General features: G+C 74.5%; 59 protein-coding genes (2 of these 59 running past the window's edge). 28 read left to right on the plus strand and 31 right to left on the minus strand.

Features of this window, described 5'->3' with window-relative positions; translation table 11 throughout:
• The 4 genes from ACFV1L_RS16645 to ACFV1L_RS16660 form a co-directional block, all read left to right on the plus strand.
• Positions 1-429: the end of a PHB depolymerase family esterase gene (locus ACFV1L_RS16645; RefSeq protein ID WP_380366472.1), read on the plus strand. It extends 1053 nt beyond the left edge of the window; 429 of the gene's 1482 nt are visible here — the last part of the coding sequence; the start codon falls outside the window, past its left edge; its stop codon occupies positions 427-429.
• 232 nt (positions 430-661) lie between these two features.
• The gene (locus ACFV1L_RS16650) at positions 662-2146 is read left to right on the plus strand and encodes an APC family permease (protein ID WP_380366474.1); all 1485 of its coding nucleotides are present in this window, start codon (positions 662-664) and stop codon (positions 2144-2146) included.
• Positions 2143-2517 (plus strand): cupin domain-containing protein, encoded by a 375-nt coding sequence (locus ACFV1L_RS16655; RefSeq protein WP_380366476.1) that lies wholly within the window; start codon positions 2143-2145, stop codon positions 2515-2517. The genes ACFV1L_RS16650 and ACFV1L_RS16655 overlap by 4 nt, the downstream gene beginning before the upstream one ends.
• A 79-nt stretch (positions 2518-2596) precedes the next feature.
• Entirely contained in the window at positions 2597-3988 is a 1392-nt protein-coding gene (locus ACFV1L_RS16660; protein WP_380366478.1) for an NAD(P)/FAD-dependent oxidoreductase, read from the plus strand.
• A 132-nt stretch (positions 3989-4120) separates the two neighbouring features.
• Here ACFV1L_RS16660 and ACFV1L_RS16665 read toward each other — a convergent pair whose 3' ends face one another.
• On the minus strand, positions 4121-4735 hold the full coding sequence (locus ACFV1L_RS16665) for a DinB family protein (protein WP_380366479.1): 615 nt from the start codon (positions 4733-4735) through the stop codon (positions 4121-4123).
• A 67-nt stretch (positions 4736-4802) separates the two neighbouring features.
• Here ACFV1L_RS16665 and ACFV1L_RS16670 point away from each other — a divergent pair, with 67 nt between their 5' ends.
• Entirely contained in the window at positions 4803-5273 is a 471-nt protein-coding gene (locus ACFV1L_RS16670) for a cytidine deaminase (RefSeq protein ID WP_380366481.1), read from the plus strand.
• Here ACFV1L_RS16670 and ACFV1L_RS16675 read toward each other — a convergent pair.
• The 7 genes from ACFV1L_RS16675 to ACFV1L_RS16705 form a co-directional block, all read right to left on the minus strand.
• On the minus strand, positions 5263-5532 hold the full coding sequence (locus tag ACFV1L_RS16675; RefSeq protein ID WP_380366482.1) for an acylphosphatase: 270 nt from the start codon (positions 5530-5532) through the stop codon (positions 5263-5265). The two genes, ACFV1L_RS16670 and ACFV1L_RS16675, sit on opposite strands and share 11 nt — an antisense overlap.
• Positions 5533-5668: 136 nt before the next feature.
• Positions 5669-6931 (minus strand): MFS transporter, encoded by a 1263-nt coding sequence (locus tag ACFV1L_RS16680; RefSeq protein ID WP_380366483.1) that lies wholly within the window; start codon positions 6929-6931, stop codon positions 5669-5671.
• Positions 6932-7098: 167 nt separating this feature from the next.
• Entirely contained in the window at positions 7099-7662 is a 564-nt protein-coding gene (locus tag ACFV1L_RS16685; protein ID WP_380366484.1) for a DinB family protein, read from the minus strand.
• Between the two features lie 82 nt (positions 7663-7744).
• Entirely contained in the window at positions 7745-8956 is a 1212-nt protein-coding gene (locus ACFV1L_RS16690; protein WP_380366485.1) for a hypothetical protein, read from the minus strand.
• A gap of 21 nt (positions 8957-8977) precedes the next feature.
• Positions 8978-9505, minus strand: coding sequence for a SigE family RNA polymerase sigma factor (locus ACFV1L_RS16695; RefSeq protein WP_380366486.1), 528 nt, complete (start codon positions 9503-9505; stop codon positions 8978-8980).
• A 132-nt stretch (positions 9506-9637) separates the two neighbouring features.
• Positions 9638-10378, minus strand: coding sequence for a hypothetical protein (locus ACFV1L_RS16700; protein WP_380366487.1), 741 nt, complete (start codon positions 10376-10378; stop codon positions 9638-9640).
• 100 nt (positions 10379-10478) lie between these two features.
• Positions 10479-11024, minus strand: coding sequence for an AAA family ATPase (locus tag ACFV1L_RS16705; RefSeq protein ID WP_380366488.1), 546 nt, complete (start codon positions 11022-11024; stop codon positions 10479-10481).
• Positions 11025-11276: 252 nt separating this feature from the next.
• Between ACFV1L_RS16705 and ACFV1L_RS16710 the strand changes: the two genes are divergently transcribed.
• The 3 genes from ACFV1L_RS16710 to ACFV1L_RS16720 all read left to right on the plus strand — a co-directional run bounded on the left by ACFV1L_RS16710 (position 11277) and on the right by ACFV1L_RS16720 (position 14545).
• Positions 11277-12056, plus strand: a complete 780-nt coding sequence (locus ACFV1L_RS16710) for a maleylpyruvate isomerase family mycothiol-dependent enzyme (protein WP_380366489.1) — start codon at positions 11277-11279, stop codon at positions 12054-12056.
• Positions 12057-12259: 203 nt separating this feature from the next.
• A complete protein-coding gene (locus tag ACFV1L_RS16715) occupies positions 12260-13489 on the plus strand; it encodes an MFS transporter (RefSeq protein WP_380366491.1) in 1230 nt (409 codons plus the stop codon).
• An 84-nt stretch (positions 13490-13573) separates the two neighbouring features.
• Positions 13574-14545, plus strand: a complete 972-nt coding sequence (locus tag ACFV1L_RS16720) for an LLM class flavin-dependent oxidoreductase (RefSeq protein ID WP_380366492.1) — start codon at positions 13574-13576, stop codon at positions 14543-14545.
• 97 nt (positions 14546-14642) lie between these two features.
• Here the strand turns inward: ACFV1L_RS16720 and ACFV1L_RS16725 are convergent, their stop codons facing one another.
• Complete coding sequence (locus ACFV1L_RS16725; protein ID WP_380366494.1) at positions 14643-15887, minus strand: alpha/beta hydrolase; 1245 nt, start codon at positions 15885-15887, stop codon at positions 14643-14645.
• Positions 15888-15990: 103 nt separating this feature from the next.
• Here ACFV1L_RS16725 and ACFV1L_RS16730 point away from each other — a divergent pair, with 103 nt between their 5' ends.
• Positions 15991-16983 carry an ArsR/SmtB family transcription factor gene (locus tag ACFV1L_RS16730; RefSeq protein WP_380366495.1) on the plus strand — a complete coding sequence of 331 codons (993 nt, stop codon included), beginning with the start codon at positions 15991-15993 and terminating at the stop codon, positions 16981-16983.
• Between the two features lie 28 nt (positions 16984-17011).
• Here the strand turns inward: ACFV1L_RS16730 and ACFV1L_RS16735 are convergent, their stop codons facing one another.
• Positions 17012-18079 (minus strand): phytanoyl-CoA dioxygenase family protein, encoded by a 1068-nt coding sequence (locus ACFV1L_RS16735; protein ID WP_380366496.1) that lies wholly within the window; start codon positions 18077-18079, stop codon positions 17012-17014.
• A 385-nt stretch (positions 18080-18464) separates the two neighbouring features.
• On the opposite strand from ACFV1L_RS16735, the gene ACFV1L_RS16740 reads away from it, so the two are divergent.
• Together ACFV1L_RS16740 and ACFV1L_RS16745 are read left to right on the plus strand one after the other, a co-directional pair.
• Positions 18465-19118, plus strand: coding sequence for a GNAT family N-acetyltransferase (locus ACFV1L_RS16740; RefSeq protein WP_380366498.1), 654 nt, complete (start codon positions 18465-18467; stop codon positions 19116-19118).
• A 76-nt stretch (positions 19119-19194) separates the two neighbouring features.
• Positions 19195-19524: a hypothetical protein gene (locus ACFV1L_RS16745; RefSeq protein WP_380366500.1), complete on the plus strand. Its 330-nt coding sequence runs from the start codon at positions 19195-19197 to the stop codon at positions 19522-19524.
• On the opposite strand, the gene ACFV1L_RS16750 is transcribed toward ACFV1L_RS16745, so the two are convergent.
• The 6 genes from ACFV1L_RS16750 to ACFV1L_RS16775 form a co-directional block, all read right to left on the minus strand.
• Complete coding sequence (locus ACFV1L_RS16750) at positions 19499-21874, minus strand: FdhF/YdeP family oxidoreductase (RefSeq protein WP_380366501.1); 2376 nt, start codon at positions 21872-21874, stop codon at positions 19499-19501. The genes ACFV1L_RS16745 and ACFV1L_RS16750 overlap by 26 nt on opposite strands.
• 129 nt (positions 21875-22003) lie before the next feature.
• The gene (locus tag ACFV1L_RS16755; protein ID WP_380366503.1) at positions 22004-22792 is read right to left on the minus strand and encodes a leucine-rich repeat domain-containing protein; all 789 of its coding nucleotides are present in this window, start codon (positions 22790-22792) and stop codon (positions 22004-22006) included.
• On the minus strand, positions 22789-23232 hold the full coding sequence (locus tag ACFV1L_RS16760) for a hypothetical protein (protein WP_380366504.1): 444 nt from the start codon (positions 23230-23232) through the stop codon (positions 22789-22791). Before ACFV1L_RS16760 ends, ACFV1L_RS16755 begins: the two co-directional genes overlap by 4 nt.
• Positions 23229-23714, minus strand: a complete 486-nt coding sequence (locus ACFV1L_RS16765; protein ID WP_380366506.1) for a hypothetical protein — start codon at positions 23712-23714, stop codon at positions 23229-23231. Before ACFV1L_RS16765 ends, ACFV1L_RS16760 begins: the two co-directional genes overlap by 4 nt.
• Positions 23711-24148: an SMI1/KNR4 family protein gene (locus ACFV1L_RS16770; protein ID WP_380366507.1), complete on the minus strand. Its 438-nt coding sequence runs from the start codon at positions 24146-24148 to the stop codon at positions 23711-23713. The genes ACFV1L_RS16765 and ACFV1L_RS16770 overlap by 4 nt, the downstream gene beginning before the upstream one ends.
• Before the next feature lie 105 nt (positions 24149-24253).
• Complete coding sequence (locus ACFV1L_RS16775) at positions 24254-25207, minus strand: ferritin family protein (protein ID WP_380366509.1); 954 nt, start codon at positions 25205-25207, stop codon at positions 24254-24256.
• 352 nt (positions 25208-25559) lie between these two features.
• Here ACFV1L_RS16775 and ACFV1L_RS16780 point away from each other — a divergent pair, with 352 nt between their 5' ends.
• The 3 genes from ACFV1L_RS16780 to ACFV1L_RS16790 all read left to right on the plus strand — a co-directional run bounded on the left by ACFV1L_RS16780 (position 25560) and on the right by ACFV1L_RS16790 (position 28787).
• The gene (locus ACFV1L_RS16780; RefSeq protein ID WP_380366511.1) at positions 25560-26606 is read left to right on the plus strand and encodes an NAD-dependent epimerase/dehydratase family protein; all 1047 of its coding nucleotides are present in this window, start codon (positions 25560-25562) and stop codon (positions 26604-26606) included.
• Positions 26607-26646: 40 nt separating this feature from the next.
• Positions 26647-28080: an FAD-binding oxidoreductase gene (locus ACFV1L_RS16785; protein WP_380366513.1), complete on the plus strand. Its 1434-nt coding sequence runs from the start codon at positions 26647-26649 to the stop codon at positions 28078-28080.
• A 74-nt stretch (positions 28081-28154) separates the two neighbouring features.
• Positions 28155-28787, plus strand: a complete 633-nt coding sequence (locus ACFV1L_RS16790; protein WP_380366515.1) for an AAA family ATPase — start codon at positions 28155-28157, stop codon at positions 28785-28787.
• Between the two features lie 235 nt (positions 28788-29022).
• Here ACFV1L_RS16790 and ACFV1L_RS16795 read toward each other — a convergent pair whose 3' ends face one another.
• From ACFV1L_RS16795 to ACFV1L_RS16825, 7 genes are all read right to left on the minus strand, one after another.
• Positions 29023-29256, minus strand: coding sequence for a ferredoxin (locus ACFV1L_RS16795; protein ID WP_380366516.1), 234 nt, complete (start codon positions 29254-29256; stop codon positions 29023-29025).
• Complete coding sequence (locus ACFV1L_RS16800) at positions 29253-30464, minus strand: cytochrome P450 (protein ID WP_380366518.1); 1212 nt, start codon at positions 30462-30464, stop codon at positions 29253-29255. The genes ACFV1L_RS16795 and ACFV1L_RS16800 overlap by 4 nt, the downstream gene beginning before the upstream one ends.
• Before the next feature lie 155 nt (positions 30465-30619).
• On the minus strand, positions 30620-31024 hold the full coding sequence (locus ACFV1L_RS16805; protein ID WP_380366519.1) for a RidA family protein: 405 nt from the start codon (positions 31022-31024) through the stop codon (positions 30620-30622).
• A 54-nt stretch (positions 31025-31078) separates the two neighbouring features.
• Complete coding sequence (locus ACFV1L_RS16810) at positions 31079-31879, minus strand: ATP-grasp domain-containing protein (RefSeq protein ID WP_380366521.1); 801 nt, start codon at positions 31877-31879, stop codon at positions 31079-31081.
• Positions 31880-31950: 71 nt separating this feature from the next.
• Entirely contained in the window at positions 31951-32262 is a 312-nt protein-coding gene (locus ACFV1L_RS16815) for a hypothetical protein (RefSeq protein ID WP_380366522.1), read from the minus strand.
• A 78-nt stretch (positions 32263-32340) separates the two neighbouring features.
• Positions 32341-32847, minus strand: a complete 507-nt coding sequence (locus ACFV1L_RS16820) for a GNAT family N-acetyltransferase (RefSeq protein ID WP_380366523.1) — start codon at positions 32845-32847, stop codon at positions 32341-32343.
• Between the two features lie 60 nt (positions 32848-32907).
• Complete coding sequence (locus tag ACFV1L_RS16825; protein ID WP_380366525.1) at positions 32908-34437, minus strand: DUF2252 domain-containing protein; 1530 nt, start codon at positions 34435-34437, stop codon at positions 32908-32910.
• Positions 34438-34530: 93 nt separating this feature from the next.
• Between ACFV1L_RS16825 and ACFV1L_RS16830 the strand changes: the two genes are divergently transcribed.
• Positions 34531-34932 carry a pyridoxamine 5'-phosphate oxidase family protein gene (locus ACFV1L_RS16830; protein WP_380366527.1) on the plus strand — a complete coding sequence of 134 codons (402 nt, stop codon included), beginning with the start codon at positions 34531-34533 and terminating at the stop codon, positions 34930-34932.
• A 36-nt stretch (positions 34933-34968) separates the two neighbouring features.
• On the opposite strand, the gene ACFV1L_RS16835 is transcribed toward ACFV1L_RS16830, so the two are convergent.
• Positions 34969-35745: a methyltransferase domain-containing protein gene (locus ACFV1L_RS16835; RefSeq protein WP_380366528.1), complete on the minus strand. Its 777-nt coding sequence runs from the start codon at positions 35743-35745 to the stop codon at positions 34969-34971.
• Positions 35746-35875: 130 nt separating this feature from the next.
• A complete protein-coding gene (locus tag ACFV1L_RS16840; RefSeq protein ID WP_380366529.1) occupies positions 35876-36406 on the minus strand; it encodes a 2'-5' RNA ligase family protein in 531 nt (176 codons plus the stop codon).
• A 62-nt stretch (positions 36407-36468) separates the two neighbouring features.
• On the opposite strand from ACFV1L_RS16840, the gene ACFV1L_RS16845 reads away from it, so the two are divergent.
• Both ACFV1L_RS16845 and ACFV1L_RS16850 read left to right on the plus strand, forming a co-directional pair.
• The gene (locus ACFV1L_RS16845; RefSeq protein WP_380366530.1) at positions 36469-36942 is read left to right on the plus strand and encodes a DUF2809 domain-containing protein; all 474 of its coding nucleotides are present in this window, start codon (positions 36469-36471) and stop codon (positions 36940-36942) included.
• Positions 36943-37182: 240 nt separating this feature from the next.
• On the plus strand, positions 37183-38280 hold the full coding sequence (locus ACFV1L_RS16850) for a chemotaxis protein (RefSeq protein WP_380366531.1): 1098 nt from the start codon (positions 37183-37185) through the stop codon (positions 38278-38280).
• A gap of 158 nt (positions 38281-38438) precedes the next feature.
• Here the strand turns inward: ACFV1L_RS16850 and ACFV1L_RS16855 are convergent, their stop codons facing one another.
• From ACFV1L_RS16855 to ACFV1L_RS16865, 3 genes are all read right to left on the minus strand, one after another.
• Entirely contained in the window at positions 38439-39167 is a 729-nt protein-coding gene (locus ACFV1L_RS16855; protein WP_380366533.1) for a VIT family protein, read from the minus strand.
• A 213-nt stretch (positions 39168-39380) separates the two neighbouring features.
• A complete protein-coding gene (locus tag ACFV1L_RS16860) occupies positions 39381-40010 on the minus strand; it encodes a Clp protease N-terminal domain-containing protein (protein WP_380366534.1) in 630 nt (209 codons plus the stop codon).
• Between the two features lie 94 nt (positions 40011-40104).
• A complete protein-coding gene (locus ACFV1L_RS16865; RefSeq protein ID WP_380366536.1) occupies positions 40105-40683 on the minus strand; it encodes an EF-hand domain-containing protein in 579 nt (192 codons plus the stop codon).
• Positions 40684-40954: 271 nt separating this feature from the next.
• Between ACFV1L_RS16865 and ACFV1L_RS16870 the strand changes: the two genes are divergently transcribed.
• The 6 genes from ACFV1L_RS16870 (at position 40955) to ACFV1L_RS16895 (ending at position 46323) form a co-directional block, all read left to right on the plus strand.
• The gene (locus tag ACFV1L_RS16870) at positions 40955-41413 is read left to right on the plus strand and encodes a MarR family winged helix-turn-helix transcriptional regulator (protein ID WP_380366537.1); all 459 of its coding nucleotides are present in this window, start codon (positions 40955-40957) and stop codon (positions 41411-41413) included.
• A 133-nt stretch (positions 41414-41546) separates the two neighbouring features.
• Positions 41547-42680, plus strand: a complete 1134-nt coding sequence (locus ACFV1L_RS16875) for a protein kinase family protein (protein WP_380366539.1) — start codon at positions 41547-41549, stop codon at positions 42678-42680.
• A gap of 866 nt (positions 42681-43546) precedes the next feature.
• On the plus strand, positions 43547-44059 hold the full coding sequence (locus tag ACFV1L_RS16880) for a hypothetical protein (protein ID WP_380366540.1): 513 nt from the start codon (positions 43547-43549) through the stop codon (positions 44057-44059).
• Positions 44060-44255: 196 nt separating this feature from the next.
• Complete coding sequence (locus tag ACFV1L_RS16885) at positions 44256-44669, plus strand: hypothetical protein (RefSeq protein ID WP_380366541.1); 414 nt, start codon at positions 44256-44258, stop codon at positions 44667-44669.
• A gap of 475 nt (positions 44670-45144) precedes the next feature.
• Positions 45145-45837, plus strand: a complete 693-nt coding sequence (locus tag ACFV1L_RS16890; RefSeq protein ID WP_380366542.1) for a type 1 glutamine amidotransferase domain-containing protein — start codon at positions 45145-45147, stop codon at positions 45835-45837.
• A gap of 9 nt (positions 45838-45846) precedes the next feature.
• The gene (locus tag ACFV1L_RS16895; protein WP_380366544.1) at positions 45847-46323 is read left to right on the plus strand and encodes a hypothetical protein; all 477 of its coding nucleotides are present in this window, start codon (positions 45847-45849) and stop codon (positions 46321-46323) included.
• 82 nt (positions 46324-46405) lie between these two features.
• On the opposite strand, the gene ACFV1L_RS16900 is transcribed toward ACFV1L_RS16895, so the two are convergent.
• Positions 46406-47089, minus strand: coding sequence for a transglycosylase SLT domain-containing protein (locus ACFV1L_RS16900; protein ID WP_380366545.1), 684 nt, complete (start codon positions 47087-47089; stop codon positions 46406-46408).
• 575 nt (positions 47090-47664) lie between these two features.
• Between ACFV1L_RS16900 and ACFV1L_RS16905 the strand changes: the two genes are divergently transcribed.
• Together ACFV1L_RS16905 and ACFV1L_RS16910 are read left to right on the plus strand one after the other, a co-directional pair.
• Positions 47665-48027, plus strand: coding sequence for a DUF6542 domain-containing protein (locus ACFV1L_RS16905; protein WP_380366546.1), 363 nt, complete (start codon positions 47665-47667; stop codon positions 48025-48027).
• Positions 48020-49594: an LCP family protein gene (locus ACFV1L_RS16910; protein ID WP_380366547.1), complete on the plus strand. Its 1575-nt coding sequence runs from the start codon at positions 48020-48022 to the stop codon at positions 49592-49594. The genes ACFV1L_RS16905 and ACFV1L_RS16910 overlap by 8 nt, the downstream gene beginning before the upstream one ends.
• Before the next feature lie 181 nt (positions 49595-49775).
• Here the strand turns inward: ACFV1L_RS16910 and ACFV1L_RS16915 are convergent, their stop codons facing one another.
• Positions 49776-50708, minus strand: coding sequence for a M56 family metallopeptidase (locus ACFV1L_RS16915; RefSeq protein WP_380366549.1), 933 nt, complete (start codon positions 50706-50708; stop codon positions 49776-49778).
• Positions 50709-50711: 3 nt separating this feature from the next.
• A complete protein-coding gene (locus tag ACFV1L_RS16920; RefSeq protein ID WP_380366551.1) occupies positions 50712-51161 on the minus strand; it encodes a BlaI/MecI/CopY family transcriptional regulator in 450 nt (149 codons plus the stop codon).
• 252 nt (positions 51162-51413) lie between these two features.
• Here ACFV1L_RS16920 and ACFV1L_RS16925 point away from each other — a divergent pair, with 252 nt between their 5' ends.
• The 3 genes from ACFV1L_RS16925 to ACFV1L_RS16935 all read left to right on the plus strand — a co-directional run.
• Complete coding sequence (locus ACFV1L_RS16925; protein ID WP_380366552.1) at positions 51414-52115, plus strand: class I SAM-dependent methyltransferase; 702 nt, start codon at positions 51414-51416, stop codon at positions 52113-52115.
• 113 nt (positions 52116-52228) lie between these two features.
• Positions 52229-52516: a hypothetical protein gene (locus ACFV1L_RS16930; protein ID WP_380366554.1), complete on the plus strand. Its 288-nt coding sequence runs from the start codon at positions 52229-52231 to the stop codon at positions 52514-52516.
• 293 nt (positions 52517-52809) lie between these two features.
• Positions 52810-53253: the 5' portion of an SsgA family sporulation/cell division regulator gene (locus ACFV1L_RS16935; RefSeq protein WP_380366555.1), read on the plus strand. It continues 3 nt past the right edge of the window; only the first 444 of its 447 coding nucleotides appear in the window; its start codon is at positions 52810-52812; its stop codon lies beyond the right edge, outside the window.

The following is a 53253-nucleotide window of genomic DNA, read 5'->3' on the forward strand; positions in this document are numbered from 1 at the left end:
GCCGTCACCGGCACCACCGACAGCACCGCGTCGCTGAGTTGGAGCGCGGTGGCCGGGGCGGTGTCCTACACGGTGTACCGGGGCGGCGCGCAGGTCGGCACCGCCGCCGGCACCACGTACACCGACACCGGGCTGAGCGCCGGCACCGGGTACGCGTACACGGTGGCCGCGGTGGACGCCAACGGGGCGGTGGGGACGGCGAGTCCGGCGGTGACGGCGACCACCACCGGGAGCGTCTTCACGCCCCGGTGCTGGACCGACAACAACTACAACCAGGTCGCCGCGGGCCGCGCCCACCAGAGCGGCGGGTACGCGTACGCCAACGGATCCGAGCAGAACATGGGGTTGTGGAACCTGTTCGTGACGCACACCTTGAAGGAGACGTCGGCCGGGTACTACGTCCTCGCCGACTCCGGCTGCGGTGCGTGATGCCCGGAATCACCTCTGACCAGCGCTGATGTGGGGCCCCGTCGGTTTCCGGCGGGGCCCGCCACAGTGTCAGAGGCGCAACAAGACGTCTGACAGATTGAATGATTGTCCTACGTCAACGGGGCGGCGAGACTCGTGCACTCAACATCCGTGCCGACACCCGATTGCCAAGGTGAAAATGACCGCCATCCCCGTGGCCCCGCCGGAGAACCGGTGGGCAACGCCCAAGCGCGTGAGCCTGGTTCCCCTGGTCGCCCTGATCTTCTTCAGCGTCTCCGGCGGCGCCTACGGAATCGAGCCGCTGTTCTCGACGTCCGGCCCCGGCATGGGCATCCTGCTGATCCTGATCACCCCCCTGATCTACAGCGTGCCGCACGCCCTGGTCTGCGCCGAACTCGGCACCGCCATCCCCGTCGAGGGCGGCTACTACCACTGGGTCAAGCGCGGCCTCGGCCGGTTCTGGGCCTTCCAGCAGGGCCTCCTTCAGTGGGTGTGCAGCTTCGTCGACATGGCGCTGTACCCGGTCATGTTCACCTCGTACCTGTCCAGCCTGATCGGCGCCGTCGCCCCCGGCAAGCACGTGCTGTTCGAGGTCGCCGGCCTGCAGATCGACCTGAACTGGGTGATCTGCGTCGGCGTCATCGTGCTGTTCACGCTGCTGAACCTGATGGGCGCGGGCTGGGTCGGCGACTCCTCGGTGGCGTTCGCGGTCATCTGCCTGACCCCGATGCTGATCCTCACCGCGATCGGCGGCTACCACCTGCTGGCCGACGGCATCAACCCGGTCTCCTCGATGACCGCCGAGCAGGGCCAGTCCACCTGGAACGCCTTCGGCGCCGGCCTGTTCATCGTGATGTGGAACTACTCCGGCTGGGACTCGGTCTCCACCGTCGCCGGCGAGATGGAGAACCCGAAGAAGCACCTGCCCAAGGCGCTGGTCTGGTCCGTGCTGCTGATCATCACCGGCTACCTGCTCCCCTCGATCGCCGCGCTCGCGGTCGGCGCGGACGGCGAGTCGGGCTGGAAGAAGTGGGAGGACGGCTCGTTCTCCGACATCGCCGGCGAACTCGCCGGCCCCTGGCTCCAGTACACCGTCACCATCGGCGGCCTGTTCGCCTCCGTCGCGATGTTCTCCGCGCTGCTCGCCTCCTACTCCCGGCTGCCGTCCTCGCTCTCCCGCGACGGCTACCTGCCCAACTGGGTCTCCAAGGAGAGCAAGCGCTACCGGATGCCGATCGCGTCGATCATCGGATCCTCCGTCATCTACGCGCTGTTCTGCTTCTCCAGCTTCCAGAGCCTGGTCATCTACGACGTCTTCCTCACCAACCTCGGCATCCTGCTGGAGGTCGCCGCCCTGATCTCGCTGCGCATCCGCGAGCCCGAACTGGAACGCCCCTACCGGATCCCCGGCGGCTGGTGGAGCATCGGCGCGATCACCGCCTGCCTGACCGCCGTCAGCGTCTGGGCCGCCATCGAGCAGTACAACGAGGAAGGCACCAAGGCCGTCGTCTACTGCCTGATCGTGGTCGGCATCTCGCTGCTGCTCTACCCGCTGCTGTCGCTGCGCAAGGCCGCCCGGGAGGCCGCCGCCATCGAGCGCCACGCCGCGCAGCAGGCCGCCGGGGTGCGGGCGTACGGCCTGTCAGAGTGGCAGCCGGACTCGCCACACACTGACAGGGCCGCCACCGGCACCGGACCGGATAGCGTCGAGGCATGATCAACAGCTTCGCCCTGCACGTCCCGGACGCCGAGCTGGAACCCGAACCGCTCGACCCCGGGCAGATCGTCTCCGGCACCCCCGAGGTCACCGGCAAGGTGGTCTGGGAGTCCGCCGACGGCCGCCAGATCCGCGGGATCTGGCAGATCACCCCCGGCGTGGTCACCGACACCGAGGCCGACGAGATGTTCGTCGTCCTCAGCGGCCGGGCCACCGTCGCCGTCGAGGACGGCCCCGTCCTCCACGTCGGACCCGGCGACCTCGCGGTGCTGCGCGAGGGCGACCGCACCACCTGGACCGTCCACGAGACGCTCCGCAAGGTCTACACCATCAACCTCGGCCCGGACGTGGCCGGGGACGAGGACCGATAACCGCCGCGAACGGCACAGCAGTCGGCCCGGCCGCCCGCCCGGCCGGGCCGACACCCTCCCAAGGCAAGGAACCGAGAACATGGACCCCGTACACGCCCTGCGGGACGCCAAGCCCACCCCGTTCTGGCTGGAGGACCCCGGACGCCCCGAGGCCAACTCGGCGCTCACCGGAGACGTCCGCTGCGACCTGCTGGTCGTCGGCGGCGGATACAGCGGCCTGTGGACCGCGCTGATCGCCAAGGAACGCGACCCCGGCCGCGACGTGGTCCTGATCGAGGCCCAGGAGACCGCCTGGGCCGCCTCCGGGCGCAACGGCGGCTTCTGCGCCGCCAGCCTCACCCACGGCCTCGGCAACGGCCTGGAGCGCTGGCCGGACGAGCTCGCCGCCCTCGAACAACTCGGCGCCCGCAACCTGCAGTCCATCGAGGACGCCGTCACCACGTACGGCATCGACTGCGACTGGGAGCGCACCGGCGAACTCGACGTCGCCACCGAGCCGCACCAGGTCGAGGAACTCGCGGAACTGCACGAACTCGCCAAGCAGTACGGCGACTACGAGTTCCTGGACGCCGACGCCGTCCGCGCCCAGGTGAACTCCCCGACCTACCTCGGCGCGCTGTGGGACAAGGACGGCGTGGGCATGGTCCACCCCGCCAAGCTCGCCTGGGGCCTCAAGCGGGCCTGCGAGCGCCTCGGCGTGCGGATCTACGAGCACACCAAGGCCACCGACATCGCCGAGACCGCCGCCGGCATGGCCGTGCGCACCCCCTACGGCCGGGTGTTCGCCCGTCAGGTCGCCCTCGGCACCAACGTGTTCCCGTCGCTGGTCAAGCGGATCCGCCCGTACACCGTGCCGGTCTACGACTACGCGCTGATGACCGAGCCGCTGAACGCCGAGCAGCTCGCCGCGATCGGCTGGCAGAACCGGCAGGGCGTCGGCGACAGCGCCAACCAGTTCCACTACTACCGGCTGTCCGCCGACAACCGGATCCTGTGGGGCGGCTACGACGCGATCTACCACTACGGGGCCAAGGTCCGCGCCGAGTACGACCACCGGCCGCAGACCTACCAGACCCTCGCCCGGCACTTCTTCCAGACCTTCCCGCAGCTCGAAGGCCTGCGCTTCACCCACGCCTGGGGCGGCGCGATCGACACCTGCACCCGGTTCTCGGCGTTCTTCGACACCGCCCACCACGGCAAGGTCGCGCTCGCCGCGGGCTACACCGGCCTCGGCGTCGGCGCGACCCGGTTCGGTGCCGAGGTGATGCTCGACCTGCTGGCCGGCGCGCCCACCGAGCGCACCGCGCTGGAGATGGTCCGCCGCAAGCCCCTGCCGTTCCCGCCCGAGCCGGTCCGCTGGGCCGGCATCGGCATCACCAAGTGGTCGCTGGACCGCGCCGACCGCAACGGCGGCCGCCGCAACCTGTGGCTGAAGACCATGGACACCCTCGGCCTCGGCTTCGACAGCTGACACCCCGCCGCCCGCGCCGACCGCCCGCCCGCTCCGACACCGCGAGGGCCGGCCGGCGCGGGCGCGGGCGCGAGTGGGTGCGACCGGGCGGGTGACGGCTCCGGGGCCGGCGACGGACCGGCGGAGCGGTGCTCAGCCGGGGACGCTCTCGCCGGCCGCGCGGGCCGCTTCGCGGGCGGCGCGCTCGACCCGGGCGCGGTGGGCGGGCCAGAACTCGGGGGAGACGTCCGGGAGGACCGGGTCGCCCGGGCGCAGGCCCGTCGCGCCGTCCAGGAGTTCGCGGACCACGTCGAGCTGGCCGGTGTGGCGCTGGCTCTCCACGACCACGTGCAGCAGGACCCGTTCCAGGGAGAGGTGCAGGTGCGGCGGCCAGGGCACCCGGCCGACGGTGTCCAGCGGAAGGCTGTCGACGGTCTCGTCGGAGTGGGCCCAGACCCGGCGGTACTCGGCGATCAGGGCCTCGCGGCTCTCGTCCGGGCGGGCCCACAGGTCGTCGTTGGGCTCGGCGGCGCCCGCCACCCACAGGCCCGGCGCACCCTCGAACGGGCGGCCGAAGGTCTCGCCGAGGTAGATCGCCTCCGCGCCCGTCAGGTGCTTCAGCACGCCCAGCAGGTTCGTCCCCGACGGCGTCACCGGGCGGCGCACGTCGTACTCCGACAGGCCGTCGAGTTTCCACAGCACCGCGTCGCGGGCGTCCTGCAGGTAGGTCTTCAAAGCCCGCTTGGGATCGTTCGGTCGATCGGTCATGGGGCGAGTCTTGCCGGGCCGGAAAACCGGCGGCAAAGGGTTTTCCCGCCCGGATAGGGTGGCGCGCATGGCTGTCGACAAGGAACTCGTGCATGCCGCGATCGAGTTGACCCGCCGTCGCTTCCCCGGGCAGGACTGGGCGGGCGCGGCCGCCCTGCGGCTCGACGACGGCACCGTGCTGACCAGCACCGCGCCCGAACCGCCGAACAACGCCGTCCGGCTGTGCCACGAGACGGGGGCGATCTGCGAGGCCCACAAGCTCGACCGCAAGGTGGTCGCCTCGGTGTGCGTCACCGCCGCCGACGGGGGCCGCGGGTTCTGGGTGCTCGCCCCGTGCGGCGTCTGCCAGGAGCGGCTGTTCGCCCACGGCCCCGACGTCGAGGTCGGCGTCCCGCTCCCCGAGGACCCGACGCGCTGGCGCACCCTGCGGCTGCGGGACGTCCAACCGCACTGGTTCGCCCGGGTGTTCCCCGACGACGTGTGGCCCTACGAGCAGGACCCCGCGAGCAGCCCCGGGGCAGACCCCGTCAGTCGGTGACGGCGAAGACGAGCAGACCCTCCAGCGGCTCCTCGACCACCTCGACGTGCTCCACCTCGGCCCGGGCCGGGCCCCGCCGCATCCACGCCACCATGTGCTCCACCGGGGCCTCGTCGCCCTCGAACACCGCCTCCACCCGGCCGTCCGGCAGGTTCCGCACCCAGCCGGCCACGCCCGCCTCCGCCGCCGCCCGGCGGCAGGAATCGCGGAAGAACACACCCTGCACCGTGCCCGAGACCAGCACCCGCCGCCGGATCACCCGCACCCACCTCGCCCCGCTCGCCGCCACTGCCCCGCCAGATATACCGCAGGCGGCCCCGCCCGCGGCGGCAGGCGGGGCCGGAGCGGCCGTCAGTTCCGTTCCGCCGAAAGCCGCTGCGTGCCCGGACGGGCCGTCAGTTCGCCGCCACCGCGGGCCGCCGCTCGGCCGGTCCCGGCGCCGGGTCGTCGATGGAACGGCTGAACGGACGCCAGGCGAACAGCGTCAGCGCCGCCATCACCGCCGCCGAGAACCAGAACGGGCCGGTCAGGCCGAAGGTCCGGGCCAGCGGACCGCCGATCAGCGCGCCGAGCGCCGAACCGCCCACCGCCAGCGCCATGAAGACGCTCATCACCCGGCCGCGCAACTCGTCCGGCACCGCCCGCTGCACCAGCGTCCGGTCCACGCCCATCCACACCGCGCCGTGCACCCCGAACACCGCCAGCACCGCGCCCGCCACCCACGCCGAGCCAGCCAGCGCCAGGCCGACGTGCGTCAGCGTCTCCAGTACCAGGCCGGTGCGCAGCAGCACCGAGGACGAGAACCGGGCCTGCAGGGCCGGCGCCACCGCCGCCCCCAGCAGGCCGCCCACCGCACCGACCGCCATCAGCAGGCCGTAGCCGAGCTCCGACAGGCCCAGGTGCTCGCGGGCGTACAGCACCATCACGGAGAACCCGGCGATCAGCGTCACGTTCATCAGGCACAGCGCCAGCGTCAGCGTCCGCACCGCCGGCCGGCCCCACAGCCAGCGCGCGCCCTCGGTGAACTGACGGCGCATCGGCAACCGGGCCGGCCCGGTCCGCTGCCGGGTGTCCTGCTCGGACGGCTGCAGGCGCAGCACCGAGAGCAGGGCGGCCGCGCCGGCGAAGCTCGCCGCGTCGATCGTCAGCGGCAGGCCCGCCGCCACCCCGAACAGGGCCGCGCCGAGCGGCGGGCCGCACAGCTTGTTGAGCACCGAATACGCGCCGAACATCCGCGAGTTGGCGCGCGGCAGCTGCTCCGACGGGACGACGGCGGGCACCAGCGCGGACGACGCGTTGTCCCCGAGCGCCGCACAACTGCCCAGCAGCAGGCCGATCGCGTAGATCAGCGCCAGCGACGCCGCACCCGCGAACACCGCCGCCGCCAGCACCGCCGTCAGCCCGGCCCGCGCCGCGTTCATCGCCACCGTCAGGCGCCGCCGGTCCACCCGGTCCACCAGCACCCCGCTCACCGGGGCGAGCACCAGCCACGGCAGCTGTTGGACGAACACCGAGAGGCCGACCAGCACCGGATCCCTGGTCAGCGACGTCACCAGCAGCGGGGCCGCCGCCGCCACGATCCCGTCCCCCAGCGCCGACACCGCCGCCGCCGACCACAACAGCCCGAAGGCCCGCCCCAGTCCGCCGCCCCGCTTCATCCCGCACCACCCCAGCCCGAACCCGTCCGCCGCAAACGGCCGACGCTAGCCGCGGCGGCGGCCGCGGCGCACCTGGTTTTCCGGCGGCCGGGCCGGCCGGTGAGCGGGGCCGGACCAGGGCCTTGCAGGCGGTGCCCGGTGGGGGGCGGGCACCGCCGGTACGAGGGTCACTGGCCGGTGCGGCCGTCGACGCGTTCGCGGAGGAGATCGGCGTGGCCGCAGTGGCGGGCGTACTCCTCGATGCGGTGCACCCACAGGGAGCGGACCGCGTCGTGGTCGCGGCCGATGCGGGCCGACATGTCGGGATGCTCGGCGAACGCCGCGTCGGTGGCGGCCTGTTCGCGCTCCAGGTCGGCGAACGCACCGTCCACCACGGACTGCTCGGGCAGCGCGCCCTCGAAGTCGCCGTCCGGCTCGCCGTACAGCTTCGCGGCCGGCTCGCCCGGAACGATCCAGTTGCGCCAGTCGCGCTCCACCTCGGCCAGGTGGCGGACCAGACCGAGCAGCGACATGGTCGACGGCGGCACCGAGCGGGCGGCGAGCTGATCGGGCGTCAGACCGTCGCACTTCATCCGCAGCGTCAACCGGTAGTTCGTCAGGTACTCGCGGAACGTGGCGAGTTCGCCGTCCGCCATCGGACCGGCCGTGTTGCGGGGGTCGTCGTCCGGATCCACCCACATGTCCGGGAAGACGCCCGCCCGGCTCCAGCGCTCGGGAAGCTGTTCGCTCATCGTCCGGATGATTCCGGCTCCGCCCCGCTCCCCGCAAACGGTTTTCGGACCGGCCTGCGGCGGCCTGCCCGGGACGCCGCCGTCACCGCTGCCACGCGGGGGCCGCGGCGAGTTCGGCGAGCTGGTCGAGCGTCAGGACCGGCGTGCCCGGCCGGGCGTCGTAGCCGGTGGTGCCGTTGTTCTCGGCGACGGTGACCCGGGTGCCGTCGGGGAGGAGGGCGTCGGCGATCCAGCGGACCGGCGGCACCGGCGAACTCTTGGCGGCCCCGTAGGTCGAGGTGATGACGTCGGCGCCGCTCGCGGTCCGGGTCGGCGGCCGGTCGGTGGCCAGCTCGGTGAAGCGGCTCCGCGGTTCGCCGCCCTTCAGCCAGTGCGGCGTGACCGTGACGGACAGCAGGCTGGTCCGCCCGTCCACGGTGACGGTGAGGTGCGCGGAGCCCGGAACGGTCTGCGGAGCGCCGCCGCGGTCGCGCCCGACGCTCGACGGCAGCAGGCGGTCGACCGTCGACAGGATGTCGTCCGGAAGGGGGAGCTGCGGACTCACCGGGACGTTGGTGGACGTGGTGAACGCCTCGAACACCGGGTTCCACGCCGGACTGCTGACCACGGCGGCCAACTGCTCGACGGACAGGGCGGGTTCCGGGCGGGTCAGCGGCGGGCCGGCCGTGCGGGAGTTCATCTCGTCCAGCCGGACGCGGCGCCCGTCGGCACCGGTCCAGATCGCCGTCCAGGTGGAGGTGGGGCCGCCGCCGGCCTGGGGCGTGAACTTCTGCACGACCAGGATCGAGCCGTCCGCGCCCACGGTCCGGGTGCAGCCGTCGGTGGGACGCTCGGTCGGATCCACGCACTGGGTGCCCTGGGTCCCCGGGCCGATCGGCAGCGCCACCCGGTCGGTGCTGAGGGTCATCGCCGAGGCGCCCCGGCCGTCGTCGTAGGCGAGATGGGCGAGCGGGCCGCCGTGCGGGAGGTCCGAACCGCCGCCGAACGTGTCGTCGACCCGGCCCGGAGGCAGCAGGGACACCAGCGTGTCGAGCATGAACCGGCCGGTGACGGCCGGATCGCCCGCCGGGCGGCCGGCCGGCGGTGCGCCCGCACCGCCCGGGCGCACCGCGACACCGCCCAGGGCGACCAGCGCCAGCGCGGCGGCCGCCGCAGCGGCAGCGGCGACGCGCCTGCGCCGGACCCGGCGTCGGCCGAGCCGCTCGCCGGCATCGGCCAGCACCTCGCCGGGCAGGTCGGGGGCGAGATCGGCGACGTCCCGCAGCAGTTCGGAGACGGCGTTGTCGGAAGGCATGGGGCGGAACTCTCCTGACGGTCAGTGACGGACGAGCTCGTCGAGTTGGTCGCCGAGAACGGCGCGGATGCGCTCCAGCGCGCGGCTGCTGCGCGAACGGACACCACTGGCGCTCAACTGGAGCGCGGCGGCGGTCTCCTCGACACTGCGGTCCTCCCAGAACCGCAGCACCAGCACGGCGCGGTCCTGCGGGGACAGCGCGCTCAACGCCCTCAGCAGGGTCAGCCGCAGCGAGGGATCGGGGTCGCTGACCGCCACCTCCTCGAAGGTGTCGGTCGCCTGCTCGCGGCTGGCCCGCCGCCGGCGGTGCGACAGGAAGGTGTTGACCAGCACGGTCTGGGCGTAGCCGGACGGATTCCCCATCCGGGAGATCTTGCGCCACCGCCCGTAGATCCGACCCAGGGCCTCCTGCACGAGGTCCTCCGCGAGGTGCGCGTCACCGCCCGTCAACAGGTAGGCGGTGCGCAGCAGATGACGGCCCCGCGAGACCGCGAACTCCCGGAAGTCCGTCGGCTGCGCCGGCTCGGGACCGGTCGATGGATGCTTCATGTTCTGCTTAACGCGGTGGGCCCGCCGCCGCGTCCCGGGCCGGCCGTGCGGGCCCACCCGGAGGCCGCCGGACCGGACGGCTGCGGGCCGGCGCCGAGGCCCGACGGGACGGCTTCCGCGCCGCCGCCACGATCAGGACCGGGGTGGCCCGGGCTGCGGCCGACTCCCCAGGGCATCGGCGAGGGCGTCGCGCTGCGGCCGCGTCAGGGTGAGCGCCGAGGCGACCGGGCCCGGCGCGGTCCGCCGGTGGTCGCCACCGCTGAGCGGGGAGCCGGCGACGGCCCGGGGCCCCGCGGCCGGCCGCCTGTTCCGCAGGAGGTGGTCGGCCGTGTCCCGGGCGGAGCCGTCGGGCGCCCCGACGGCCGTGAGGGCGGCGCTCACGCGCGCCGGAGCTTCCGGCGGCACCTCGTCGTCGGCGAGCAGCGGCAGCAGGAGCAGCAGCCGGGCCGCGCCGTCGTGCACGCCGGGGGAGTCCGGATCCGGGGTGTCGGCGAGGTGCGCGAGGTCGCGCCAGGAGAGGCCAGGTCCGTACCAGTCGCCGTCGTAGCCGGCCAGTCGCGCCGCTCGGGGCCACTCGGGTCGGTCCAGCAGATAGTCGGTCCCGGGGTCGCCGACGAGGTTCCGGTAGGCGACGACTGCGCGGTGACCGCCGCCGAACGGGACGCGGAACACCGGCCAGGCCCGGTCGTCCAGCAGGACCTCGGCCAGGGCGTCGGCGTCGGCGCCGTCGTCACCGAACCACTCGGGCTCCGGCCGGTCCTCGCCCGGGACGAAGCGGCACATGGGCAGGAGGTGATTCGACCAGAACCCGGCGCGACCGAGCAGCCGCTCGCCCTCGACGAGCGGCCCGGGGCCGTATCCCTTGATCAGCACGGACCGAGTCTCCCAGGCCCCGCCGACGTTCAAGCGACCGGTGGCGCGTCATCCGCCCGTCGCCGGGCGGGAGTCGGCGCCGGCGGACGAGGAGCCCTGCTCAACGGCCGGGCGCGGCGAAGGCGACGATCCGGGCGAGCGGCGGCTCCCAGCCGTGCGTGGTGTCCACGACCAGACGGGGAACGTCGAGGGAGATCGGGACCCACGACTCGATCGGCCGTTCGCCCCGGGCGATGCGGTGCAGGAACTCGGCGTCCGCGTGCACGGCGCGCGAGGGCAGGTCAGCCGCTCGGCGGGCGATGCGTGCGCGGGCGACCTCGGGGTCGACGACGCAGCGGACCACCCGGATGTCGGCCAGGCCCACGAGCGGCTCCAGGCCCGGACGCCACAGCCGGTCCTGGTAGGCCGCCTCCGCCACCAGGCTCGTCCCCGACCCCAGGAGCTCACCGACCGTACGGAAGAACACCTCCAGCGTCATCAGGTCCAGCTGATCGGCGGGACCGGCGCCGGCGGCGACCATGCGCTCCTTGATCTCGTCACGGCACACGGCCGGCCGGCCGAGCGCGCCGGCCAGGGCGTGCGCCAGCGTCGTCTTGCCCGCCCCGGGCGGGCCGCTGACGGCGAGCAGTGTCGGGCGCTGCCTCATGCCTCGACCTGCCCGCCGGCGGTGACTGCGGTGAACACAGGCGTGCCTCTCCGGCCCGCGCCGCGAACGCGGGCCTCCTCGACGACCGTCACGGAACCACTCGGGAAGGTACGCCCAGGTCTTGAACACCGCCCGTCAGCGCCGTCAGCGCCGTCAGCGCCGTCGGGCAGTCGGGCAGTCGCCGCGGTGGGCGGGGCGGGGTGGAGGGGAAATCGCTGTCGGGGGAGCGGGGAGCGGTGATAGACATCCGGCGTGGAAAAGAATCCCGAGTTCTCCGACCTGCTGCGACTGATCGACGAGAGGTCGAGCGCCTTCCGGGCCGCCGTTGCCGCTGCGCCCGGCCCGGACGTGCCGGTGACGACGTGCCCCGGATGGACGCTGCTCGATCTGGTGAAGCACCTGGGCGGCGGAGACCGGTTCTGGGCGGCCATCGTTGCCGCGGGGCCCGCCGACGGCCCGCCGGAGGAGGCGGTGGCGGCCCGCGCCGCGCTCGAAGTGCCGCAGGAGCGCGAGGAGTTGCAGACGTGGCTGGCCGCGTCGACGCAGCTTCTGCTGGACGCCCTGCGCGAGGCGGGGCCGGACAGCGGCTGCTGGACGTGGTGGCCCGCGTCGCAGTCGCCGCGGACCGCCGGCGGTGTCGCCCGGCACCGGGTGCAGGAGACCTCGGTGCACACGTACGACGCCCAACTCGCCGGTGGGGCACCGCAGCCGCTGCCGGACGAGGTGGCGCTGGACGGTGTGGAGGAGTTCCTGTTCACCGTCTGCGCGACGCCGAGCGCCTGGCCGCACCGGCCGACCGCGTTCGACTTCCACGCCACCGAGGGCCGCTCCTGGCGGCTCACGGTCGACGGCGACGGCGCACGCGTCACCCGCGTCCCCGCGGCCACCGCCACGGCGGGCGCCTCCGTCCGCGGCACGGCCGGCGAGTTGGTCCTCTACCTGTACGACCGCGTCCCGGCCGACACCCTGCAGCTGGACGGCGACGCCGGGCTGCTCGACCTGCTCCGCGCCTGGGAGCCGGAGGAGAAGTAGGCCCCCGGCGGGGGCGGTCCGGCGGTCCGGACGGAGGACGGCCCGGAGCGTGCGGGACGACACCCGTTCGTCGCCGGCCCGCCATCCGGACGCAGGGCGGGGGAGACGGGCGGGGCCGGTAGGATCGGCTGGTGCTGACAACGTTGACATACCGTCGGCGCCGCAGCCCAGCCACCCCGCCGATCCCGTTGTGGAGCACCCCCATGCCCTTGGCGCTCGTCGCCCTCGCCGTCACCGCGTTCGCCATCGGCACCACCGAGTTCGCCGCCATGGGCCTGCTCCCGCAGATCGCCGACAGCCTCCGGGTGTCCATCCCGCACGCCGGGTGGCTGATCTCCATGTACGCGCTCGGCGTGGTGATCGGTGCCCCGCTGCTCACCGCCGGCGCCGCCCGCCTGCCCCGCAAGGCCGTCCTGGTCGGCCTGGCCGCCCTGTTCACCGCCGGCAACCTGCTCTGCGCGATCGCCCCCGACTTCGCGTTCCTGGCCGCCGCCCGGCTGATCACCGGACTGCCGCACGGCGCGTTCTTCGGTGCGGGCGCCGTCGCCGCCGCCGAACTCGTCGCCCCGCACCTGCGGGCCCGCGCCGTCTCGGTGATGTTCTCCGGACTGACCGTCGCCAACATCGTCGGCGTCCCCGCCGCCACCCTGCTCGGCCAGCGCCTCGGCTGGCGCGCCGCGATGCTCGTCGTGGTCGCCATCGGCCTGCTCGGGGCCGCCGCCATCGCCCGCCTCGTCCCGCACCTGCCCGCCCACCCCGGCGCCGGACTGCGCAGCGAGCTCGCCGCCTTCCGCAGCGGCCAACTCTGGCTCGCCCTCGGCACGGTGGTGTTCGGCTGCGCCGGACTCTTCGCCTGCTACAGCTACATCACCCCCACCCTCACCGAGGTCGCCGGCTTCGCCGACTCCTCCGTCACCCTGATCCTCGCCCTGTTCGGCGTCGGCATGACCATCGGCAACGTCATCGGCGGCTACGCGGCCGACCGCGCGCTGCGCCCGTCGATCTGCGCCGCGTTCCTCGCGATGGCCGGCACGCTGGCCCTGTTCGCGCTCACCGCGCACGCCCGCTGGTCGGCCGCCGTGACGGTGGTGCTGATCGGCACGGCCGGGTTCGCGACCGTCCCCACCGTGCAGACCCTGGTGATCCGGAAGGCCCGCAGGGCGCCCACGCTGGCCTCGGCGACCGTGCAGGGCGCGTTCAACCTGGCCAACGCGCAGGGCGCGTACCTGGGCGGGCTCGCGCTCTCCGCCGGACTCGGCTGGACGTCCCCCACGCTGGTCGGTGCCGGTCTGGCGCTGCTCGGCTTCCTGATCGCGGTCGGCTCCTGGGCGGCGGACCGGCGCGACCCGGTGGCCGTGGCGGACCGGCCGGTGGGTACGGCGCAGGTCGCGGACCGGCCGGTCGGCACGGAGCAGGTGGCGGCGGCGCGCTGAGGGGCCGTCACCCGGAGGTATGATCACCGGATTTCCGTGTCGGCAGTGGGGCCGTGCGGAGCCCGTCCGTGAGGAGTGCCTCCGATGCCCCGTACCGCAGCGGCTTCCGCCCCGGGCCGGGTCGGCGTCATGCTGCCCCGCGACCTGCCCGCGAACGACCTGATCGGGTACGCGCTGCGGGCCGAGAGGCTGGGCTTCGACGAGCTCTGGGTGGTCGAGGACCTCGGCTGGCGCGGCGGCATCGCCCAGGCCGCGACCGTGCTCGCCCGCACCGAGCGGATCACCGTCGGCATCGGCATCCTGCCCGCCGGCGCCCGCAACGTGTGCTTCGCCGCGATGGAACTCGCCACCCTCGCCCAGCTCCACCCCGGCCGGGTGGTCGCCGGCATCGGCCACGGCATGCCCGGCTGGATGCGGTCCGCCGGCGCCTGGCCCGCCAGCCCGCTCACCCTGCTCACGGAGTACACCACCGCGCTGCGCTCCCTGCTCCGCGGCGAGCCCGGACCGCCGGACGGACGCTACGTGCGGTGCGCGGGCGTGCAGTTGACGGAGGTTCCGGAGGTGGCACCGCCGGTGATCCTCGGCGTGCGCGGCCCCAAGTCCCAGGCCGCCGCCGGGGAGGTCGCCGACGGGCTGCTGCTGGCCGAACCCGCCGCCCCCGGCTACATCGAGGTCTCCCGCCGTCACCTGCGCCCCGACGCGCTGGTCGTCACCTACGACGCCGCCGCGGTCGCCGCGGACGAGAGCACCGCCCTCGACCTGGTCCGCCCCGGCCTGGCCGCGATCGGCGAACCCGACTGGGCCGCCCACCTCGACCCGCTCCCGTTCGCCGCCGAGCTGCGCGCCCACCGCGCGGCCGCCGCCGACGGCGCGGAGTTCGCCCGCACCCTCCCCGACGCCTGGGTCCGGGCCCTCGCCGTCGCCGGCACCCCGACCGGGGCCCGCGAGGCCATCGCCGCCCGCCACGCCGCCGGCGCCGGCACCGTCGTCCTCGCCCCGGTCGGCCCCGACGCGCTGAACGCCCTGGACTCCCTCGCCCGCGCCCTGCCCGAGTAGCCGCCGCCGCTCCCGCGGACACGTCCCGGGACGAGGAGCGAACGTCGCGGCCCCCCACTCACCTCGACCGGCCGGAGGCGCGGCCGGGCGGCCCGGGTCAGCGGGAGGGAAGGTGCCGGGCGAAGAACTCGCGGACCGTGCGGCGGACCCGGGGCACCGAGACCGCGGGGGCGGCGGGGCCGATCACCGCGGTCCGGTCGGCCGCCGTGACCAGGCCCGCCGCCTGGAGCCGGGGGAGCATCGCGGCCAGGTCGGTGACGGCCCAGTGCGCGGCGCCGGCGAGACGGGCGGTGCGGACCCAGCGGGGCGAGCGGGCGGCGAGGACGGCCCAGGAGCGGTTCAACTCCGCCGCGCGGTCGAAGCGTTCGGTGCCGAGCAGGAGCAGCGGACGGTCCACGCCCGCCCGCAGGACGGGCAGCGGCTCGGGGCTGCCGCCGGGTTCGAGCGGCGGCAGGTCGAGGTAGCCCTCCAGGTTGATCCCGGCGCGCACCCGCCGGTCCTCGTGCAGCAGCTCGGTGACGGCGCTGCCGCCCGCCGAGTGCCCGTACACGCCGAGGCGGCGCAGGTCGAGGGTCTCGGACAGGCCGGGCGGCAGCGGGAGTTCGGCCGGCCGGCCGAGCCGGTCGAGGACGAAGCGCAGGTCGGCGACCCGGGCGTCGACCATGGTGCGGGCGAGGTCCGGCGCATCGCGCGGGTCGCCGCGGAAGACCGTCGCCCGGACCGGGGCGCCCCGGAACGCCGTGGTGCCGGGGAACTCGACGGCGGCCGCGTCGCCGGGGTGGTCGACCGACACGACCACCGCCCCGCGGCTGGCCAACTCCTCGGCCAGGGACGTCCCCAGGCCGCGCGGGTCGCCGCCGCCCGGGCTGTGCACCAGGACCGGACGCCGACCCGGCAGCGCCGCGGCGCCCGGGAACGCGTGGGACAGCGTGGCGCCCCAGTCCACGCCGCCGGCCGGGAGCCGGAGCGGACCGTGCGGGGCGACCAGCCCGAACACCTCCGCGGCCAGCGGCGGCAGCTGCGGCGCCGGGGCGAGGCCCGCGACGTCGCGGGCCGGATAGAAGAACGTCAGCATCAACTCCCGCACCGGAACGGCGGGGTCCCACGGGTCGCGGCGCGAGCCGTCGACGAGGTACACCGCCCGGCGCCCCACCGGGTGGCGGCCGGTCGGAGCGGGCAGGGCGAGGACGGCGCCGCCGCCGGCCGACGGCGCCGGGCCGGACCGGGCGGCGGCGAACGCCCGCCGGCTGCCGCCGCCCAGCACCAGGGCCGCCGAGCCCAGCAGGGCGGCCCCGGTGACGGAGCGTCGGCCGATCAGGAGGTCACGAGTGTCAGCAGTCATGCGGGCAGGTTGGCCCGCCGGGACCGGCGGGGGCGATCATTGAGGCCAGGGGCTCACAGCTGGCGCCCCCGGACACCGGCGGTCCGACACACCGGGGGGCACCATGCTGCGGATCCACTTCACACCGGACGACTTCGCCCGCGTCCGCCTCGCACCGCGGCCCGCGCCGCTCCAGGAGCTGAACACCGCCCTGGCGATGGTCTGCCGTCGGGACGGCGACCTGCTGCACGGCGCCTGGCGGCGCCGGACGCTGCGCACCCTGCCGAAGGCCGTCGAACCGCTGGCCGACCTGGTCCCGGCCGGGCGGGCGCCGAGCTTCCTGGACGTGGTGGCGGACTCCCTCCCGGACGCGCTGGAACAGGTCCGCGCGACCCCCGCCGAGGTGCTCCGCGCCGAACTGGAACGCGTCCACGCCGGTGCGCGCACGGCCCCGCCGGCCTGGATCCAGGAGCTGCGCCGCGGCGACGCCGGGGCCCGGCAGCTGCTCCACCGGGCGCAGCGGGCCGCCTTCGAGGCGCTGCTCGGACCGGTCTGGGGCCAGGTGCAGGACCTGCACCACGCCGAGTTCGTGCGGCGCGCCGTCCAGCTCGCCGAGGCGGGCGCCGGCCCGCTGCTGGCCGGACTGCTGCCCGGCGCCCGGCTGGACGGCGGCACCTGGGAACTGCCGGGCCGCGCACGGGAGATCCGCCTCGGCGGCCGCGGACTGCTCCTGCTGCCCAGCTTCCACTGGACGGGCGGCCCGCTGCTGTCCGACCTGCCGGACCGTCCGGTCGTGCTCACCTACCCGGCCGGCCCCGGCTTCCCGCTCGGCCCCGCGGGCGGTGACGGGCCGCAGGCGCTGGCCAGGGTGATCGGCGCGACCCGCACCGACCTGCTGCACCTGCTGGCCGACGACCGGACCACCACCGAGCTGGCCCGGCTCCTGCGGGTGAGCGCCGCGACGGTCTCCGCCCACACCGCGGCGCTGCGCGGAGCCGGGCTGATCTCCACCACCCGCGCCGGCAAGGCGGTCCTGCACCACCGCACCGCGCTCGGCGGCCTGCTGCTCGGGAACCGGCCCGCGGTCCCGGCCGCCGGTGGGGCGGACGGGAACTGACGGTGCGTCGGGCGGGAGCGGTGCGGGGTCAGGGGGAGGCGGCGCAGCGGTACGTCCCGGCGGGGGCGGGCGCGGGCTCGTACCAGGAGACGAGGCCGAGGAGCCTGCTGCCCAGCTCGGTGAGGCGCGCGGTCGGGTAGCGCTCGGACTCGGGCAGGACCGGGTCGTCGACCAGGGTGCGGTTCCCGTGCGGGGTGCGCAGGTGCCGCCAGGAGTCGACGCGGGCCGTGCGCAGCCGCTCGTGCTCCTCCAGGGCGGGCATCATCGACAGGTACTGCACCGCGCGCACGCCCTGCTCGGACCGGTTGCGGGCCACGCCGTGCGCCAGCAGGCCGTTCCAGATCAGCAGGTCGCCCGGGTGCAGCTCCGGCCGGACGAGGGGCAGTTCGGCGTGGTCGACGTCCGGGCGGAACGGGTCGCGGTGGGCGGGCCGGCCGAGCCGCCACGACTCGAACCGGCGGAACAGCTCGGGGCTGCAGTGGAAGCCGCCGGTCTCCGGCGAGGTCTCGTTGAGCGCGATGATGCCCTGCACCCGCTGCGGCGGCACGCCGAGCGTGGTGTCGATGTCCCAGTGCAGCCGGAGGTCCGAGCCCGGGCCGGCGGGGTCGATCAGCGCCCGGTCGCGGCTGCCCCGGTTGGGCGGGTTCAGGTTGAGCCGGTCCAGGGTGACCCACAGCTCCTCGCAGTCCCAGACGTCCACGAACGCGTCGTAGACCCGCTGGTTCTGCCGGCTGTCCCACAGCAACTGGTGGTGGTACGCCTCGACGAAGCCGTAGACGTGCAGCTGCCGGTCCAGTTCGGAGCGGAACGGCCGGTCGGCGAACCAGCCGTCCGGGTCGTGCGGGTCCAGGCCCTGGAACTGCCAGGCGAAGTCGAGCATCCGGCGGGCGTGCCCGGCCGGCACCGCCTCGCGGACGATGACGTAGCCGTAGGTCTGCCAGTGCGCGAAGTCCTCCTCGGAGAGCACCCGCAGCGGCCGGGACTTGGCCAGTTCGCGCAGGGTGTGCTGGGCGAGGTACGACTCGCCGTCGCTGCTGAAGTACGGGCGGTCGGTCGCGGCCCGGAACAGACGGGCGCGGCGGGACGGCACGGACACGGGAGACCCCCTCCAGGGAGCAGGCGGAAGGTGACGGGACGTCGGGGCCCGGCGGGACGGGACGGCACGTGGTCCGGCCGGGGCGGGCCGGGGCGGGCGGCCCCGCGGCGGGGCCGGGCAAGGGGGAGGAGCGGCGGGGAAGGGCGGCGCCGGGGAGTGGGCGCCGCGGCCGCTTCGATCTTCAGATTGGTCCAGACCAGAAACCTTGTCAAGTTCCTGACGGGTAACCGGAGACGGCCGGCGCCGGCGACGACCGCCGCACCGCCGACGGTGCCGGCGGAGTGCGATGCCACCGAACCGACCGCCGGCCCACCCTCCGGGCCGCTCCTCGCGGGCCCCCGGAATTGATGCGCCGCCAGGACCCGTCCGGGGGCACACTGTTGCGATGCTGACCGATCACTGGCCGCTGGCCGGCCTGAGCGTGCGCACCCCGCGCCTGGAGCTGCGGCTGCCCACCGAGCCCGAACTCGCCGAACTCGCCGACGTCGCCGCCCGCGGCGTCGTCGTCCCCGGCACCCGCCCGTTCCGCTCCGACTGGGCCTACGAGACACCCGTCGAACGGGCCCGCTCCGTCCTGAGGGCGCACTGGCGGTCCCAGGCCGACTGGGCGCCCGACGCCTGGGCGCTGCCGCTGGTGGTCTTCGACGACGGCCGGCCGGTCGGCGTCCAGTCGCTGCGCGCCGGCGACTTCGCGATCCGCCGGGAGATCCTGTCCGGCTCCTGGCTGGGCATCGACCACCACGGCCGCGGCCTGGGCACCGAGGCCCGCGCCGCCATGCTGCACCTCGCGTTCGCCGGTCTCGGCACCGAATCCGCGATCTCCGCCTCGTTCGCGGACAACGCCGCGTCCATCGCCGTCTCGCGGAAGCTCGGCTACCTGCCCGACGGCGTCGAACGCGACAACCGGCACGGCGAGTTCGCCCTCACCCGGCGCTTCCGCCTGGACCGCGCCGACTGGGAGCCCACCCGCCGGGCCGACATCGGGCTCGCCGGCCTGGCCCCCTGCGCCGAGCTGTTCGGCCTCCCCGCCGCCGCCTGACGGCCGCCCCGGAACCGCGCGCCCGGGCCGTACGTTCGACGGACGGACGGTGGCCGGGACGGACGACGGAGCGGTGATGGGGCCCTATCTGATCACGCTGGCGGTGCTCGTCGGGGTCCTCACCCCGATCGGGCTGGGCCTGCACGCGGTCCGCCGGCGCGGCGGGGTCGCCGCGGCCGCACTGAGCGGCGCGCTGGCCGGATACGAGGAGGCGGTGCGCGCCACCTCGTACGCGGCCCACGCCGAACTGCTCGCCGAGGCCGACCGGAAGGCACCGATCGAGGCGCCCGGCGGCCGGTTCGACGGCCGGGCCCTGCTCGCGGACGGCGCGGGGCGCTCCGGCCCCGGCCGTCGCCCCGGGCGCGGCGCCTGGCGGACCGTCAGGGCGTGGTGGCGCCGGGGCTGAGGGCGGCCGCGGGCCCGGCCCCCGGGCGGGCGGCCGGGTCGATCACCACGTTCAGGTGCTTCATGATCGGCTGGTCGCTCTGGCTGCTGTAGTCCCCCAGCGCGCACAGCACGTTCATCTCCGGCATGTACCCGGCCGCGCAGCCCCGCGGCAGGTCGTACGGGACGGCCAGGTAGCCGTGCAGCGAACGCGTCGAACCGTCCCGGGCGGTCGCGGTGATGTCGACCGGGTCGAGCTCGGCGAGGCCGCGCTCGCGCATGTCCTGCCGGTTCATGAAGACCAGCGTGCGCAGGTTCTTGACGCCCCGGTAGCGGTCGTCGTCCGAGTAGATCGTGGTGTTCCACTGGTCGTGCGAGCGCATCGTGCCGAGCACCAGCGTGCCCGGCTGCGGCAGCACGTCCGGCAGCGGCGCCGTGGAGAACTCCGCCTTCCCCGACGGGGTGAGGAACACCAGCTCCCGGGCCGGCTGCTTGATCCGGAAGCCCAGCGGCAGCCGCACCCGGCGGTTGAAGTCCTCGAAACCGTCCAGCACCTTCGCCATGGTGTCGCGGATCCGGTCGTAGTCCTCCACGTACCACTCCCACGGCGTCCCGCTGTCCGGCAGCGCCGCCCGCGCGATGCCCGCGATGATCGCCGGCTCCGACAGCAACTGCGGCGACGCCGGACGCTTCCGCATCCCCACCGACAGGTGCACCATGCTCATCGAGTCCTCCACCGACGTGGCCTGCAGGCCGCCGCGCTGCCGGTCCTGCTCGGTGCGGCCCAGGCACGGCAGGATCAGCGCCCGCCGCCCGTGCACCAGGTGACTGCGGTTCAGCTTCGTCGACACGTGCACCGTCAACTCGCAGTTGCGCAGCGCCCGGTAGGTGAACTCGGTGTCCGGCGCGGCCAGCGCGAAGTTGCCGCCCATCCCGACGAACACCGACACCTCGCCGCGCGCCATCGCCCCGATCACGCCCACCGTGTCCAACCCCGGCTCGCGCGGCGGCTCGATCCCGCACACCTTCGCCAGCCGGTCCAGGAACGCCGGCTCCGGCCGGTGGTCGATCCCGCAGGTCCGGTTGCCCTGCACGTTCGAATGCCCGCGCACCGGCGACGGCCCCGCGCCCTCCCGGCCCAGGTTCCCGCGCAGCAGCAGCACGTTGACGATCTCCCGGACGGTGTCCACGCCGTGCTCGTGCTGCGTCACCCCCAGGCACCACGAGAAGATCGACCGGTCCGCCTCCCGGTAGACCCGCGCCGCCTCCAGCAACTGCGCCCGGCTCAGCCCGCTCTGCCGCTCCAACTCCTCCCACGGCGTGCGCTCGCACAGCTCCCGGTACGCCGCGAAACCCTCGGTGTGCCGCTCGATGAACTCCTCGTCCAGCGCCCGCGGATCGTGCGCCGCCTGCTCCAGCAGCGCCTTCGCGATCGCCCGCAGCAGCGCCAGGTCGCCGCCGATCCGCACCTGCAGGTTCAGCGTGCTGGTCGCCGTCGCCCGCATCAGCGCCATGTTCGCGAACTCGTGCGGCACGATCGTCCGGGTCGCCGCCGCCTCCACCAGCGGATTGACGTGCACCACCTGCGCGCCCCGCCGGTGCGCGTCCGCCAGCGCGGTCAGCATCCGCGGCGCGTTCGACGCCGCGTTCACCCCCAGGACGAACAGCGCGTCCGCGGCCTCCCAGTCCTTCAGGTCGACGGTGCCCTTGCCCGTCCCCAGCGAAGCCGTCAGCGCCCGGCCGGACGCCTCGTGGCACATGTTCGAACAGTCCGGGAGGTTGTTGGTGCCCAGCTCACGCGCCAGCAACTGGTACAGGAACGTCGCCTCGTTGCCCAGCCGCCCCGAGGTGTAGAACGCCGCCCGGTTCGGATCGTCCAGCCCGCGCAGCTCCCCGCCGATCAGCTCGAACGCCTGCTGCCAGCCGATCGGCACGTACCGGTCCGAGACCGGGTCGTACACCATCGGCTCGGTCAGCCGCCCCTGGTCCTCCAGCGCGTGGTCGCTCCAGCCCGCCAGCTCCGTGACGGTGTGCGCGGCGAAGAACTCCCGCCCGACCCGCTTGCGCGTCATCTCCCAGGTGACGTGCTTGATCCCGTTCTCGCAGATGTCCAGGTGCAGGCCCTTGTAGTCGTCCGGCCAGGCGCACCCCGGACAGTCGAAGCCGCCGTCCTCGTGGTTCATCTTCAGAACCGCCCGCGGCCCGTCCACCCACTCGCCCGTGCGCGCCAGCACCCGCGCCACCGACTTCGCCGCACCCCACCCCGCGGCCGGATGCCGGTAGGGCGCCGCACTCGGCTCCGGCCCGCGCTCCGGCGGCTCCTCCCGCCGCTCGTGCTGCGGCCTCTGCTGCGGATCCTCGGTTGCGGTCACGGCGGAACTCCCCGCTCTGCGTGCGGACAACGGCACCTCGGATCCTCCCGCCGCCACCCTCCCGGCCTCCACCGGCCACGCCCGCCGCCCGCACGAACCACCCGCCCGGCGGCCCCGGCCGACCGCCCGTCACCGCCCCCGGGCCGGCGGCACCGGCTCCGGCCCGCCCCGGTGCCAGCCCGGCGGGTACCCCTCCGGCGGCGCCGGCAGGCTCGCCAGGCAGGCGTCCGAGCAGGCGTTCACCAGCAGCGGCAGCACGTCGTGGCCCGAGGTGTGCAGCGAGATCCACGCCTGCCGCAGCTCCACCACCGGTCCGTCGCACACGCTGCACGCCCGCACCTCCGTCGCACCCCGCACCCCGGGATCGAGGGCCCCGAGATCCGCCGGACCGTCAACCGGCCCCGGCAGGGCGGGGAACCCCGGCCGGTACTTCGCGTTCCCGTACAGCGCCCGGGTGCTGACGGTGCTGCCGCGCAGCGCGGGCAGCCGGGCCAGCTCGTACGGGAACCAGTGCAGCCGGTACGAGGTGTACGGCTCGAACACCTCCAGGCTGCGCATCCGCCCGATCTCCGCCGGAATCCGGACCAGGTTCGAGCGGTACAGCACCAGCTCCCGCACCCCGGTCAGCGTGCCGATGGTCGGCGGCAGCGTCACCACCTGCCGGCGCTGCTCCGCGGTCAGCTCCGTCAGCGGCCGGAACTCCTCCCGGCCGTCGGCCGCCGCCTCCTCGATCAGCTCCAGCAGCCGCAGCCAGCCCGGGGCGGACGTGTCCTGCCGCTCCCGGTGGAACCGCAGCCGCCGCGGGCTCCTCCCCACCGGCAGGCACCGGCAGCGGTCCGCCACCGGCTGCTCGCCGTCACCGCCCATCCCGGCGAAGCCGTTCGAGAACACGGCGGGTCGGCACGGGTCGTCGGTCATGCGGGCTCCTCGCCGGTGCGTGCGGGTCGGCGGAGTGCGGCCGGGAGGTCCAGGTCGCTCAGCCGGGTCAGGCAGCGGGCGATCTCGGCGGCCAGGTCCGCGGTGCCCGCCGGGAACTCCTCGGGGCCGGTGGAGAGCAGTTCCGCGAGGTTGCCCTCCGGGTCCTCGACGGTGACGGCCGCGAGGAGGTCCGTGCCGGCGGCGGCGAAGTCGACGGACAGGTGGACGGTCAGGGTCAGCCCGTCGGCGAGGTCGAGCGCCTGGCCGTCGAGGTAGGCGGCGCTGTCCGGCAGGTCCCCGTACTGCCAGGTCGGGCCGAGCGGTTCGCGGCTGCGGACGGAGCCCGGCGGGGCGGTCTCCGCCCAGGTGCGGGCGAGGGCCTTGAGCGCGAAGTGGGCGTCGCGCAGGGCCACCGCCAGGGAGACGCCGGAGTCGTTCATCGGCAGGGCGTTCCGTTCGCGGAGGCTGCGGTGGCGGGCCGGGCCGCGGCCGGGACGAGGTGCGGATCGGCGCCGAGCGCGGCCACCCGGGTCCGCACCGAGTCGGTGAACGCGGTGAGGGCGCGGGCCGGCACCGGCCAGGGGCAGGGGGAACTCCAGGCGTCCGGGGCGAAGACCGAGCCGACCCGCCAGCCGTCCCCGGTCGCCGCGATCCGGACCGCGCCGGGGACGTCGTACGTCATCGAGTCGAAGGCGAAGTCCGTCCGTTCCTCGGCCGGGAGGCGGAGCCGGAGTGCCAGCTCGCGGGCCAACTCGGCGACCGGGAAGGCGGGTTCGCTCCACACCGTCCGGCCGTCGTCGTCCACGGACAGGTCGGCCTCGACGTCCAGCAGCAGCACCGCGGGCGGGGCGGAGGCCGGGGTGAGACCGCGGCGGGCGAGGTCCGGCGTCCCGACGTCGCGGAAGGCGAGGACGAGCGTCACGACCGGTACCAGTCGTCGCCGCCGGTGCGCAGCGAGCGGCCGAGGTAGTCGCGCAGGCTGCCCGCCACCCACCGGCGGCTGTCGGACTCGTGCTCCCAGACGAAGACGTCCGGGCGCTCGGGCGTCCGCACGAACGCGAACCGGTCGCCGCCGCCGTTGTCGCCGAAGAACAGCAGCGCGTCGAACGGCATGTAGAGCTGCGCGAAACCCGGGTCGGAGCGGACGAACAGGTTCTGCTCGACGATCCGGTCCAGGCTCCAGACGGTGTCCACGTGGGTGCGGCCGATCACGCCGTCGCTCTCGGCCAGCAACTCCGCGAGCTCGGCCGGCAGCGCCGACCCCAGCCGGCGCTCCGCCTCCGCGAGGTCCGCCGCCCGGGCCGGCTCCCGGAACCCCGCCCCGGGAAAGAACTCCCGGACATCCCGTCTCCACATGGCCGCCAGCCTAGAGGCACCCGCCCCGCGCCCCCGACCCGGGCCGTTCGGCGCAGCGGACGCCGGGACGTCCGCCGGCGGACGGTGAAGGCGGGTGCCGTGCGGTCAGTCGAGCCGGGCGAGAGCCTGCTCGAACGCGCGGGCGTGGCCGGCTTCGTCGCCCGCGTTGTCGCAGAAGAGCTCCGCCGCTTCGGTGTCGCCGGCCTCCCGGGCGCGTTCGGCGAAGGCCGGGTACATGACGGTCGCCTCGTAGGTCTCTCCGGCGACGGTCCTGTGCAGGTTGCCGCGGGTGTCGCCGACGAAGCCGGACAGGACGGCCTCACCGGCGAAGTGCTCGTGCAGCTCGACCGCGGCGGTGCCGCGGAACAGGTCGGCGACCTGCTGGTCGCCGGCCTGCTCGGCCTGCTCGGCGAAGACGGTGTACCGGGCGAAGGCCAGCGCCTCGCCGTGCAGCGCGGTGTCCAGGTTGGCCAGGGTGCGGGCCGCGTGCACCTGCGGCGGACCGGCGGGCACCGGCACCGGGTCGACCCGGGGCGGCGCCGGGACCTGGCCCTGTCCGGTCTGCAGGAACCGGAGCGCGGCCGTGAAGGCCGCGTTGTGCGCGGCCTCGTCCATGGCGATCTCGGCGAAGAGGGCGGCCGCTTCGTGGTCGCCGTCCTGCTCGGCCTCCCGGGCGAACCGCGGGTACATCGAGCTGGCCTCGTCGGCCTCTCCGGCGGCGGAGAAGGTCAGGTTCGCGATCTCGTCGCCGATCGCGCCGGCGAGCAGCGCCTCCTCGTGGAAGTGCTCGTGGAGTTCCACGTGGGCGGTGCGGCGGTAGAGGTCCGCGACGTCGGGCAGGTCCTCCCGGTCCGCCTGGTCGGCGTAGAAGGTGTAGGAGGCGTGGGCGAAGGCTTCGCCGCGCATGGACGTCCGGAGGTCGGTCAGGGTCTGCGGACGGACCCGGTGGACCGCGCTGCGGTGGGCGGGCTGCGGAGCGGCGGCGGCGGTGGTGCCGGCGGCGCCGACGGCGAACAGGCAGGTGCCGACGGCGAGCAGGCGCACGGTGGATGACGACATGGTCTTCTTCCTGGAGCACGAGACGGGGTGGGCCTCCGCATTGAAACATCCGGGTCGTTCGTGAACGGTGATTGTGCTCCGTCGGACGGCGTGCCCCGCCGCCCCGATCATCACAGACCGTCAGGAGCCCCCGGTGCACGGCTCGTTCGGCCGGTAGCCCGGATCTTCCGGCGCGCCCTGTGCTACCTTCGCCCGCGACCGGATGCAGTGCCACGCCGAAGCAGTACCGAGAGGGTGAGGTTCATGGTTGCCGGGAGCGAGTTCCGTCACCGTCCCTGACCGGGCGCCGACTGAGCAGGCTTCTGCCGCCGGCGGGCCCGGGCCGCTTCCACCATCCCGGAGTACTTCGACCATGCAGAGCACTACCCGCCGCCCGCTGAGCCTGCTCGTGCTGGGTGGCACGCGTTTCGTCGGCCGCACCCTCGTCGAGGCCGCCCTGGCCGCGGGGCACCGCGTGACGCTCTTCAACCGCGGCGCGACCGCGCCCGGACTCTTCCCCGACGCCGAGACCGTCATCGGCGACCGCACCGCCGACCTGTCCGCGCTCGACGGGCGGCGGTGGGACGCCGTGTTCGACGTCGCGGCCTACGAGCCGGAGGTGGTCCGCCGGTCGGTCACGGCCCTCGGCGACCGGGTCGGCCGGTACGTCTTCGTCTCCTCGCTGTCGGTCCTCGCCGACCAGGCCACCGTGCAGGACGAGGACGGCGAACTGCTCGACCTCGATGGCGAACCGGCACCGGATCAGCTCTACGGCGCGCGGAAGGCCGCCTGCGAGCGGATCGTGCTCGACGCCTACGGCGACCGGGCGACCGTCACCCGCCCCGGCATGATCGTCGGACCGCACGACCCGACCGACCGGTTCGCCTACTGGCCGCGCCGCTTCCGACGCGGCGGCCGGGTGCTGCTCCCGGGCGACCCGTCCGACGCCGCCCAGTTCATCGACGTGCGCGACCTGGCGGAGTGGCTCCTCGGGTGCGTCGAGGAACAGCGCGGCGGCGTCTTCAACGTCACCGGCCGCACCCTGACGTTCGGTGAGTTCTTCGCCGCCTGCCGGGCAGCGGCGAACTCCGACGCCGAGCCGGTCCGGGTCGGCACCGAGCAACTGCTCGCGGCCGGCGTCGACCCGTGGATGGGCGTGCCGATGTGGATCGGCGACCCCGCCTGCGCGGCGATCAACCGGGTCGACGTCTCCCGCGCGCTGGCGGCCGGCCTGACGCTCCGTCCGCTCGCCGACACCCTGGCCGACACGCTCGCCTGGGACACCGCCCGCGGCGGACCGGCCGCCGGCAGCGAGGGGCTCACCGAGGCGGAGGAGCGGCGGCTGCTGGACGAGCTGACCCGACGCCGCCGGGCAGAGCCGGCCGCCACCGTCAACACCGCAACGACAAAAGCCCGTTGACGGTGGCGCCCGCTGACGGAGTCGGGTGAGAATCGGCAGGATGAAGCCGACGCGCACGACCTCAGCAGACTGGCACGGGCTGGCCCGCGACCTCGACGGCGACGTGGTGCGCCCCGGCGACGGCGCCTACGAGGTGGCCCGGCTGCCGTACAACTCCCGCTTCGACATCCGCCCGCAGGCGGTGGTGCTCGCCCGGCGGATCGAGGACGTGCAGCAGACGCTCGCCTTCGCCCGCCGGTACCGGCTGCCGCTGGCGCCCCGCAGCGGGACGCACTGCTACGGCGGCTGGTCCACCAGCCCCGGCATCACGCTCGACCTGAGCGCGCTGAACACCGTCACCACCGAGGGCTCCGCCGCCACCGGGACGGCCACCGTCGGCGGCGGGGCGCTGCTCATCGACGTCTACGACGCGCTGCTCGCCGAGGACCGGAGCATCCCGGCGGGCAGCTGCCCCACCGTCGGCATCGCCGGGCTGACACTCGGCGGCGGCATCGGATCCGTCTGCCGCGCCTACGGGCTGACCTGCGACCGGCTGGCCTCCGCCGTCGTGGTGACCGCCGACGGCCGGATCAGGGAGTGCTCCGCCGAACGCGAACCGGAGCTGTTCTGGGCGCTGCGCGGCGGTGGCGGCGGGAACTTCGGCGTGGTCACCGGGTTCACCTTCCGCACCCACCCCACCACCGCGATCACCACCGCCTCCCTGGAGTGGAACTGGCGCGACGCCGAACGCGTCCTGGACGCCTGGCAGCGCTGGGCGCCCGACCGGCCGGACGAGGTGTGGTCCTGCCTCGGGCTGGACGCCGGCGGGACGGCCGGGTGCACCGTCCAGGCCCACCTGTACGTGCTCGGCCAGCGCCTCGACGTGGCGGAGCAACTGGTTGCCGCCGTCGGCGTCCCCCCGGTCGAGCAGAGCAACCGGGTCGTCTCCTACCGGGAGATGATCATGTCGATGACGGGCATCCCCGGCAGCGTCGCCCAGCTGCGCCTCACCGGCCGGGGCCCCGACGCCGTGATCGAGCGCCCGCCGTTCGTCGCCACCTCCCACTTCTTCCCCGTCCACCTGCCGCCCGCCGGCGTCCACGCCCTGGTCGCCTCCGTCACCCGCCGCGCCGCGGCCGGCGGCACCGGCTACGTCCTGCTGGACAGCCTGCGCGGCGCCGTCGGCCGCGTCCCGCGCGACGCCACCGCGTTCGCCCACCGCGACGCCCTGTTCTCCGCCCAGTACCACTGCACGTACGACCCCGGCACCCCCACCGCCGTCCTGGACGACGCCGCCCGCTGGCTGCGCGAACTGCGCCGCACCATGCGCCCGTGGGCCGGCGACCGCGCCTACGTCAACTACGCCGACCCGCAACTCACCGACCACGCCCGCGCCTACTACGGCGCCAACCTGCCGCGGCTCGCCGCCGCCAAGGCCGCCTACGACCCGGACGGGCTCTTCGACTTCCCGCACGCCGTCCCGGCGCGGGCATGAACGGACCGGCACGGCCCCGTGCGACCGCAAGGGCGACAGACCGGCAGACCGACAACGACCGGAGGGCACGGCGCATGCTGGTGTGGATCAACGGACCGTTCGGCGGCGGAAAGACGCAGACCGCCCACAACCTCGCGCGCCGCCTGGCCGGCGCCGCCGTCTGCGACCCCGAACACCTCGGCTTCGGCCTGCACCGCATGCTGCCGCCCGCCCTGCGCGGCGACTTCCAGGACCTCCCCGCCTGGCGCACCGGAACCGTCGACATGCTCGACCTCGCCGCCCGCCGCCACCCCGGACCGCTGATCGTCCCGATGACCGTCACCGAACCGGCGTACTTCACCGAAACCGTCGGCCGCCTGCGCGAACTCGGCCACGACGTACGCCACTTCACCCTGCTCGCCGACCGCGCCACGGTGCTGCGCCGGCTCGCCGAACGCGAACCCGTCCACCACCTGCGCCGCCTCGCCCGCCTGCCCGCCCCGCCGCACGGCGAGAGCTTCGCCGTCCGCCGCCTCGACGACTGCCTGCACCGCCTCGCCGAACCCGCCTTCGCCACCCACCTGCACACCGACCGGCTGACGGTCACCCAGGTCGCCGACCGCATCGCCCGCCTCGCCGGCCTCCACCCCCGCCCCGACACCGACACCGCCCCGCGCGCCGCCCTCCGCCGAGCCGCCGTCAAGCTCCGCGCCCTGCGCCTCGACTGAAACCCGCTGGACGGCCACGCCGCACCGGACGGCATGGCCGTCACCCGGCGACCCGCCCGGCTCTCCGCCGACCCGGCGCCGTACCTCCGGCGCCGGTTCGAGGCCCTGCGCGGCTGCTGCGCGGACGCGGCCCACCGGGCCTGACGACCGTCCTGTGGTGGGACTGACCCGGCGCCGTGCGAAGCGGCCCCGGCCCGGAGGCGGGGTTCCTCCGGGCCAGGGGCGCGGCGGCGGCCTACCAGACGGGCGCCAGGAGTTCGCCGGTGGCGGCGTGGCGGACGGCGATGGCCTCGACGGGGCACATCTCGGCGGCCTCGGTGAGCTCCTCGGACGGGGCCGCCGTCGGGTGGAGCGGGGTGGCGCGCCCGTTGGGAGCGAGGGCGAGGGCGTCCGGGGCGGTGCGGGTGCACAGGGCGCTGCCGATGCAGCGGGACTGATCGACCGTCACGGCGACCTGGTCGGCGCTCACCAGGACACCTCCAGGCGCAGCGGGCTGCGGGTCAGCAGGCCGGTGCGCCAGGCGATCTCCTCGACCGGCGCGGTCAGGCGCAGCTCGGGCAGGACCCGGGCCAGGTGGTGCAGGCCGAGTTCGAGCTCCATCCGGGCCAGCCACGCGCCCAGGCAGTGGTGCGGCCCGGCGCCGAAGGTCAGCGACGGGGTGCCGAGCGGCGCGAACAGGTCGACCGGGCCCGGCGGGTAGACCTCCGGGTCCAGGTTGGCGGAGGCGCTGTCGCAGGCGATGATCGCGCCCTCGGGGATGGTCACCCCGCCGATCTCGACGTCCGTGACGGCCCGGCGCAGCTGCCCGGGGGCGCTGGTGCGGTCGCCGAGCGGGACGGTGCGCAGGATCTGCTCGGTCGCCGCGGTCGCCGCCGACAGGTCCTCGCCGATCCGCCGCCAGGCGTCGGCGTGCTGCGGGTCCAGCAGGTACACCAGGGCGTTGCCGAAACTGGTCATGGTGGTCTCGTGGCCGGCGATCACCAGCCCGATGGTCAGCGAGGTCAGCTGGGCCTCGCTCACCCCGCCGGTCTGGTCGGCGGCCTGGACCAGCGAACTCACCAGGTCCTCACCGGGCTTCTCCCGGCGGGCCAGCACCAGCCGGTACCCGAACTCGCTGAACTCCCCGATCGCGGTCCGGATCTCCTCCGCCGTGTACGCCGTGGTGGACAGCGCGTGGTCGCTCCAGTGGCCGAGCCGGTCGATGTCCAGGCCCTCCAGCTCCATCAGCCGGCTGATCACCCGCACCGGCAGCGGCTTGGTCAGGCCCCCGACCACCTCCGCGGGCGAGCCCGAGGCGACCAGGTCGTCCACCAACTCCCGCACCACGCCGTCCACCCAGGGCCGCCAGCGCTCGATCGCCCGTGGCGTGAAAGCGCGCTGGACGGTGCGGCGGATCGCCTGGTGGTCCGGCCCGTCGCTGTTCAGCATCGAGGCCGGGTCGTCCAGGATGTTCGGCGTCAACGTCAGCGGCGGCGCGTCCGGCGCGTACAGCGAGGCCCGGCCGAAGCCGGGGTGCGCGAGCGCCTGCCGGACGTCCGCGTGCCGGGTCAGCACCCACACCGGGGTGCCGGTCGGCAGCGCCGCCAGCCTCGGCGGGCCGGGCTCGGCGCGCAGCAGGCAGTGCAGGGGAACCAGCGGCTGCGCGTCGGGTGCCTCGGGGTGCGCGGCGGTGGTCATCCGTCCTCCTGGCGAGAGACTTGCCGGCTGCCGACCGGCAGCCACACCCGACCGTATGCGCCGCACCCGCCCCGCAGCAGTACCCAAACAAGCCACCCGCGGCGTCCCAACCGGTGGACCGGAAGCGAAAGTCGGTTCGACCCCGGGACGGTCCGTCAGTCGGCGACGACGGCCAGCGCCTCGATCTCCATCAGCAGCTCCGGCCGGAACAGCGCGACCACCTGCACCGCCGAACTCGCCGGCAGCCGCGCCGGGTCGAGATGCGCCCCGCGGGCCTCGCGGACCGCCGCGAGGTGGGCGATGTCGGTGACGAAGACCGTCAGCTTCACGACGTCCGCGAAGCCCGCCCCGGCCGCGGCCAGACAGCGGCCGAGGTTCGCGAACACCTGCCGGGCCTGCGCCAGCGGGTCGCCCTCGCCGACCACCTCGCCGTGCTCGTCCAGCGCGACCTGACCGGACACCTGGACCAGGCGGCCCGCCCCGGTGACCACGTGCGTGTAGTTGGCGGCCGGCGCGACACCCGGCGGCTCGGCGATGAAGGCGAGGTGCGAGGAGCTCATGGCGATCATCCTCGCCCACCGGCACGGCCGGGCGCACCCGAATTCGGCGGCCCGTCAGCCCTCGACCCGCGGAAGCTCGCGCAGGAACGGCCGGTCCGAGCCGGGAAGCAGGCCGAGCGGGCCCGCCGCACGCAGCACCACCTCCAGCACCGCGTCCGGATCGCACGCGTAACCGCCGCTCGCCCAGGCCGCGTTGGCCTCCACCACGGCCCAACCGCCCGGCGTGCGACCGACGTCCACCACCGCCGCGCTCGGCAGCGGCGCCTGCCCGGCGGACGCCGCCAGCACCTCGGCGGCGAACGCCGCCAGCTCCCGGCCGTCGGACTCCGGTGCGCCGACGGACAGTTCACCGTCGCGCGCGTAGCGGGACGCCGCCAGGACCGTGCCGTCCAGCACGAACAGCCGGTACTCCACGGTGAACCGCACCACCTCGCTGACCAGCACCGGCAGGTCGTCGTCCAGCAGCTCCGGGCCCGGCAGCCCGCCGCCGGCGTGGTACACCCGGGCCGCGAAGTGCTTGTCCGCCGGGGCCTTCACGAACGCCGGACGGGAGAGCCGGCGGGCCGCCCCGAGCGTGGCCGACTCGACGGTGCGGCCGGTCAGTTCGCGCGGCAGCGCGGCCAGCCAGCCCGCCGACGGCTCCAGCAGGCCCAGACCCAGCGCGCCGCCCACCGCGTCCGCGAACAACGGGCCGCCGTACAGGTGCACCCGGCAGTCCGTCAGCTCCTGCGGCGGGCGCCAGGAGGACGCCGTGAACGCCCGCATCCCGCGCCGGCCCGCGGCCGTGCGCAACTGCAGGCCGGTCTCGTTGATCCGGGGAGCGAGCAGCAGAATGGGGGAGGAGGAGACGCCCATGGGGGCGATCATGCCGGGCCGACACGCCGCCCGGCCAGCGGATTTCGGGCCGGCGGCCCGGCCCGGCAGGCTCAGCAGGCCGGCGGGCGCTGCGGGCAGTCCCAGTCGGCGGCCTCGACCGGCGCGCCCGGCTCGTCGGCCGGGCGGCAGCATTCGCCGTACGGCCACACCGTGACCGGATCCGGCCGGTGGCCGACCTCGAACGGCTCGAACGGGCGGACCGCCCCCGGCCAGTGGCCGTCCTCGTCCGGCGCGTGCGCGACCACCGCGAAGGTCCGGCCCGGCGGGAGCCAGCAGGTGTCCGTCCACGGCTCCACCGTCAACTCCGGGGACGCCTCACCACTGTTGCCCACCAGCAGCCGTGCCGTTCCCCCAGCGACCATGATCAGACCTCCGCGTCCGTTCGGCCCCGCAGCCGGGGCGGTGCCAGCCACCGGCAGCCGGGCGGGCCACCGGGTGGCTCAGAGAGTACGGCGCATCGCCAGCCGCGGCCAGCGGTCCAATCCGGCCGCCGCCTCCCGCGCCCGCACCTCCCGCAACTCCGGCCCGAGATCGGCCTCCGGCACCGGCCGGAACCCGCAACGGCCGTAGTACGGCGCGTTCCACGGCACCTCCGCGAACGTCGTCAACGTCACCGCCGGCAGACCCAGCTCCGCCGCGACCCGCGCCGCATGCTCCAGCAGCCCCCGCCCCACCCCGCGGCGCGCCGCGTCCGGGTGCACCGAGACCTGCTCCACGTGCAGCGCGTCGTCCACCCGCTCCGCGATCAGGTAGCCCACCGGCCGGTCCTCGCCGTCCACCGCCACCCAGGCCAGCCCCGCCTCGACGAAAGCCGCCAACTCCGCCACGGACAGCGGCTCGTCCTCCGCGATCTCCGGCATCCCGACCTCGTGGAACCACCGCCCGGCCGCCCGCTCGATGTCCTGAAGGACCGCCAGCTCCGCCACCCGCACCGCTCGTACCCGCATCCGCCCATTCTGCACGGTCCGCCCGCGTGATGATCAACCCGCCCGGCGGGACCAGCAGTCTCAGTCCGCCGTCTCGGCGGGGAGGCGGCCGGTGCGGACGGCGGTGAGGAGGGCGGCGTGGTCGGCCTCGGACCGGTCGGCGTAGGCGACGGCGAAGGCGGTGAGGGCCTCGTCGAGGCGGTCGTCCTTGCCGCAGTAGCCGGCGATCAGGGCGGCGTCGGCGGTGTGGGCGTGCGCGCGGGCGAGGAGGGCGCCGGTGAGGCGGCCGTAGTCGTCGAGCTGGGAGGGGGTGAGCGCGGCCGGGTCGACACTGCCCTTGCGGTTGCGGAACTGCCGCACCTGGTACGGGAGTCCGGCGACGGTCGTCCAACCCATCAGCGGGTCCGACACCACCTGCATGCGCTTCTGGCCGAGCACCACCCGGCGGCCCTCGTGCCCGCCCTCCGCCGGAACCGGGAACCCGGCCCGGACCAGGTGCGGCAGCAGCACCGACGGCCGGGCCTCCTTCACCTGGAGCACCAGCGGCCCGCCCCGCCGGTCCGTCAGCAGCACCACGTACGAGCGGGTGCCGACACTGCCCGTGCCCACCACCCGGAACGCCACGTCCTGCACCCGGAACCGGGCCAGCAGCGGATGCAGCTCCGCCGGCACCGTCCGCAGGTACGGGGACAACGACTCGGCGACCAGCCGGGCCCGCCGGTCCGACACCTCCGACAGGATCGGCGGCGCCGGCACGAAACGCCAACCCCCGTCCTCGGTACGGACGGTGGAACGGGCCGCGAACTTCGCGCCGGTGTTGCGCAGCGCCTTCGCCGACACCGCCGCCAGCACCTCGGCCAACTCGTGCGCCTCCGCGAACTCCACCAACTGGCGGTCCGCGATCGCCTCCCACGCGTTCCACGCGTCCAACGCCGGCAGCTTAGCCAGCCGCCGCACCGTCCGCCGGTACGTCGCCGCCGCGTCGAACGCCGCCTGCCGGCACGCCGACTCGTCCGCACCCGCCTGCCGACCCGCCAGCACCAGACTCGCCACCAGCCGCTTCAGATCCCACTCCCACGGGCCCGCGGTCGTCTCGTCGAAGTCGTTCAGGTCCAGCGCCAGCCGGCCCCTCGCATCGCCGTACAGGCCGAAGTTGGCCGCATGCGCATCCCCGCACAGCTGCGCCGCGACCCCGCTCACCGGCGTGGTCGCCAGGTCGTGCGCCATCAGCCCCGCCGAGCCGCGCAGGAACGCGAACGGCGAGGCCGCCATCCGGCCCACCCGCAGCGGCACCAGGTGCGGCAGCCGGCCCGCGTTCGCCGACTCCACCGCCGCCACCACCTCCGGCCGGGCCGCCGACAGCAGCAGCCGGGCGTGCGACTCCAACGGCACCCGCTCCCGCAGCAGCTTCCCGCGCCGCTTCGGCGTGTCCGCGAGCCCCGAGCCGTCCGCGACCACCGACCCGTCCGCGACCACCGACCCGTCCGGCTCCGCGGAACCCCCGCCCGCGAACCCGTCCACCGCGAACTCCCGTGCAGCGAGCGGCAGTCCGACGCCGAACGCGCCGCCCTCCGAGACCTCCACCGACGACACCCGGACCCCCTCCGTCACCCCACCGCACCCGGCGGGGACCGCCCCCACCAGCGGTGACGCTACCGGCCCCGGGCCACCGGCCGTCGGGCGGGTCCGCCGTACGATGCCGCCATGGCACACGACATCCACCACCTCGACCCCGACTACCTCGCCTTCTGGCGCGAGTACCAGCTGTGCACCCTCACCACGCTGCGCCCCGACGGCACCCCGCACGTCGTCCCCGTCGGCGCCACCTTCGACCCGGAGACCGGAATCGCACGGGTCATCAGCAGCCGGGAGAGCCGCAAGGTCCGCAACGTGCTCGCCGCCGGCGAGGCCGGCCAGCGGGTCGCCATCTGCCAGGTCGACCGCGCCCGGTGGGCCACCCTGGAGGGCCGCGCCGTGATCCGGCAGGACGCCGAGTCCGTCGCCGACGCCGTGCGCCGCTACGCCGAGCGCTACCGCCAGCCCCGCGAGAACCCCGAGCGGGTGGTCATCGAGATCACCGTCGACCGGGCCCTCGGCCGCGCCTGACCGGCCGGTCGGCCACCGGCCGGCGCTGTACGGCGGTCAGGCGCGGGCCGTCACCACGTGGAAGGTGACGGTGGCCAGGAACGGGCCGTCGGCGAGATGGGCCAGCCAGCGGTCGGCGTCCGCGGGCGAGAGGTAGCCGGCCGCCACGGCCCGGCGGGTGACCCGCTGCAGGCCGAGGACGCGATCGGCGGTGCCCACCTCGCGGAACACCGGCGTCAGCGGATGGACGTCGACCACCTCCAGGCCCGCCTCGGCCGCCAGGCGCGGCAGTTGGCTGCCGATCCGGGCATTGCGGACCGCGTGGTCGGTGACGTACCGGGTGTACGCGGCGGTCAGCGACGGATCCGGATGATCGACCGTCAGGGTGCCCCAGTCCGGCTCGCCCAGCACCAGCAGGCCGCCGGGGCGCAGCACCCGGCGGGCCTCGCGCAGCGCCAGCGCCGGATCCGCGACGTGCTGCAGCACCCGGTCCGTCCGCGCCCGGTCGCAACTCGCGTCCGCCATCGGGAGGTCGTGCACGTCGGCCAGCCGGATCGCCACCTGGATCAGGTGCGCCGTGCGGTCCGTCGCGGCGTCCACCGCCTCGCGGTCGTGATCGACGCCGTACACGGTGCCCTCCGGCCCGACCAGCTCGGCCAGCGCCACCAGGTCGGTCGCCGGACCGCACCCCAGGTCCACCACGGTCTGACCGCGCTCGGCCGCCAGCGCCCGCAGCATCGTCGCCTTGTAGTCGAGCCCCAGTTCGGAGACGGCCAGCCGATCCAGGTAGGCGATCGGGTCGGGCGGCACGGTCTCGAACACACGGGAGGTCATGACGGGAAGTCAATCAAACCCGGACCCGCCAGGGAAGCGTCTTTTACCAGGACAAGGGGCGTACGCCGGGGAGGTCCGGACGTTCGGCGGGGGAGCGACGGCGCGTTCCGGCCACCCGGCGGGCCGGACCTCAGCCGCCGGCCGGCAGCGGGACGGTGAGCTGGCTCTCCGAGTCGAACGTCCGGGCCGCGTCGAGAGTGCCCGTCACATCCGGGTGCCGGCCCAGCAGTTCGTGCGCCCGCAGCAGACCGGCCGGCTCGATCCGACGGGTCAGCCCCAGGTGCGGCATCCAACGGCCGGGAACGTACCGCGGATCGGGATCCGGCGCATCGGCCAGCAGCCGCCACACCTCGCGGTGCAGATCGACCAGCTCCGGACTCGGCACCACGCCCCACGCCAGCACCCGCCGCCGGCTGCGCGCACCGAACGACAGCAGACCGGTGAACCGCACCTCCAACGGCAGTGCCCCGGCGAGCAGTTCACCGAGCGCCACGAGCCGCTCCGGCGCGATCGCGCCGCACACCGCCAAGGTCAGGTGCGGACGGTGCGCCGGGTGCGGATTGGCCGCCAGCGAATCCACCCCGCCGTCGGCCAACTCCCGCCACACCGCCCGCACCGCCCGGTCCAGGGCAGGGGCGCAGGTCAACTCGACAGTCCGCATCCCCCCACGGTAGGGCCCGCCCCGGCCGCACCCGGCACCGCCCCGTGTGATGGGCTGACCGGATGCAGACCACCGAACCGTCCCCGCCCCACCGGCTCCCGCCCGCAGACCGCCCGGCGGAGCGTCCGGCGGACCGCCGGCGGGGGCGCGGCCCGGCCCGCGCCGGTTGGCTGCTCGCCGCCGCGGGCGTCCTCGGACTCGGACTGCTCGGCCCCGGACTGCTGCCGCACGCGGCCGGCGCGGTGCTCGGCGGCGCGCTGTACACGGCGCTGCTCCACACCCTGCTGATGGCCGCCGCGCCCCGGCTCCGGCCGGTGACCGCCGGGGCCGTCGCCCTCGCCGCGAGCTGGGCCGTCGAACTGTTCCAGCTCACCGGCGTCCCCGAGGCGCTCGGCGCCCGCAGCCGGCTGGCCCGCCTGGTGCTGGGGACCACCTTCGACGCCTCCGACCTGCCCGCCTACGCCCTCGGTGCGCTGGCTGCCACCGCCCTCCACCAGGCCGCCCGCCGCGCGGCGGCCGCCCGGCGGGGCCGCTGACCGAGCGAGTCGGCGGGCCGACGGGGCGTCAGGCGGTGTGCCGGGGTGGGGATCCGGCCGGCCCCCGGGTCGGGTTCTCCGGTCCGGGCCCGGGAGCGGCGCGGCGTGTCGCGGCGTGTCGGGAGGGCGGGCGGTCCGGCGCGCCGGACGTCAAATCGGTACATTTGGGATATTCGGGAGCAGAATCAGGCTTCGCGCGTCCACGCACAGAAGGCCGTACCGCCTTCGGAAAGGGTCTCCATGCACCCCGCCCTCAGCCCCGCCGTCCTCGCCGAGCTGCGCCGGCCGCGCCCGTACCCGGCGGTGTCGATCCTGATGCCCACCCACCGGCGCGAGCCGGACAACGCACAGGACCCGGTCCGACTGCGCAACCTGCTGGCCGAGGCGAAGGAGAAGGTCCAGGCCGACCCCCAGGTCTCCCGGGCGGACCGGATCGACGTGCTGGAGCAACTCGACCGGGCCCTCACCGAGGTCGACCTGGTGCACGCCGAGGACGGGCTGGCGATCCTCGCCGCACCGGGCGAGCACCAGGTCTGGTCACTCGGCCGTACCGCCCCCGCCCGGGTGGTCCTCTCCGACACCTTCCTGACCCGCAACCTGGTCTCCGCGCAGATCGCCGAACGCCCGTACTGGGTGCTCGCCATCGCCGCCGACCGGGTCGCGCTGTGGGGCGGCAACCAGGAACGGGTCACCGAGGAGACCGCCTACGGCTTCCCGCTGATCCGCGAGTACGACAATCCCGACCCGGAACGCCAGGAGCGGATCGGCGACACGCCCAGCACCTTCCGCGACGAGGAGACCAAGACCTTCCTCCGACAGGCCGACACCGAGCTCGGCAAGGTGCTCGCCGCCGACCCCCGCCCGCTGTTCGTGGTCGGCGACGCCCCCGCGCTCGCCCTTCTGGACGCCGTCGGCGCGATCACCAAGGAAGCCACCGTGCAACTCCCGCACGGCGGCCTCGCCCAGGCCAACGCCGAGACCGTCCGCCAGGTCGTCGAGCCCGCCGTCCGCGCCCACGCCGACCAGGAGATCTCCAACGCCCTCGCGCAGCTCGACAAGGCCCGCGGCCGGTCGGCGTTCGCGGCCGGCCTGGACGAGGTCTGGAAGTGCGCCGACGAAGGCCGGATCGCCCTGCTGGTGGTCGAGGAGAACTTCCGCGCCACCGTCCGCGACGACGGCGACCACCTCGTCCCCGCCGACGCCGCCGAGCCCGGCGCCCGCGAGGACATCGTCGACGAGGTCATCGAACGCTCCCTCGACACCGGCGCCAAGGTCAGCTTCGTCCCCGACGGCACCCTGTCCGACGCCGGCCGGATCGCCGCCGACCTGCGCTACTGACGCGCCACCACCGCCTGCTGACGCGCCCTCGGGGCCCGGCCCGCGCACCCCGCGGGCCGGGCCCCGACGCGCGGCGGCGCAGGCGCGGCGGTGACCGGCGCGGGCGCCGACCCGTGGAGGAGGGCGCGTGGCGAGGCCCCGGGCGCTCCGGGAGAGGGTCAGCCCGTGGACGCGCCGAGGATCGCGCCGACCGCGTACGTCACGCCCATCGCGATGCCGCCGCCCAGGACGTTGCGCAGCACCGCCCGGCGCGGCTCCGCGCCGCCCAGCCGGGCGCTCGTCGCGCCCGTCACCACCAGGGCCGCCAGCACCGCCACCACCGTGATCCACACCCGGTGGTCCGGCGGCGGCAGCACGATCGCCAGCAGGGGCAGCAGCGCACCCACCGTGAACGCCGCGAAGGACGCCCACGCCGCGTGCCACGGATTGGTCAACTCGTCCGGATCGATGCCGAGTTCGGTCTCCGCGTGAGCCGCCAGCGCATCGTGCGCGGTCAGCTGGACCGCGACCTGGTGCGCCAGCTCCGGATCCAGGCCCTTCGCCTCGTACAGACCCGCCAGCTCCGCGAGCTCCGCCTCCGGCGTCAGGCTCAGCTCCTGCCGCTCGGTGGCCAGCGCCGCCTGCTCGGCGTCCCGCTGGGTGCTCACCGAGACGTACTCGCCGGCCGCCATCGACAGCGAGCCCGCCAGCAGGCCCGCCAGACCCGCCGTCAGCAACTCGGTGGAGGTGGCGTTCGCACCCGCCACACCGACCACCAGGCCGGCCGTCGACACCACGCCGTCGTTCGCGCCCAGCACCGCCGCGCGCAACCAGTTCAACCGCCCGCCCAGCGCACCCTGGTGCGCCTCGTCGTGGTCCACCGGGCCCTGCCCCTGAGAAGCGGTCATGCCCCCAGTCTGCCCGCTCGCCGACCCGCCACGCGGCAGCGCGGACGGACGCGTCGCGCCGGGCCGATCGCGCGGTACGGGTCCGGGTGTCCGATGGGCGTTCGGCGGGCGCTCGGGTTCGGGCGTCGGGTCCGGGCGTTCGGTGGACGGGCGCGTTCGGGCGCTTCGGGCTCGGGCGTTCGGGCCGGCGGCCGGCAGGTGGGGATGGAGGGGTCAGGCTGCGGCGAGGCGGCGGGTCAGCTCGCGGTGCACCTGGCGGGTGGTCAGGCCCAGCAGGTGCAGGGCGAGCCGGCCCGGGCCCGAGGCATCCGCGTCCAGGACCGCCAGCAGCAGCCGCTCCGTCAGCAGGCCCGGCCCGGCCGACGGGTCCGCGAGCCGGGCGCACACCCGGGCCGCGCCCGCGTCGTACGGCGGGAACTCGCCGCGCGGCACCGGGAACCGCGGCCACGGATGGTCCGCCCAGGACTGCGCCAACGCGGACTCCCACGCGGCCTCCGCTACCCCCAGGCCGGAGAGGACCGCGGGTGCCGTGCCGTCCGCCTCGGTCAGCGCCAGCAGCAGGTGGCCGGTGTTGGTCTCGTTGTGGCCCATCGCCCGGGCCCGCTGCCGGGCCGCGTCGACCAGGGCGTCCGACTCGTCCTCGGCCGCCTGCGCGTCCTCGGACCGGGCCCCGGACGCGCCCGGCGGGCCCGCCGCCGCGAGGTAGTGCTCCACCAGGCGGTGGCCCAGCTCGGTCAGCTCCCGCGCCAGGCGCTGCGCGTGCGCGATCCGTTCCACGTCCCGCGCCCCCGCCGTGTCGGCGTCGACCCGGGCCACCCACCCCGCAAGATCCAGATCTGTCATGTCCACCAGGTTGTCGGGGTCGCAGCCGCCCGGTCAAACCGACCTGAGAGAAGGTCAACAGCGGCGCAGCCGAGTGCCACGGGGACCCCTCCGATCAGAGGGTGGTCGGGTCCGGGTTGCCCTGCGGGCTGCCGGTCCACCAGTTCCCCGGCGCCTGCGGATCGCGGCTGCTCCAGTACTCGACGATCGCGGTGACGAACTCCTCCGGGGACAGTGCGCCGTCGCCGTCCCGGTCCAGATGGGCGAACGCCGTGTCGGCGTCGATGCGGCGCAGGTGCGGGAAGTGGCCGCGCTGGAAGGCGAAGAACTCGTCCGCGTCCACCTGCCCGTTGCCGTCCGCGTCCGCGACCGCCAGGTACGCCCGGCCCAGTCCGCCGAGCACCGCGTCGGCCGCCGCCGGATCGTCCGCGAGCGCCGCCGTCGACTCCAGGAACTGGGCGCGGCTGATCGCCTTCGCCCCCGACGGCAGCAGCGGCAGGTGCACCTCGCGCCAGATCGCCAGGTACGCGTCCACGATCCGCCGCTCCTCCGCCGAGTCGGTCGGATGCCCGAGCGAACGCGCCACCGACCGGCCCATCAGGACGTGGTCCTGCTCGGTGAGCAGGCCGTCGCCGTCCGCGTCGAGGTGGTCGAAACCGTGACTGATCTTGGCGATGAGCAGGTCCTCGGACACTGGTGGCCCTCCGCTGGCAGGGAACTGACGGAGAGTCAGCATAGGGGAGCGCTCCGCGATCGGGGCGGCGGGTCCGGTTCTCGCGGTCGCGCGTGTTCGCGATCCGGGCTTGACTTCATGTCGACTTGAACTTCTAGGCTCGGCCCCATCCAGAGAGTGATCGAGCGGGCGGTCGACGGGCGATCCGAGCGAGCGAAGGGTCGACGAGACGCGCTCGACGGGACGTGCTCGACGGGACGCGTCCGATCGACGAGCAGGGGAGGGCACCACCGTGGAGTACACGCACAGCGACGCCGAACTGATCAAGCAGCCGATCGGCTACTGGGCCTGGGCGGCCTACAAGGCGGTCGTCAGCCGCACCCGCGGCGCACTGGCCGAACTCGGCACCACCCAGCCGCAGTGGTGGGTGCTCGCCCAACTCGCCCACGCCACCGAACCGCGCTACCGCGACGAGGTCTCCGCCCTCCTGCGCGGCTACCTCGACACCGGCCAGGACGGCCTGGACGCCGAGATCGACGCCACCGTCGAGCGCGGCTGGATCACCGAGGCGGCGGACGGCCGCCTCGAACTGACCTCCGAGGGCCGGGCGTTGTTCACCAGGGCGGCCGCCCTTCAGGACGAACTGTGGGCCGAGCGGCACGCAGGCATCTCCGACGAGGAGTACCTGACCACGATGAAGGCCCTGCAGCGCTTCATCCACAACACCGGCGGTCAGGCCTGGCACCACTGACCCGGCACCGAGCACGCCGCCCGCCCGAACCGTCGACGGTGTCCGGGCGGGCGGCGGCCCGCCTGCCCGGCAGCGCGCCTGCCCGCCGAGGGTAGGGTCGGCCGAACGGAGATGCCGAACAAGGGGGCTGTCGATGCGTCAATCCGACGATCAGGGATGCGACGATCCGGGATCCGACGGTCGGGGATCCGACGATCCGACCGGCGCGCGGATCAGGGCCTACGGGACGGTCGCCCCGGCGCTCGCGCTGCTCTCGGACCGGCAACTCGCCGAACGGATCCACGCCGCGGGCGGGACCGCTGGCGAGACGGTGGGCCGGACCGTCGGCGAGGCCGCGCCGGCCGGGGTCGGCGGGCGGGTCGGAGCGCTGGAGATCGACGGGATCCGGGTGTTCGTCAAGCGGGTACCGCTCACCGACCTCGAACTCGAGGCCGGCCACGCCCGCAGCACCGCCAACCTGTTCGACCTGCCCGGGTTCTACCAGTACGGCATCGGCTCCGCGGGCTTCGGCGCCTGGCGCGAACTCGCCGCCCACGCCCTCACCACCCACTGGGTGCTCGACCGCTCCCACGAGAACTTCCCGCTGATGTACCACTGGCGCGTCCTGCCCGACACCCCGCCCGCCGGCTTCATGGACCTGTTCGGCGGCATCGACGGCGCCGTCGCCCACTGGGACGGACACCCGGCGGTCCGCCGACGGCTCGAAGCACTCGCCGGGGCCTCGCACAGCCTGGTGCTGTTCCTCGAACACCTGCCGCACACCCTCGCGGACTGGCTGCACCAGCACCCCGACCGCACCGGAGCCCCGCAGGAGTGGGCGTCCCGCGAACTCGACCGCAGCACGCGATTCATGGAGGAACACGGCTTCCTGCACTTCGACGCCCACTTCGGCAACGTCCTCACCGACGGCCGGCTGATCGCCCTCGCCGACTTCGGACTCGCCCTCAGCACCCGCTTCGACCTCAGCCCCGCCGAACGCCGCTTCCACGCCGACCACCGCGGCTACGACCGCCACTACGCCCCGACCCACCTGCTCAAACACCACCTGCTGGACCGCTACCGCGGCGACACCGAACGGACCGACTTCCTGCGCCACTGGCGCGACGGCCACCGCCCCACCACCGTCCCCGGACCCGCCGCCACCCTGCTCGACCGGCACGCCCCGACCGCCCTGGCACTCGACGCCTTCCACCACCGCCTGCTGCACGAGAGCAAGCTGACGCCCTATCCGCAGGCGGAGTTGGAACACGCCGCCACCCGGGCCTGACCGGCACGACGCTCACCGCCGTCGCCGACACGATGACATTCCACCTGCGTTCACGTTGCCGCGTGAGGGACGCGGGCGCACCGAGAGGGTCAAGGATGGCGGCTCCTGCCGCGCTTCGACCTGCGCTCGCCGGACGTCCGATGGATCGAGGCGGTCACAGCGTTCCCCGGCCGGACCTCACCAACGGGCAGCAGGCGTTCGCGCGGCCGAGGCGCAGACATCCGGCACTCAGGAGCGCGGTTGCGTGTCCGAGGGGGCCGGTCCGTCGTTCCTCCCTCTGACCGCCTTCGTCGGCAGGGCGGAAAGACCGAGCGCACTCCAGGGAGTTGTCATGCAGGAGACCACCGAGGGCACCGTCGCCAGCGGCTGCCAATGCGGGCCCGGCTGTTCGTGCGGCTGCCAGTCCGGCGGCTCGTGCCAGTGCGGCGGCAGCTGCGCGTAGCCCCACCGCAAGGGCCCCGGGCGACCTTCCGGGGCCCCGCTGCATTCCCGCGCCCGGCGTCGGGGCAGGCGCGAGCCGCTGACCGGCCGGGAGTGCCCCCGGCCTGCGGCGCCGGCGGCCGGGACGTCCGGTCGCGGCGGCCCACGCCGACCTGCGGTACCACGGTGTCCTGCCCACGCCCTCGTTGCCGACCGACCCTTGTCGTACCGTCATCTGCCGTTCCGGTGCAGGGATGTGACGACACGACGATTCACCGCTCGGCGACGGATGGGTGCGTCGAGCAGCAGGACGGCGACGATGTCACGCCGCTCGGGCAGCCACGCACGGACCCGCCTGCGCACTTTGCATCGGCCGTGCGGGGCCCGCCGTGTGAATACCTGCTGGCCGATTGGGCCGCAGGCCGGAAGACTCAGCTGCTGTGCGGATGGGGATCACCGATTTTGAGCCGTCCTTCCTGGTAGGGATCGAGACGGTTCGGCAGGCTCACGAGTCACGCCTGGCGACGCTCGTCGGCAGGCGGCTGACGGGCTTCGCCCTGGTGCGCTTCGTCGAGGACGGAGACTGGTTCGCCGACTGCCCGATAGTCCTGGAGTTCGAGGGCCTCCACGTGGAGATCTGCCACTCGAAGTTCGACGAACTCTCGATCAGTTGGAACACCATCGACACCGCAGGGGCCATCACCGGGTGGGAGTGGTTCGAGCTCACGCCCGAGTGGTCCCGCAGCGACGAGCGTCTGGAGCCGTTCGTCGGCCAGGAACTGCGCCAGGTCGCACTTCTTGAGTGGCGGCCGGCGTGCCGTGATACGGCAGCCGGAACGGTGGTGGTGGAACTCACCTTCACCGAGGGCCGTCTGCGGATCGTCAACGGCCTCGACGAGAACCGCATCGAGCTGGCCGCGCCCCAACCGGACGATGTCCGGCACCGGTTGAGCCATTGAGCAGCACGACTCGCCCGGCAAGCTGCCGCCGTGTCAGGTACGTGTGCCGCGAGGCCCGCGACACACAGGAGCAGGTCCGGCCAGCGACGGATCGCCCCGACGGGCTGGTTGCGGTGGCGGCATTCGGTGGTGTGGGAGGGACGTCGTAGGCGTATGTCGCTGGTTTGGATGGTCGTGTCATGAGAGCCTCACGGCCGTGGTGACTGAGGCCGAAGCAGGAGATCTGTTGCACCGGCGTGGCTGGCGGACGGCGTTCACGGTCGCTGAACGGGTGGAAGCGTGGGCCGCCCTGGTGAGCTCGATCGAGCGCGGCTACGGCGACGACATCGACGAGTACGCCAACGACCTCTACTGCCGAAACTGGCTGCACGAGGCGTGGCTGCTGCTGGACGAGCACATCGTCCAGCGGTGGACCCCGCAGATCGAAGCCCTGGACGACCGGTACCGGGCTGCGACCGTCGATGACGACGGCCAGGCGCTCGACCAGTTCCACAGGATGCCCGGGCCTGACCTGTGGTGGTGGCGGCGACACCCTCGCATCCTCACCGGGGATCTCGGGCGGTCCCTCCGCTCGGCCGGCGCCATCGGGACGGATCCAGACGGCGCATGACCCCCTGCTCACGGGACGGCGGGACAGCCGTCACCACGGCACGGGCTTGGTCCTTCCGCATCGTCGACCCCTGGCGGCGGGCTCACCGAATGGCGGGCCGCGCACAACCGCAAGCGCAAGCAGAGGCACGGTTCGAGCCACTTCTGCCTGCGTGGCCGGAGCCGTCGTCGGGCCTGCGTCCCGCGGACAACCGGCGCTTGCTGCGGGGCGCCGTGCGCTGTCGGTCATCTTCCGCAGGGGCGAGCGCGACGTCAGCGGTCCCGGCGAACTCGGCTGCGTCGTCGAGCGGACTTCGTCCGGCTCCACCGATTCAAGCGATTCGCCGTCCGCTGGGAGAGACGCCTCGACCGCCGCCCGTGGGTTCATGGTCCGAGCGGGCGGGTGCGGGTGGCGGGCTCCTGCGGAATCGTGGGCCGAGGCAGCGGCTCTGCGGTACGGACGCGGGCCGCGCACCTTCAGACGGGAGTGACCGACGATGGCGAAACTGCTGTTCGTTCTGACCGGAGCCACCTACTGGACGCTCAAGGACGGCACCCGGCACGCCACCGGATACTGGGCCGAGGAGTTCGCGGCCCCGTACAAGGCGATCACGGAGGCCGGCCACCAGGTCGTGGTGGCCACACCGGGCGGGGTGGTTCCCGCCGTCGACATGATGAGCCTGCGCCCCGAGATGGCGGGCGGTGCACAGGCCGCCCTGGAGTTGGAGGCCGTGATCCGTTCCGCGGAGGAGCTCCGGCGGCCGATCCGGCTCTCCGAGGCCCGCCTGGAGGACTACGACGCCGTCTACCTCCCCGGCGGCCACGGCCCGATGGAGGACCTGTGGCTGGACGCCGACGCGGGCCGCCTGTTGACCGCGGCACTCGACTCGGGCAAGCCGCTCGCGGTCGTCTGCCACGCCCCCGCCGCCCTCCTCGCCACCCGGGTCCGCGGCGTCTCCCCCTTCGCCGGCTACCGCGTCACGGCCTTCACCAACGACGAGGAACACGCCGTCGGCCTGGCCCCCAAGGCCCGCTGGCTCCTGGAGGACGAACTGAAGGCCCTCGGTGTCCGCTTCGAGCGCGGCGAGATGTGGAAGCCCTACACCGTCACCGACCGCAACCTGTACACCGGTCAGAATCCCGCCTCGGCCGGTGCCCTGGCGCAGGAACTGCTCAAGGCGCTCCCGTAGGGTGCGGCCATGACGGTGCCTGAACTGATACCCGTCCGGCACGAGCCGGACTACCGGACGGCCACCATCGGGCGGTGGGACGGAGGGCAGTTCTTCGCCGGCGTCAGTGGTGTCTTCGGGGGCCGGGACGGTGACGGCCGGGTCGTGCGGCGGTGGTACTCGGTGCTGCACGAGTTCGATGCGGGCGGTCAGCACCTGGAGTCACGCATCAGGTCGGCGGGAGCGGTCGTCGACGGGCCGGGGAGGACGCGGGTGGTGGAAGCCGCGCAGCGGCTCCTGGAGGAGTGGCTGGACTCGCTGCCCGGCCGGCGGTTCGCCGACATCGCGATCGCGCCCTTCGCCCTGGAGGTCGACGGCACGCTGTTCGGCCTGGTCCGCGAGTGCCACGGGGAGTACCCGGAGGGAGAAGGGCAGGACGACTGGGCCGAGCTCTACCCGCACCGGCTCGGGTTCAGCGCGCCGTGGGACGGAACGTACGACACGTGAGGGGATGCCCTCCGGCACGGCGGCGGGCTCTCCGACTGCTCGTCAATGAGGGCGCGGGCGGCCCGTGCAGGCGGGACGGCGCTCAGGGCTTGAGGGCGTCGGCGGACTTCGACCAGTTGTCGTGGAGGCGGTCGAGGTAGGAGCGGGCCTCCGGGCCGGGGTTGGCGCCGCGGGCGAACGCCAGCATGTTGCCTGCGCCGGTGTTGTAGCCCAGGGCCATCAGCTCGTTCTTGTTGTACGAGCCGGACCACTTGGCGGGGAGCTGGGCACCGAGGTCGTGCAGGTGCCAGGCGGCGGCGCGGACGGCGAGCGCGGGGTCGTCCGGCAGGTCCTCCCACGGGCGGTCGGCGAACGGGCGGCCCCGGCGGCACTCCTCGTACGCGGCGCGGTGCATGTTCGCCACGCCGAACGAGGCCTCGGGCTTCATCTTCTGCCAGGCCCGCTCGACGTCCGGGCCGTGCGGCTTGTAGGACTCGTTGAACAGGATCGCCATCAGCAACTGCGGGTCGACGCCCGCCTCGGCGGCGTACTTGCGCACCTCGGGGGCGAACCGCGGCGGCGAGTAGTCGTTCGAACTGCGCGGCGTGGACGAGGAGTCGGGTGCCGGAGAACCGGCGGCCGGGGCCGCGCCCGAGGCGCCTGCGGAGGCGGACGGCGGGGCTCCGGCGGACGGGGGTGCGGAGTCGTCGCCGCGCTCGTACAGCCAGATGGCGAGGACCGCCAGTGCCAGCACCGCCCACGGCCACTTCCCGCCGCGTTCCGCCACCGCCGGGCCTCCTTCCGTCCGGGCCCGCTGCCGGCCCTCGATCCGTCCCCGGCCGGCGGCCGTGTCCTGCCGACCGTCCGCCGCGTTCTGCCGGGTGTCGCCCGCAGCGGGCGGCCCGCCGCGACGACCTGGAGGTGAGCTTACGTACCCGGAGCGAATTTGTATGCTTCGCTCGAACCTCTACAGAGGTGTAGAGGAACCGGCGGCCGTCCGCCGTGCGTCTGAGAGACCGACGCGGTCGAGGACCGCACCGGCGATGCGGCAGTGGACAAGGGGTGACGATGGCGGGACGAAGGCCGGCCGGCTCGCGCGGCGAGACGCCGTTGCGACGCGGTGACGACACGCGGCAGGCGCCGACGCCGACTCCGCGCCGCACTCCCCATGGCCGCCCCGTCCCCTCGCAGCGCCCCCGACGGCGGCCGGAAAGCGTTTACCGGAGGGGTTCGGAAAGCGCTTACCGGAAGGAGGGGGAGAGCGTTTACCGGGGAGACGGGGAAAGCGCTCACCCCAAGGCGGCGGGGCCGTCGTCGCGGGCGGTCGCCCGGCGCAGGGCTGCGGGCGAGGGGCCGAACCGGATGCCCGCCGTGCTGCCGGCGGTCGGGCTGCCGGTGTTCGGGGCGCTCGCCGACGAGTTGTTCGGTGGGGGCCTCGGCTGGCTGTACCCGACGTGCGCGGTGCTCGGCGCGGCGATGGCCGCGCTGGTCGCCACCCGGCGCGGCTGGTGGTGGATCGTCACCGGGGCGCCCGTCGTCACCTTCGTGGTGGCCTGCGTCGTCGACTACCTCGCGCACGGCGACAGCTACCGGGGAGCCGGACTCGCCACCCAGGGAATCCAGTTGATCGCCGGCCAGTTCTGGCCGATGGTCGCCGCCGTGGCCGCGGCGCTGCTGGCCGTCGCCGTCCGCAACCACCGCGCCCGGAGGTCCCACCATGGCTGAGCAGCGCAGCGCCCGGCGCCCCGGCGGACGCCGGCCCCGTACCGCCCCGCTGGTGGTCGCCGGCCGTACCGCGGCCCTCGGCGTCTCGCTGGCGGTCCTCGCGGCCGGCGGCTTCGCCTGGTACACCGTCAACGACCTGAACGGAGTGACCCGTTCGCACGCCCTGGACGAGGCCAGGAAGAACGCGCCCAAGCACCTCGACAAGTCGATCAACATCCTGCTGATCGGCCTGGACAGCCGGAAGGACATGGACGGCAACGACCTGCCGAAGGAGTTCGTCCAGGACGAACTGCACGCGGGGTCCAGCGAGATCGGCGGCTACAACACCAACTCGCTGATCGTGCTGCACATCCCGCCCAGCGGGAAGGTGCAGGCGGTGTCCGTCCCGCGCGACGACTGGGTGCAGACGTACGGTGCGGACGGCAAGATGCACAAGGTCAAGGAGGCGTACGGGTACGCCAAGGACGCGGCCGAGCAGAAGCTGCGCGCCAAGGGCGTCAAGGGCGCTGAGCTGGAGCACCAGAGCCGGGAGGCCGGCCGCTCGGCCACCATCCAGACCGTGCAGAAGCTGCTCGACATCCCGATCGACCACTTCGCCGAGGTCAACCTGCTCGGCTTCTACGACATCGCCAAGGCCCTGGAGCCGATCACCGTCTGCCTGAACAAGCCCGTCAACGACCCGATCGTGTCCCGGGTCACCGACGACAAGGGCAACGTGACCCGGCCCGGCGGTGGCACCGGTCTTCAACTTCCGGCCGGTGAAAGCCAGTTGAATGCCGCCCAGGCGTTGTCCTTCGTCCGGCAGCGGCACAACCTGACCAACGGCGACCTGGACCGCACCCACCGGCAGCAGGCGTTCATCGCCTCGGTCGAGTACAAGCTCAAGCAGCAGGGCGTGCTGGACGACCTGGGCAAACTGCAGGCGCTGCTCGACGTGGTCAAGAAGGACGTGGTGATAGACGACGACTGGAAGCTCCTCGACTTCGCCCAGCAAGCACCGAACCTGACCGGCGGGAACGTCGAGTTCAACACCCTGCCGATCGACAAGTTCGCCACCATCGGCGGGCAGGAGGTCAACCAGGTCGACCCCGCCAAGCTGCGACGCATCGTCAAGCAGCTGTTCGGCCAGGCGCCCGACGCCGCGCCCGCGACCGGGACGGGGGCGACCGGTGCGCCCGGTGCCGGTCCGGCCGTCGACGCCGGCAGCACCACCGTCGACGTGCAGAACGGCTCGCCGGTCAGCGGCGCGGCGGGGGAGGAGTCCAAGGCACTGGCCGCCCTCGGCTACCGGGCCGGGAAGGCCACCACGGCCGACACCCGCCCGAAGTCCACCACCGTCAAGTACGGGGCCGGCGCCAAGGAAGCCGCCCAGCAGATCGCCGCCCGCTACGGCGCCACCGCCACCGCGTCCACCGCCGTCGCGGCCGGGCACGTCCAGATCGTCCTGGGCGCCGACTACACGGCACCCGCCGCCTCCGGTGCGCCCGCGGCCGATCCCAGCCCCACCGCGACGCTGCAGATGCAGGGCCCGCCGGTCAAGGCCGGGGGAGTCCCCTGCGTGGACTGAGCGGAGGGGCGGCAGCTGCGCCGGCAGGGGCCAGGTCCACCACCCGAGGCAGGACCAGTCCAGGGAACGAACAGTCCGGGGGCAGGAACAGTCCGGGGGCAGGAACAGTCCGGGGGCAGGAACAGGCAGGCCCGCCCGGACGCATCCGCGCGGGCCTGACGGCGGCTCAGGACGGCCGCTGCTACCAGGGCGTGGCGGCCTTCACCAGCAGCAGGAGCGCCACCGCCGCGTTCAGCGCGAACACCGCGGAAGCCGCCGTCCCCACCGCCGCGACCATCGCCGCCAGGCCCGCCGGACTCGCCGGCGGCGGCCAGGACTCGCCCAGCGCCGGACTCAGCAGCGCCGTCACCCGGCGCGGCACCGGACCCGGTGCGGCGAACGAGGCGAACGACGGCACCGGGCCGGCCGAACGCGTGACCAGCGCCGCCCGGGCCACCGCCCGCGCCGTCAGCCGGCGATCACCCACCGAACCCGCCGCCTCCTCGTCCGCCCAACGCTCCGTCGCGTAGCCGACCGCCCGCTGCAACGGACGCAGGAACGGATTCACGCAGCTGGCCAACTGCGCGGCCAGCAGGAAACGGTGGTGACGGTTCAACAGGTGCGAACGCTCGTGCGCCAGCAGCGCCCGCTGCTCGTCCGCGTCCAGGCTGTCCATCATCGCCGTCGACACCACCACCCGGCCCGGCACCCCCGGCACCGCGTACGCGTACGGCTCCGGATCCGGCAGCACCACCAGGTCCGAGTCCAACGGCATCGGCGCCAGCGCCCGTTGCGCCCGCGCCCGGATCCGCAGATGGCGGCGCAAGGACCGCGAACACGCCGTCAGCACCGTCACCAGACCCACCACCGCGGCCGTGCCCACCTCCTCGTGGAACGGCACCGCCGTCCGGATCTCCGGATCCGACCAGCTGTCCGGCAGCGGGTTGCCCGGGATCTGCGCGGTGCCCACCACGAACAGCAGACCCAGCGCCAACGTGCTGCACACCGCCATCGTCACGCCGATCCACGACAACAGCCGCACCGCGTTGCGCGGATACAGATGGTGCTCCGCCAGGCGCGCGATCGGCCACGACGTCAACGGCAGCACCAGCGGAAGAAAGACGAAGAATCCCATGCCTCAGCGCCCGCCGCCCCGGCCCGCGCCGTCCTGCGGCGGGTCCGTCGCGTTCAGCAGCGACCGCAGCACCTGCTCGTCCTCCGGCGTCAGCGCCGTCACGAAACTCGCCAGCACCGCGTCCCGGTCCGGCTCGGTGTCCAGCAGCCGGCGCATCCGACGGGCCGTCAGGCCCGCCGCGTCCGCCGCCGCCGACCACACGTAGGCCCGGCCCACCCGGCTGCGCACCACCGCCTGCTTCGCCAGCAGCCGCGACAGGATCGTCATCACCGTCGTGTACGCCAGCTCGCCGCCCAGCTGCTCCTGCACCCACGACGCCGTCACCGGACCCGGCGCACCGTGCAGCACCGTCAACACCTCGGTCGCCAGCTCGCCCTGCCCGCGGCGACGACGGCCGCCCTCCTCGCCGTCACCGGACTCGCCGCTGTCCGGCTCGGGGCCCGCCAACTCCATCGGAGACTCCCTCCGCCGCGGCCGCCCCGCGCTCGACTCGAACTGTTCCCCTCCATCCTAGGGGCCGCCGCAGCCGGGCCCCAGGGCAGGGGAAGCGGCCGCCGAAGCCACCGCGAGGACGACCGGGAAAGCGCTTACCCACCACCGCGCCACGCCCGCGCACACCGGCCCGGAGCCGCCGACCGGGCGGGGACGGGGAGCCGGCTGGGACGGGGAACCGCCGGGAAGGGACGGGTGCGCTACCGTCCCCCGGTGAACAGTGAACCCACCGCTGCCGCGGACGCCGGCCTGCTGGCCATGGAGAGCACCGCCGGATACGCCGACGCCGCGGAGGCGCTGGCCGAGCAGTACGAGAGCGTCACGTTCGCGGAGGTCCACCGCGAGGTGCTGCACCTCTTCCCGACCGGGCCCGCCACCGTCCTCGACATCGGCGCCGGCAGCGGACGCGACGCCGCCGCGCTCGCCGCCGCCGGCCACCGCGTCACCGCCGTCGAACCCACCGCCCCGCTGCGCGAACTCGGCCGCGCCCGGCACGCCCGGCACCCCGTCGACTGGGTGGACGACGCCCTGCCGGACCTGCCCTCGCTCACCGGCCGCTACGACCTGATCCTGCTCACCGCGGTCTGGATGCACCTGGACGCCGGGCAGCGCGCCGCCGCGATGGCCACGCTGGCCCGACTGCTGGCCGACGGCGGCCGGATCGTCCTCTCGCTGCGCCACGGCCCGGTGCCGGCCGGCCGCCGGATGTTCCCCGTCGACGCGGCCGAGACCGTCGCCCTCGCCCGGTCCCACGGACTCGCGCCGCTGCACCTCGCCCACCGCGAGGACCCGCACGCCCGGGCCGGCGTCAGCTGGACCTACCTCGCGCTGCACGCCGGCCCGGACGGGGCTGCCGAGGAGGCGTCAGCGTCCGCTCCCCGGACGGCGGACGGGGCCTGGCCGTCGATCCCGTGAGCAGGTCGTAAGGTGGGAGGCGCCCGGCGCCCGGCGGGTCGACCGCGCGGCGTCGGCACCCATCACCGGCACGGCCGACACGGCCGAGCACCGAGGGAAGGACGACCTGCGCCATGGCAGCTGACATCCGGGTGGAGCCCCTGGGCGACCGCGAGTACCTGGTCCGGGTCGAGGAGGGGGCGGCGAAGGTCTCCACCCGCGTCCGGGTCACCGACACGGTGCTCGACCGGACCGGCCTCCCGGAGGCCGAGGAGAGCCGCGTCGTGCACGAGACGGTGGCGATCCTGATCGAGCGTCAGCCGGTCATCGACGTCCCCCCGATGATCGACCTGGACGACCTCGCCGACGCCTACGGCGACAGCTACCTGGAGGAGTTGGAACGCCGCGTCGGCGGTCGCTGAGCAGGAACGGAGCACGGCCGGGGCTGCCGCCCGGCGCACCGGCCGTCCGTCCGCCCCGCCCCGGCCCGCACCCCGGGGCCGCGTCGGGGCAAGCGTTCGAGGCGGGGGTCGGGCGGGAGTTCGGGTGTCACCGATCGGGCCCGGCGTCGTTCTCCTGGCGTGCACGTTCGACAGGCGCTGCGGCGCGCAGCAGGTAGCCGCACAGCAAGTGAAGAATCGTTTCTGCCGCTGGCCGGGGGAGCGCGAGCCGTCCGGACGGCCGGGGGTGGCAGGTGAGGCCGTACGACGAATCGGTGCCTCCGCAACGGGGCAGCTCCACCCGGCTGACGGTCTACCTGGTGTTGGAGGTGATCGTCGCGCCCGACCTGGTGGTGCCCGTCGCCGCCCGCCTGCGCTACGACGCCGACGACCCCTACACCGTCCACCTCGACAACCACATCGACCTGCCCGAGCCCGTCACCTGGGCGCTCTCCCGGGAGACCCTGCTGGCCGGGCTGACCGGCCCGGCCGGAATCGGCGACCTGTCCGTCTGCCCCGGCACCGACCCCGAGGACGGCAGCGTCTTCCTCTCCCTGCGCGGCGAGGACGACGGCGCCGCGCTGCTGCGCCTGCCGGCCGGAGCGCTCACCGCGTTCCTGTGCCTGTCGGAGTGCGTCGTCCCGGTCGGCTGCGAACCCGAACACGTGAACCTGGACGCGCTGGTCCGCCGGCTGCTGGCCGAGGGCGAGCCGCCGGTG

The organism is Kitasatospora sp. NPDC059646, from assembly GCF_042734615.1.
In the GTDB taxonomy this organism is placed as follows: domain Bacteria; phylum Actinomycetota; class Actinomycetes; order Streptomycetales; family Streptomycetaceae; genus Kitasatospora.

What these genes read in the sequence shown, in the direction of transcription:
- ACFV1L_RS16655 (WP_380366476.1), top strand. Translation starts at nt 2,143, where the DNA reads ATGATCAACAGCTTCGCCCTGCACGTCCCGGACGCCGAGCTGGAACCC.
- ACFV1L_RS16660 (WP_380366478.1), top strand. Translation starts at nt 2,597, where the DNA reads ATGGACCCCGTACACGCCCTGCGGGACGCCAAGCCCACCCCGTTCTGG.
- ACFV1L_RS16665 (WP_380366479.1), bottom strand. Translation starts at nt 4,735, where the DNA reads ATGACCGATCGACCGAACGATCCCAAGCGGGCTTTGAAGACCTACCTG.
- ACFV1L_RS16670 (WP_380366481.1), top strand. Translation starts at nt 4,803, where the DNA reads ATGGCTGTCGACAAGGAACTCGTGCATGCCGCGATCGAGTTGACCCGC.
- ACFV1L_RS16680 (WP_380366483.1), bottom strand. Translation starts at nt 6,931, where the DNA reads ATGAAGCGGGGCGGCGGACTGGGGCGGGCCTTCGGGCTGTTGTGGTCG.
- ACFV1L_RS16685 (WP_380366484.1), bottom strand. Translation starts at nt 7,662, where the DNA reads ATGAGCGAACAGCTTCCCGAGCGCTGGAGCCGGGCGGGCGTCTTCCCG.
- ACFV1L_RS16690 (WP_380366485.1), bottom strand. Translation starts at nt 8,956, where the DNA reads ATGCCTTCCGACAACGCCGTCTCCGAACTGCTGCGGGACGTCGCCGAT.
- ACFV1L_RS16695 (WP_380366486.1), bottom strand. Translation starts at nt 9,505, where the DNA reads ATGAAGCATCCATCGACCGGTCCCGAGCCGGCGCAGCCGACGGACTTC.
- ACFV1L_RS16705 (WP_380366488.1), bottom strand. Translation starts at nt 11,024, where the DNA reads ATGAGGCAGCGCCCGACACTGCTCGCCGTCAGCGGCCCGCCCGGGGCG.
- ACFV1L_RS16715 (WP_380366491.1), top strand. Translation starts at nt 12,260, where the DNA reads ATGCCCTTGGCGCTCGTCGCCCTCGCCGTCACCGCGTTCGCCATCGGC.
- ACFV1L_RS16720 (WP_380366492.1), top strand. Translation starts at nt 13,574, where the DNA reads ATGCCCCGTACCGCAGCGGCTTCCGCCCCGGGCCGGGTCGGCGTCATG.
- ACFV1L_RS16725 (WP_380366494.1), bottom strand. Translation starts at nt 15,887, where the DNA reads ATGACTGCTGACACTCGTGACCTCCTGATCGGCCGACGCTCCGTCACC.
- ACFV1L_RS16730 (WP_380366495.1), top strand. Translation starts at nt 15,991, where the DNA reads ATGCTGCGGATCCACTTCACACCGGACGACTTCGCCCGCGTCCGCCTC.
- ACFV1L_RS16740 (WP_380366498.1), top strand. Translation starts at nt 18,465, where the DNA reads ATGCTGACCGATCACTGGCCGCTGGCCGGCCTGAGCGTGCGCACCCCG.
- ACFV1L_RS16745 (WP_380366500.1), top strand. Translation starts at nt 19,195, where the DNA reads ATGGGGCCCTATCTGATCACGCTGGCGGTGCTCGTCGGGGTCCTCACC.
- ACFV1L_RS16755 (WP_380366503.1), bottom strand. Translation starts at nt 22,792, where the DNA reads ATGACCGACGACCCGTGCCGACCCGCCGTGTTCTCGAACGGCTTCGCC.
- ACFV1L_RS16760 (WP_380366504.1), bottom strand. Translation starts at nt 23,232, where the DNA reads ATGAACGACTCCGGCGTCTCCCTGGCGGTGGCCCTGCGCGACGCCCAC.
- ACFV1L_RS16770 (WP_380366507.1), bottom strand. Translation starts at nt 24,148, where the DNA reads ATGTGGAGACGGGATGTCCGGGAGTTCTTTCCCGGGGCGGGGTTCCGG.
- ACFV1L_RS16775 (WP_380366509.1), bottom strand. Translation starts at nt 25,207, where the DNA reads ATGTCGTCATCCACCGTGCGCCTGCTCGCCGTCGGCACCTGCCTGTTC.
- ACFV1L_RS16780 (WP_380366511.1), top strand. Translation starts at nt 25,560, where the DNA reads ATGCAGAGCACTACCCGCCGCCCGCTGAGCCTGCTCGTGCTGGGTGGC.
- ACFV1L_RS16785 (WP_380366513.1), top strand. Translation starts at nt 26,647, where the DNA reads ATGAAGCCGACGCGCACGACCTCAGCAGACTGGCACGGGCTGGCCCGC.
- ACFV1L_RS16790 (WP_380366515.1), top strand. Translation starts at nt 28,155, where the DNA reads ATGCTGGTGTGGATCAACGGACCGTTCGGCGGCGGAAAGACGCAGACC.
- ACFV1L_RS16800 (WP_380366518.1), bottom strand. Translation starts at nt 30,464, where the DNA reads ATGACCACCGCCGCGCACCCCGAGGCACCCGACGCGCAGCCGCTGGTT.
- ACFV1L_RS16805 (WP_380366519.1), bottom strand. Translation starts at nt 31,024, where the DNA reads ATGAGCTCCTCGCACCTCGCCTTCATCGCCGAGCCGCCGGGTGTCGCG.
- ACFV1L_RS16810 (WP_380366521.1), bottom strand. Translation starts at nt 31,879, where the DNA reads ATGGGCGTCTCCTCCTCCCCCATTCTGCTGCTCGCTCCCCGGATCAAC.
- ACFV1L_RS16815 (WP_380366522.1), bottom strand. Translation starts at nt 32,262, where the DNA reads ATGGTCGCTGGGGGAACGGCACGGCTGCTGGTGGGCAACAGTGGTGAG.
- ACFV1L_RS16820 (WP_380366523.1), bottom strand. Translation starts at nt 32,847, where the DNA reads ATGCGGGTACGAGCGGTGCGGGTGGCGGAGCTGGCGGTCCTTCAGGAC.
- ACFV1L_RS16830 (WP_380366527.1), top strand. Translation starts at nt 34,531, where the DNA reads ATGGCACACGACATCCACCACCTCGACCCCGACTACCTCGCCTTCTGG.
- ACFV1L_RS16835 (WP_380366528.1), bottom strand. Translation starts at nt 35,745, where the DNA reads ATGACCTCCCGTGTGTTCGAGACCGTGCCGCCCGACCCGATCGCCTAC.
- ACFV1L_RS16840 (WP_380366529.1), bottom strand. Translation starts at nt 36,406, where the DNA reads ATGCGGACTGTCGAGTTGACCTGCGCCCCTGCCCTGGACCGGGCGGTG.
- ACFV1L_RS16845 (WP_380366530.1), top strand. Translation starts at nt 36,469, where the DNA reads ATGCAGACCACCGAACCGTCCCCGCCCCACCGGCTCCCGCCCGCAGAC.
- ACFV1L_RS16850 (WP_380366531.1), top strand. Translation starts at nt 37,183, where the DNA reads ATGCACCCCGCCCTCAGCCCCGCCGTCCTCGCCGAGCTGCGCCGGCCG.
- ACFV1L_RS16855 (WP_380366533.1), bottom strand. Translation starts at nt 39,167, where the DNA reads ATGACCGCTTCTCAGGGGCAGGGCCCGGTGGACCACGACGAGGCGCAC.
- ACFV1L_RS16860 (WP_380366534.1), bottom strand. Translation starts at nt 40,010, where the DNA reads ATGACAGATCTGGATCTTGCGGGGTGGGTGGCCCGGGTCGACGCCGAC.
- ACFV1L_RS16875 (WP_380366539.1), top strand. Translation starts at nt 41,547, where the DNA reads ATGCGTCAATCCGACGATCAGGGATGCGACGATCCGGGATCCGACGGT.
- ACFV1L_RS16880 (WP_380366540.1), top strand. Translation starts at nt 43,547, where the DNA reads ATGGGGATCACCGATTTTGAGCCGTCCTTCCTGGTAGGGATCGAGACG.
- ACFV1L_RS16890 (WP_380366542.1), top strand. Translation starts at nt 45,145, where the DNA reads ATGGCGAAACTGCTGTTCGTTCTGACCGGAGCCACCTACTGGACGCTC.
- ACFV1L_RS16895 (WP_380366544.1), top strand. Translation starts at nt 45,847, where the DNA reads ATGACGGTGCCTGAACTGATACCCGTCCGGCACGAGCCGGACTACCGG.
- ACFV1L_RS16905 (WP_380366546.1), top strand. Translation starts at nt 47,665, where the DNA reads ATGCCCGCCGTGCTGCCGGCGGTCGGGCTGCCGGTGTTCGGGGCGCTC.
- ACFV1L_RS16910 (WP_380366547.1), top strand. Translation starts at nt 48,020, where the DNA reads ATGGCTGAGCAGCGCAGCGCCCGGCGCCCCGGCGGACGCCGGCCCCGT.
- ACFV1L_RS16915 (WP_380366549.1), bottom strand. Translation starts at nt 50,708, where the DNA reads ATGGGATTCTTCGTCTTTCTTCCGCTGGTGCTGCCGTTGACGTCGTGG.
- ACFV1L_RS16920 (WP_380366551.1), bottom strand. Translation starts at nt 51,161, where the DNA reads ATGGAGTTGGCGGGCCCCGAGCCGGACAGCGGCGAGTCCGGTGACGGC.
- ACFV1L_RS16930 (WP_380366554.1), top strand. Translation starts at nt 52,229, where the DNA reads ATGGCAGCTGACATCCGGGTGGAGCCCCTGGGCGACCGCGAGTACCTG.